The organism is Aquimarina agarivorans (assembly GCF_000218485.1).
GTDB classification, from domain to species: domain Bacteria; phylum Bacteroidota; class Bacteroidia; order Flavobacteriales; family Flavobacteriaceae; genus Aquimarina; species Aquimarina agarivorans.
Window position 1 is genome coordinate 57,672 of record NZ_AFPB01000142.1, and the last position, 57,671, is coordinate 115,342.

Annotated in this window: 64 protein-coding genes (2 of these 64 cut by a window edge); 35 read left to right on the forward strand and 29 right to left on the reverse strand. The window is 31.8% G+C overall.

Going from position 1 to position 57,671, the window contains the following annotated elements:
* Positions 1-184 carry the end of a TIGR02757 family protein gene (locus tag GMC_RS0108820; protein WP_010521781.1) on the forward strand. 593 nt of this gene lie to the left of the window's left edge, so the window shows 184 of its 777 coding nt (coding positions 594-777); the start codon falls outside the window, past its left edge; the stop codon is at positions 182-184.
* A gap of 322 nt (positions 185-506) precedes the next feature.
* Here GMC_RS0108820 and GMC_RS0108825 read toward each other — a convergent pair whose 3' ends face one another.
* Positions 507-899 carry a response regulator gene (locus GMC_RS0108825; RefSeq protein WP_010521782.1) on the reverse strand — a complete coding sequence of 131 codons (393 nt, stop codon included), beginning with the start codon at positions 897-899 and terminating at the stop codon, positions 507-509.
* Positions 900-1,088: 189 nt separating this feature from the next.
* Here GMC_RS0108825 and GMC_RS0108830 point away from each other — a divergent pair, with 189 nt between their 5' ends.
* Entirely contained in the window at positions 1,089-1,754 is a 666-nt protein-coding gene (locus tag GMC_RS0108830; RefSeq protein ID WP_238527954.1) for a hypothetical protein, read from the forward strand.
* Between the two features lie 5 nt (positions 1,755-1,759).
* On the opposite strand, the gene GMC_RS0108835 is transcribed toward GMC_RS0108830, so the two are convergent.
* Complete coding sequence (locus tag GMC_RS0108835) at positions 1,760-2,371, reverse strand: LysE family translocator (RefSeq protein WP_010521784.1); 612 nt, start codon at positions 2,369-2,371, stop codon at positions 1,760-1,762.
* Positions 2,372-2,515: 144 nt separating this feature from the next.
* Here GMC_RS0108835 and GMC_RS0108840 point away from each other — a divergent pair, with 144 nt between their 5' ends.
* Positions 2,516-3,250: an SdiA-regulated domain-containing protein gene (locus tag GMC_RS0108840; protein ID WP_010521785.1), complete on the forward strand. Its 735-nt coding sequence runs from the start codon at positions 2,516-2,518 to the stop codon at positions 3,248-3,250.
* 302 nt (positions 3,251-3,552) lie between these two features.
* On the opposite strand, the gene GMC_RS0108845 is transcribed toward GMC_RS0108840, so the two are convergent.
* From GMC_RS0108845 to GMC_RS19535, 3 genes are read right to left on the reverse strand one after another with little or no spacing between them, the layout of a single operon-like run.
* The gene (locus GMC_RS0108845) at positions 3,553-3,933 is read right to left on the reverse strand and encodes a RidA family protein (protein WP_010521786.1); all 381 of its coding nucleotides are present in this window, start codon (positions 3,931-3,933) and stop codon (positions 3,553-3,555) included.
* A gap of 41 nt (positions 3,934-3,974) precedes the next feature.
* Positions 3,975-4,532, reverse strand: coding sequence for a molybdopterin dinucleotide binding domain-containing protein (locus tag GMC_RS22195; RefSeq protein ID WP_238527955.1), 558 nt, complete (start codon positions 4,530-4,532; stop codon positions 3,975-3,977).
* Positions 4,508-6,244 (reverse strand): FdhF/YdeP family oxidoreductase, encoded by a 1,737-nt coding sequence (locus GMC_RS19535; RefSeq protein WP_238527956.1) that lies wholly within the window; start codon positions 6,242-6,244, stop codon positions 4,508-4,510. The genes GMC_RS22195 and GMC_RS19535 overlap by 25 nt, the downstream gene beginning before the upstream one ends.
* A gap of 324 nt (positions 6,245-6,568) precedes the next feature.
* Here GMC_RS19535 and GMC_RS0108855 point away from each other — a divergent pair, with 324 nt between their 5' ends.
* Both GMC_RS0108855 and GMC_RS0108860 read left to right on the forward strand, forming a co-directional pair.
* Positions 6,569-6,916 (forward strand): hypothetical protein, encoded by a 348-nt coding sequence (locus GMC_RS0108855; protein WP_010521787.1) that lies wholly within the window; start codon positions 6,569-6,571, stop codon positions 6,914-6,916.
* A gap of 45 nt (positions 6,917-6,961) precedes the next feature.
* Entirely contained in the window at positions 6,962-7,330 is a 369-nt protein-coding gene (locus GMC_RS0108860) for a hypothetical protein (protein WP_010521788.1), read from the forward strand.
* Here GMC_RS0108860 and GMC_RS0108865 read toward each other — a convergent pair.
* Complete coding sequence (locus GMC_RS0108865; RefSeq protein WP_010521789.1) at positions 7,319-8,464, reverse strand: cysteine desulfurase family protein; 1,146 nt, start codon at positions 8,462-8,464, stop codon at positions 7,319-7,321. The two genes, GMC_RS0108860 and GMC_RS0108865, sit on opposite strands and share 12 nt — an antisense overlap.
* 265 nt (positions 8,465-8,729) lie before the next feature.
* Here GMC_RS0108865 and GMC_RS0108870 point away from each other — a divergent pair, with 265 nt between their 5' ends.
* From GMC_RS0108870 to GMC_RS0108910, 10 genes are all read left to right on the forward strand, one after another.
* Positions 8,730-9,581 carry an OmpA/MotB family protein gene (locus GMC_RS0108870; protein ID WP_010521790.1) on the forward strand — a complete coding sequence of 284 codons (852 nt, stop codon included), beginning with the start codon at positions 8,730-8,732 and terminating at the stop codon, positions 9,579-9,581.
* A gap of 331 nt (positions 9,582-9,912) precedes the next feature.
* Complete coding sequence (gene gcvT / locus GMC_RS0108875; RefSeq protein ID WP_010521791.1) at positions 9,913-10,995, forward strand: glycine cleavage system aminomethyltransferase GcvT; 1,083 nt, start codon at positions 9,913-9,915, stop codon at positions 10,993-10,995.
* A gap of 152 nt (positions 10,996-11,147) precedes the next feature.
* Positions 11,148-12,347, forward strand: a complete 1,200-nt coding sequence (locus GMC_RS0108880; RefSeq protein WP_010521792.1) for an alanine dehydrogenase — start codon at positions 11,148-11,150, stop codon at positions 12,345-12,347.
* Between the two features lie 10 nt (positions 12,348-12,357).
* Positions 12,358-12,747 carry a hypothetical protein gene (locus tag GMC_RS0108885; RefSeq protein ID WP_010521793.1) on the forward strand — a complete coding sequence of 130 codons (390 nt, stop codon included), beginning with the start codon at positions 12,358-12,360 and terminating at the stop codon, positions 12,745-12,747.
* Between the two features lie 26 nt (positions 12,748-12,773).
* Positions 12,774-13,847, forward strand: a complete 1,074-nt coding sequence (gene aroB, locus GMC_RS0108890; protein ID WP_029489689.1) for a 3-dehydroquinate synthase — start codon at positions 12,774-12,776, stop codon at positions 13,845-13,847.
* Complete coding sequence (locus GMC_RS20650; protein ID WP_050813301.1) at positions 13,844-14,242, forward strand: hypothetical protein; 399 nt, start codon at positions 13,844-13,846, stop codon at positions 14,240-14,242. Before aroB ends, GMC_RS20650 begins: the two co-directional genes overlap by 4 nt.
* Positions 14,243-14,259: 17 nt before the next feature.
* Positions 14,260-14,562 (forward strand): hypothetical protein, encoded by a 303-nt coding sequence (locus GMC_RS20655; protein WP_050813302.1) that lies wholly within the window; start codon positions 14,260-14,262, stop codon positions 14,560-14,562.
* Positions 14,549-15,565 (forward strand): glycoside hydrolase family 113, encoded by a 1,017-nt coding sequence (locus GMC_RS0108900; RefSeq protein WP_010521795.1) that lies wholly within the window; start codon positions 14,549-14,551, stop codon positions 15,563-15,565. The genes GMC_RS20655 and GMC_RS0108900 overlap by 14 nt, the downstream gene beginning before the upstream one ends.
* 704 nt (positions 15,566-16,269) lie before the next feature.
* Positions 16,270-16,767, forward strand: coding sequence for a hypothetical protein (locus tag GMC_RS0108905; RefSeq protein WP_010521796.1), 498 nt, complete (start codon positions 16,270-16,272; stop codon positions 16,765-16,767).
* A 75-nt stretch (positions 16,768-16,842) separates the two neighbouring features.
* The gene (locus GMC_RS0108910; protein WP_010521797.1) at positions 16,843-18,570 is read left to right on the forward strand and encodes a tetratricopeptide repeat-containing sensor histidine kinase; all 1,728 of its coding nucleotides are present in this window, start codon (positions 16,843-16,845) and stop codon (positions 18,568-18,570) included.
* A 183-nt stretch (positions 18,571-18,753) separates the two neighbouring features.
* Here GMC_RS0108910 and GMC_RS21235 read toward each other — a convergent pair whose 3' ends face one another.
* Positions 18,754-18,912, reverse strand: a complete 159-nt coding sequence (locus tag GMC_RS21235) for an SDR family oxidoreductase (RefSeq protein WP_094766279.1) — start codon at positions 18,910-18,912, stop codon at positions 18,754-18,756.
* 3 nt (positions 18,913-18,915) lie between these two features.
* A complete protein-coding gene (locus tag GMC_RS0108915; RefSeq protein WP_010521798.1) occupies positions 18,916-19,479 on the reverse strand; it encodes a type 1 glutamine amidotransferase domain-containing protein in 564 nt (187 codons plus the stop codon).
* A gap of 913 nt (positions 19,480-20,392) precedes the next feature.
* Here GMC_RS0108915 and GMC_RS21675 point away from each other — a divergent pair.
* Complete coding sequence (locus GMC_RS21675) at positions 20,393-20,530, forward strand: hypothetical protein (RefSeq protein WP_157998154.1); 138 nt, start codon at positions 20,393-20,395, stop codon at positions 20,528-20,530.
* Between the two features lie 415 nt (positions 20,531-20,945).
* Here the strand turns inward: GMC_RS21675 and GMC_RS0108925 are convergent, their stop codons facing one another.
* From GMC_RS0108925 to GMC_RS21240, 5 genes are all read right to left on the reverse strand, one after another.
* Positions 20,946-21,140, reverse strand: coding sequence for a hypothetical protein (locus GMC_RS0108925; RefSeq protein ID WP_010521799.1), 195 nt, complete (start codon positions 21,138-21,140; stop codon positions 20,946-20,948).
* 11 nt (positions 21,141-21,151) lie between these two features.
* Positions 21,152-21,505, reverse strand: coding sequence for a hypothetical protein (locus GMC_RS0108930; RefSeq protein ID WP_010521800.1), 354 nt, complete (start codon positions 21,503-21,505; stop codon positions 21,152-21,154).
* A 29-nt stretch (positions 21,506-21,534) separates the two neighbouring features.
* Positions 21,535-21,900: a YtxH domain-containing protein gene (locus tag GMC_RS0108935; RefSeq protein WP_010521801.1), complete on the reverse strand. Its 366-nt coding sequence runs from the start codon at positions 21,898-21,900 to the stop codon at positions 21,535-21,537.
* A gap of 152 nt (positions 21,901-22,052) precedes the next feature.
* Positions 22,053-23,477 carry a cardiolipin synthase gene (cls, locus tag GMC_RS0108940; protein WP_010521802.1) on the reverse strand — a complete coding sequence of 475 codons (1,425 nt, stop codon included), beginning with the start codon at positions 23,475-23,477 and terminating at the stop codon, positions 22,053-22,055.
* A gap of 258 nt (positions 23,478-23,735) precedes the next feature.
* Positions 23,736-23,894 carry a DUF1328 domain-containing protein gene (locus tag GMC_RS21240; RefSeq protein ID WP_010521803.1) on the reverse strand — a complete coding sequence of 53 codons (159 nt, stop codon included), beginning with the start codon at positions 23,892-23,894 and terminating at the stop codon, positions 23,736-23,738.
* 187 nt (positions 23,895-24,081) lie between these two features.
* On the opposite strand from GMC_RS21240, the gene GMC_RS22200 reads away from it, so the two are divergent.
* From GMC_RS22200 to GMC_RS22205, 3 genes are read left to right on the forward strand one after another with little or no spacing between them, the layout of a single operon-like run.
* A complete protein-coding gene (locus GMC_RS22200) occupies positions 24,082-24,270 on the forward strand; it encodes a hypothetical protein (protein WP_010521804.1) in 189 nt (62 codons plus the stop codon).
* Positions 24,271-24,312: 42 nt separating this feature from the next.
* Entirely contained in the window at positions 24,313-24,996 is a 684-nt protein-coding gene (locus GMC_RS19545; protein WP_010521805.1) for a helix-turn-helix domain-containing protein, read from the forward strand.
* A complete protein-coding gene (locus GMC_RS22205; RefSeq protein WP_438829880.1) occupies positions 24,997-25,110 on the forward strand; it encodes a helix-turn-helix domain-containing protein in 114 nt (37 codons plus the stop codon).
* Positions 25,111-25,143: 33 nt separating this feature from the next.
* Here GMC_RS22205 and GMC_RS0108955 read toward each other — a convergent pair whose 3' ends face one another.
* Positions 25,144-25,845, reverse strand: a complete 702-nt coding sequence (locus GMC_RS0108955) for an SOS response-associated peptidase family protein (protein ID WP_010521806.1) — start codon at positions 25,843-25,845, stop codon at positions 25,144-25,146.
* 162 nt (positions 25,846-26,007) lie between these two features.
* Positions 26,008-26,460 (reverse strand): ferritin-like domain-containing protein, encoded by a 453-nt coding sequence (locus tag GMC_RS0108960; RefSeq protein WP_010521807.1) that lies wholly within the window; start codon positions 26,458-26,460, stop codon positions 26,008-26,010.
* Positions 26,461-26,921: 461 nt separating this feature from the next.
* Between GMC_RS0108960 and GMC_RS0108965 the strand changes: the two genes are divergently transcribed.
* A complete protein-coding gene (locus GMC_RS0108965) occupies positions 26,922-27,431 on the forward strand; it encodes a Dps family protein (protein WP_010521808.1) in 510 nt (169 codons plus the stop codon).
* A 228-nt stretch (positions 27,432-27,659) separates the two neighbouring features.
* Complete coding sequence (gene hpf, locus GMC_RS0108970) at positions 27,660-27,965, forward strand: ribosome hibernation-promoting factor, HPF/YfiA family (protein ID WP_010521809.1); 306 nt, start codon at positions 27,660-27,662, stop codon at positions 27,963-27,965.
* A gap of 182 nt (positions 27,966-28,147) precedes the next feature.
* Here hpf and GMC_RS0108975 read toward each other — a convergent pair whose 3' ends face one another.
* Positions 28,148-29,206, reverse strand: a complete 1,059-nt coding sequence (locus GMC_RS0108975) for a Ca2+-dependent phosphoinositide-specific phospholipase C (protein ID WP_010521810.1) — start codon at positions 29,204-29,206, stop codon at positions 28,148-28,150.
* A 241-nt stretch (positions 29,207-29,447) separates the two neighbouring features.
* On the opposite strand from GMC_RS0108975, the gene GMC_RS0108980 reads away from it, so the two are divergent.
* The 4 genes from GMC_RS0108980 (at position 29,448) to GMC_RS0108995 (ending at position 32,649) form a co-directional block, all read left to right on the forward strand.
* Positions 29,448-30,035: a kinetochore Spc7 family protein gene (locus GMC_RS0108980; RefSeq protein WP_010521811.1), complete on the forward strand. Its 588-nt coding sequence runs from the start codon at positions 29,448-29,450 to the stop codon at positions 30,033-30,035.
* 69 nt (positions 30,036-30,104) lie between these two features.
* Positions 30,105-30,782, forward strand: a complete 678-nt coding sequence (trmD, locus tag GMC_RS0108985) for a tRNA (guanosine(37)-N1)-methyltransferase TrmD (protein ID WP_010521812.1) — start codon at positions 30,105-30,107, stop codon at positions 30,780-30,782.
* 256 nt (positions 30,783-31,038) lie between these two features.
* Complete coding sequence (gene panB / locus GMC_RS0108990) at positions 31,039-31,857, forward strand: 3-methyl-2-oxobutanoate hydroxymethyltransferase (RefSeq protein WP_010521813.1); 819 nt, start codon at positions 31,039-31,041, stop codon at positions 31,855-31,857.
* 396 nt (positions 31,858-32,253) lie between these two features.
* The gene (locus GMC_RS0108995) at positions 32,254-32,649 is read left to right on the forward strand and encodes a DUF2452 domain-containing protein (protein WP_010521814.1); all 396 of its coding nucleotides are present in this window, start codon (positions 32,254-32,256) and stop codon (positions 32,647-32,649) included.
* Between the two features lie 410 nt (positions 32,650-33,059).
* On the opposite strand, the gene GMC_RS0109000 is transcribed toward GMC_RS0108995, so the two are convergent.
* On the reverse strand, positions 33,060-34,166 hold the full coding sequence (locus GMC_RS0109000) for an OmpA family protein (protein WP_010521815.1): 1,107 nt from the start codon (positions 34,164-34,166) through the stop codon (positions 33,060-33,062).
* 300 nt (positions 34,167-34,466) lie between these two features.
* On the opposite strand from GMC_RS0109000, the gene GMC_RS0109005 reads away from it, so the two are divergent.
* Both GMC_RS0109005 and prfB read left to right on the forward strand, forming a co-directional pair.
* Entirely contained in the window at positions 34,467-34,790 is a 324-nt protein-coding gene (locus GMC_RS0109005) for a YegP family protein (protein ID WP_010521816.1), read from the forward strand.
* A 56-nt stretch (positions 34,791-34,846) separates the two neighbouring features.
* Positions 34,847-35,954, forward strand: a protein-coding gene (gene prfB / locus GMC_RS0109010) for a peptide chain release factor 2 (RefSeq protein WP_138940597.1) whose coding sequence is annotated in 2 segments (ribosomal slippage) — positions 34,847-34,909 and positions 34,911-35,954 — 1,107 coding nt in all. Because the reading frame shifts where the segments join, the coding sequence is not laid out codon by codon here.
* Positions 35,955-36,037: 83 nt separating this feature from the next.
* On the opposite strand, the gene GMC_RS0109015 is transcribed toward prfB, so the two are convergent.
* Positions 36,038-37,462, reverse strand: coding sequence for a DNA/RNA non-specific endonuclease (locus tag GMC_RS0109015; protein ID WP_010521818.1), 1,425 nt, complete (start codon positions 37,460-37,462; stop codon positions 36,038-36,040).
* Between the two features lie 180 nt (positions 37,463-37,642).
* Here GMC_RS0109015 and GMC_RS0109020 point away from each other — a divergent pair, with 180 nt between their 5' ends.
* Positions 37,643-39,271 (forward strand): acyl-CoA carboxylase subunit beta, encoded by a 1,629-nt coding sequence (locus tag GMC_RS0109020; RefSeq protein WP_010521819.1) that lies wholly within the window; start codon positions 37,643-37,645, stop codon positions 39,269-39,271.
* Positions 39,272-39,540: 269 nt separating this feature from the next.
* Entirely contained in the window at positions 39,541-40,389 is an 849-nt protein-coding gene (locus GMC_RS0109025) for an RICIN domain-containing protein (protein ID WP_010521820.1), read from the forward strand.
* Positions 40,390-40,594: 205 nt separating this feature from the next.
* Here GMC_RS0109025 and GMC_RS0109030 read toward each other — a convergent pair whose 3' ends face one another.
* Genes GMC_RS0109030 through GMC_RS0109045 form a run of 4 tightly spaced genes read right to left on the reverse strand, consistent with a single transcriptional unit; the run spans position 40,595 to position 42,835 of the window.
* A complete protein-coding gene (locus GMC_RS0109030) occupies positions 40,595-40,939 on the reverse strand; it encodes a DUF1801 domain-containing protein (RefSeq protein WP_010521821.1) in 345 nt (114 codons plus the stop codon).
* Between the two features lie 9 nt (positions 40,940-40,948).
* A complete protein-coding gene (locus GMC_RS22780; protein ID WP_010521822.1) occupies positions 40,949-41,698 on the reverse strand; it encodes an effector binding domain-containing protein in 750 nt (249 codons plus the stop codon).
* The gene (locus GMC_RS21835; RefSeq protein ID WP_010521823.1) at positions 41,655-42,170 is read right to left on the reverse strand and encodes a helix-turn-helix transcriptional regulator; all 516 of its coding nucleotides are present in this window, start codon (positions 42,168-42,170) and stop codon (positions 41,655-41,657) included. The genes GMC_RS22780 and GMC_RS21835 overlap by 44 nt, the downstream gene beginning before the upstream one ends.
* 17 nt (positions 42,171-42,187) lie before the next feature.
* Complete coding sequence (locus GMC_RS0109045) at positions 42,188-42,835, reverse strand: protein-L-isoaspartate(D-aspartate) O-methyltransferase (RefSeq protein ID WP_010521824.1); 648 nt, start codon at positions 42,833-42,835, stop codon at positions 42,188-42,190.
* A gap of 336 nt (positions 42,836-43,171) precedes the next feature.
* Here GMC_RS0109045 and GMC_RS0109050 point away from each other — a divergent pair, with 336 nt between their 5' ends.
* The 6 genes from GMC_RS0109050 to miaA all read left to right on the forward strand — a co-directional run bounded on the left by GMC_RS0109050 (position 43,172) and on the right by miaA (position 48,345).
* Positions 43,172-44,137: a Gfo/Idh/MocA family protein gene (locus GMC_RS0109050; RefSeq protein ID WP_010521825.1), complete on the forward strand. Its 966-nt coding sequence runs from the start codon at positions 43,172-43,174 to the stop codon at positions 44,135-44,137.
* 7 nt (positions 44,138-44,144) lie between these two features.
* Positions 44,145-44,825, forward strand: coding sequence for a YggS family pyridoxal phosphate-dependent enzyme (locus GMC_RS0109055; RefSeq protein WP_010521826.1), 681 nt, complete (start codon positions 44,145-44,147; stop codon positions 44,823-44,825).
* 20 nt (positions 44,826-44,845) lie between these two features.
* On the forward strand, positions 44,846-45,112 hold the full coding sequence (locus tag GMC_RS20660) for a hypothetical protein (RefSeq protein ID WP_010521827.1): 267 nt from the start codon (positions 44,846-44,848) through the stop codon (positions 45,110-45,112).
* Complete coding sequence (locus tag GMC_RS0109065; protein ID WP_010521828.1) at positions 45,096-46,460, forward strand: exonuclease domain-containing protein; 1,365 nt, start codon at positions 45,096-45,098, stop codon at positions 46,458-46,460. The genes GMC_RS20660 and GMC_RS0109065 overlap by 17 nt, the downstream gene beginning before the upstream one ends.
* Positions 46,461-46,616: 156 nt before the next feature.
* The gene (locus tag GMC_RS0109070; protein WP_010521829.1) at positions 46,617-47,432 is read left to right on the forward strand and encodes an ion transporter; all 816 of its coding nucleotides are present in this window, start codon (positions 46,617-46,619) and stop codon (positions 47,430-47,432) included.
* A complete protein-coding gene (gene miaA, locus GMC_RS0109075) occupies positions 47,425-48,345 on the forward strand; it encodes a tRNA (adenosine(37)-N6)-dimethylallyltransferase MiaA (RefSeq protein ID WP_010521830.1) in 921 nt (306 codons plus the stop codon). Before GMC_RS0109070 ends, miaA begins: the two co-directional genes overlap by 8 nt.
* A 362-nt stretch (positions 48,346-48,707) precedes the next feature.
* Here miaA and GMC_RS0109085 read toward each other — a convergent pair whose 3' ends face one another.
* The 7 genes from GMC_RS0109085 to menD all read right to left on the reverse strand — a co-directional run.
* A complete protein-coding gene (locus GMC_RS0109085; protein ID WP_010521831.1) occupies positions 48,708-49,676 on the reverse strand; it encodes a type I phosphomannose isomerase catalytic subunit in 969 nt (322 codons plus the stop codon).
* 67 nt (positions 49,677-49,743) lie between these two features.
* Entirely contained in the window at positions 49,744-50,883 is a 1,140-nt protein-coding gene (gene bshA / locus GMC_RS0109090) for an N-acetyl-alpha-D-glucosaminyl L-malate synthase BshA (protein ID WP_010521832.1), read from the reverse strand.
* Positions 50,884-51,300: 417 nt separating this feature from the next.
* Positions 51,301-54,237, reverse strand: a complete 2,937-nt coding sequence (locus tag GMC_RS0109095) for a serine hydrolase domain-containing protein (protein WP_010521833.1) — start codon at positions 54,235-54,237, stop codon at positions 51,301-51,303.
* A gap of 9 nt (positions 54,238-54,246) precedes the next feature.
* Positions 54,247-54,732 (reverse strand): hypothetical protein, encoded by a 486-nt coding sequence (locus GMC_RS0109100; RefSeq protein ID WP_010521834.1) that lies wholly within the window; start codon positions 54,730-54,732, stop codon positions 54,247-54,249.
* 119 nt (positions 54,733-54,851) lie between these two features.
* Positions 54,852-55,685 (reverse strand): CvfB family protein, encoded by an 834-nt coding sequence (locus GMC_RS0109105; protein ID WP_010521835.1) that lies wholly within the window; start codon positions 55,683-55,685, stop codon positions 54,852-54,854.
* Between the two features lie 374 nt (positions 55,686-56,059).
* Positions 56,060-56,404, reverse strand: a complete 345-nt coding sequence (locus tag GMC_RS0109110) for a DUF2853 family protein (RefSeq protein WP_010521836.1) — start codon at positions 56,402-56,404, stop codon at positions 56,060-56,062.
* A gap of 91 nt (positions 56,405-56,495) precedes the next feature.
* On the reverse strand, positions 56,496-57,671 hold the 3' portion of the coding sequence (gene menD / locus GMC_RS0109115; protein WP_010521837.1) for a 2-succinyl-5-enolpyruvyl-6-hydroxy-3-cyclohexene-1-carboxylic-acid synthase. 510 nt of this gene lie beyond the right edge of the window; the window shows 1,176 of its 1,686 coding nt (coding positions 511-1,686); its start codon lies off the right edge, out of view; it ends in the stop codon at positions 56,496-56,498.

Sequence of the window (57,671 nt, forward strand, 5' to 3'; positions counted from 1 at the left end):
ACTTTCCTGCCCTTTGGACGTTCATTCGGGTAATGTTGCACGAAAATTAGGAATACTTCTGCGCAAGCAAAATGATGCTAAAGCTTTGTTAGAATTGGACACTGCCTTACGTGAAATGAATGTAAATGATCCGGTCAAATACGATTACGCGCTCTTTGGATTAGGTGTTTTTGAAAAGTTTTAATTCTTTTTGGTAATGGTTTATTGAAAATAAGCCATTATGGACTAAAAATACCATAGTGTCGGTTATGACTAAAAGTCATTACTTTTTAAACATCCGTTTTTGCAATTAGCTATTAGCCTTTGGCAATTAGCAGTATTTAAGCCAACAGCTAATTACTAATTACCAATAGCTCTTGTAATATTTTTAGAAGCTAAAAGCGAAATGCATTAAAAATGCATAGTTTTAAATAAACCTGAGACAAATAAGCCATCAATTTTTAAAGCGAATAATTAAAAATTCTAAGAAGGGGTAAAATACACTTTCAATTTTAAACAATAATCAATTACATAGCATCCAAATAATTGGTATGTGCTTTTATTTTATTAATAGTTAAAGGTTTATTTTCATAAGCCGAAATTACATCGGCATATTTCATTTCTTCCGCTTCTGTAACATTTAATGCTGTAGAAAGCATGACTATTTTTATGGTTTCAAACTGATAAATTGTTTTTAATTGATCCAAAAATTGCCATCCGTTCATGACTGGCATGTTAATATCTAAAAAAATAAGATCTGGAAAATCCGTGACGCTTGAAAAGGAGCGTAAATGAGCTATAGCTTCCTTACTACTTTTATAAAACTTAATATCTTTAAAACAATTGGAACGCATTGCTAAGCGTTTATTAACGATATTGGTAGGGATATCATCGTCAATGAAAATTACATTTTGTAACATTTGAGACTCTATGGCGTTTTTGATTTAAAATAAAACTAATATACACCTTTTTCCTACAACTTATAAATTATGTTAAATTTTGAGATTTTTTTTCGACTGTTAATGGTATAAATTTTGATTATTTTTAATTTATAAAAATTTTGCATGACTCCTAAATATTTCTTCTTTCTTTTAATAACACTATTTGCTGTGTGTAAAATTACTGCTCAGGAATCACCAGAGAAAAAAACGTATACTATTGACTTTAGTGGCTTAAACAATAAGCCAAAACCCGAGGAACCATCACAACCTGAACTTCCTGAAGATGCTCAGTTACTTTCCATCGATTTTTTACGGCAGCCTGCAAATTTATCTCAAAATGCTATAAGTGCTTTTAATATTAAATCAATAATTGATACAGAGAATTTTGGAAAGGAAAAAAATGACGATTTACAATTTGGAAAACCTAGTGATACCAAAACATATTTAGATGTAGTATATGAACCTTTGGCTTTAAAAACTGATAGTGTCGATTTTTTTTATGGAGATATTGATTTGGGAAGTTTTACAACTAAAGCGAAATATTTATATATTATTTTAAGAGACTCTCAAGCCATTGATAGGGACGAAGTAAAAGTGGTTAAAAATGACAAAACAATTTTTAGCAGAATTATGCTGACTGGCACTTTTGTAGATTACAGAGTTGCTTTAGATGAAGGTATTAATAAAATTGAAATTGAAGCTATTAGCAGTGGTTTGAGTGAACCAGTTACTTGTCATATAGTTATTGTTGATGAATTAGACCAGAAGATGTTAGACCAAAATTTTGATGTTGCCGTTGGATTTAAAGCCAAATTGGTGGTTATAAGAGAGTGATCTTACTAAGTCAAATCATGCATTACAAACCACAGGACTCTTACTGAAAACAAAATTAATATGAGTCCTGTTATTTTTGAAATGTAATACAAACGCCTTATAGAAATAAACTTTTCAAGCTTTTGTGATAAAATTACCTTTAGAATATCAGTAATTAAAATTCCAAATAGCGTTGCTGATAAAAATACGGTTAATAGAAATGACGAAGCATAGCTAGTTTTTCCATAATTATAAACGCCAATCCAAACCAAAAACACAAAAGGGTTAAAAAAATTTACGCTAAACCCTTTAATAAACAAAGCTGTTATGGATTTTGATTTTATCGCATTATTTGATAATAACGATGTATCCTTTAACAAATAAAAGAAACCTAATACTAATAATATGATAGCACTCAACAAGCCTAGCCAAAATTGATTATCAATTGTTAGCACTACAGTAGAAAAGCCCAAAACACACATAAGCACGCAAAGAATATCGCTAATAATAATGCCTAAAGCTACTGCAATACCTGCTTTTAATCCGTATTGTAAACTACTATTTAATAATAATAAAAATACTGGACCAATAAATATAACCATACTTAAACCAATAAGTAATCCTTCAAATAAAGCCATTCTTTTTCAATGAATTCGACACCTGCATTCCCATAAACCATTTTCTAATTCTTAAATTTGATAAAATAATACGTAATAATGTATAAACAAATTGTATTTCTTTCTTTTCTATTTATGTCATGTAATCCTTCTAAACTAAACATAGTGACTTCTTTACCAAAAAAACTTAAAGAAGTATCTGCCATTGAAGTGACCAGTGCTTCAAATATTTTGTGGATGATTGAAGATTCCAACACTAAAAATAAGCTATACGGAATGAATACCAGAGGTGATATACTTAAAGAAATTAAGCTTTCAGACACAAAAAACAAAGATTGGGAAGACTTAACCTCTGATGAAAACGGGAATATTTACGTTGGTGACTTTGGTAACAATAGCGGAAAACGTGATTCCTTTTTTATATATAAAATTACAACTCCTGATCAGCTTATTTCTGAGGTAACTCCCAATATTATTGAATTTGAAGTTCCCAAAAAGTATACTAATAAAGACTTTGAAGCTTTCTTTTTATGGAATAGTAATTTTTATCTTTTTAGTAAAGAAGATAAAGTAACGGCTATTTTTAAAATTAAGAATCAAACTGGCAAACAAAAAGCTACTTTTATTGGCGAGTTAAATTTAAAAGGAAAGAAAAACCCCATCACCTCAGCAGCTATAAGCGATAATAAAAAAACAATAGCCTTACTTAATCACGATAAAATTTGGATACTTACTGATTTTAATGAAGGTGATTTTTCAAATTGTTACGTAAAAGAAATCGCTTTAAATCACAAATCACAAAAAGAAGGGATTTGTTTTAAAAACAATAACACCATTTACATTACTGATGAAAAAACAGTTAAAAACACGGGTAATTTGTATGAATTTGAGGGCTTATAAAATCCGATAATGACCAATTATGTCAAATTTAAACAAGCAATCTTCTAACACCTGACCAGTTAATTATGGAATAGTACCATTTTTTCCGACATTAAATTCCCCTTTCAAAATGGTTTTTTGCTTAATACTTACACTTTAATTGGGGCTATATTTATGTTTTATTGTTCTTCAAATTTAAAATTTCTGATAAAATAAATATAATAACCCTATAAAAATCAAACGTTTTACACATAAAAAAACATTCAACTAAACTAACGACTCTTTTTTTGAATGATGTGTCAAATTAAGCTAGTAACATAATATTACACTTTTAATGCAGTTACTTGAATTTCTATTTTCATTCTTTCATCAGCTAAACCTGCTGAAAACATAGTAGCTGCAGGTTTTACAATTCCAAAATATTTTTTTAGTACTGGCCAACACAATTTAAAATCAGCTGCATTTGGTAAAATATAAGTTACTCTGACAACATTTTCCAATGATGCATCTGCTTCTTTTAAAGCAATAATAATATTTTTAAAACATTGTTCTGCTTGATCCTGAATGTTATTAGATATAGTCATTGTGTCGTAATCAAATCCAGTGGTTCCAGATACAAACACCCATTTTCCTTGCACTACAGCTCTGGAATAACCAATTTCATTTTCAAATGAAGATCCTGAAGTAATTAATTTTCTTTTCATTAATCAACTTAATTTAAATACATCCTTTTTTTTAATGCTCGCTATGCAGGTGAAATGCTTACCTCGACAAATTTGGATGCTGGACATTTACTTTCATTTGTCCTATTATCCAATGCTATTAACACATTACCTTCAGGGAAATATACAGCTACACAACCTTTAGTTATTGGATAAGGAACTATTTTAAAACCATTTAAATAGCGTTCTTTTCCATCAAAATAACTGGTAATATTTACTTTTTGCTCACTTATAAATCCATTTTTTAAAATATCTTCCTGATGCATAAGTATCACCTCTCGATCCCCTGAAATTCCGCGATAGCGATCATCAAAACCATAAATTGTGGTATTAAACTGGTCGTGACTTCGCATAGTCATTAAAATAAAACGACCTTCTTTTACTTGTTTATTGGCTGGTAATGTTACTGAAAATTTAGCTCTTTCGGAATTGTCCACAAAGCGACCATCTCGGGCAGGATTTGGTAAAAAGAACCCTCCTGCTCTTTGCACTCTTTCATTAAAATTTTCAAAACCTGGAATAACCTCGCTAATCTTTGATCGCACCAAGCTATAATCTACTGAAAAATGATTCCAAGGCACTTTTGTTTTTCTTTTAAAGTAGCTGCGGCAATACCGCAAACTATGGCTACTTCGCTCTTTAAATTTGGAGCAACAGGAGTTAAATCGCCCATGGACATACGCACCCTTCCTGCGGTATCTTCAGTAGTAATAAATTGTTTGCCTTTACTGGTTTCATCAATTTCTGTTCTTCCCAAACATGGTAAAATTAAGGCAGATTTTCCATGTACCACATGGCTTCTATTTAGTTTAGTAGCAATATGCATTGTAAAATCAGCATCATTCATAGCTTGTTCTACTAATGAAGTGTCGGGAGCTGCGTGTACAAAATTACCTCCCAAACCAACAAACACTTTTGATTTTTTAGCCACTAAATGTTCAACAGCTTCTACCGCAGTAACCCCATGCTCACGTGGTGCTTTAAAGTCAAATGCTTTTTCGAGACTGGACAAAAATGATTCAGGTGATTTTTCCCAAATTCCCATGGTACGATCCCCTTGAACGTTACTGTGGCCTCGAACAGGTAAAGTACCAGCTCCTGGTTTAGCTATTGATCCTTTTACTAGTAATAAATTCACAAATTCACGAATAGTATCTTCGCCATTAGTATGTTGAGTAATGCCCATGGCCCAGGCAATAATAATTTTTTTGGCATCAATGATATACGCTGCTGCTTTCTCAATTTCTGCGACAGCGATACCACTTTGTTGTACTAAATCATCATAATCCGCATTTGCTAATTGCGCTAAAAATTCAGAATAGCCTGTACTGTGTTTAGAAATAAATGCTTCATCAAATATTGAAGCATCTATTTTTTGCTTTCGGTACAACAATACCAATATTGCTTTTACTAAAGCTAAGTCTCCATTTATTTTAACTTGTAAATACAAATCCTGTAATGGTGTTCCGTCTCCTACCCATTCCCATGGTTTTTGCGGATGCTTAAATCCCATAAAACCAGTTTCGGGCATTGGATTAACAGCAATTATTTTACCTCCATTTTGTTTTAGTTTTTGAAGCTCAGTAAGCATTCGTGGGGCATTGGTACCTGGGTTTTGACCAAAAATGAGTAGCAAATCAGTTTGCGAAATATCATCGAGCTTTACCGATGCTTTTCCTATTCCTGTAGTTTCTGATAGCGCTACTCCTGTAGCCTCATGACACATATTAGAACAGTCTGGCAAATTATTTGTCCCAAACTGCCTAACAAATAATTGATAACAAAATGCAGCTTCATTACTTGCTCTTCCTGAAGTATAAAAAATAGCCTCATCTGGGTCATTCAATTTATTTAATTCATGAGCTGCTATTTCAAATGCTTTCTCCCAAGTAACTGTTTGGTAATGGGTGCCTCCTTGCGGCAAATACATAGGCGAATTCAGCCGTCCTTGTTTTTCTAACCAGTAATTTGATTTTGTTAATAATTCTTTTATAGAATTTTCGGCAAAAAACTCAGCACCTATAGTCTCTTTTGAAGCTTCCCAAGCAACTGCTTTAGCTCCATTTTCGCAATATTCAGCAATTAACGATCGTTCGCTTGGATCAGGATCTGGCCAGGCACAACTAGGGCAGTCATATCCTTTTACCTGATTTAGTTTAAACATTGTTTTGACTCCTCGACCAACATATGTTTCCTCCCAAATACGATAACCCACAGAAGCTATAGCAGGAAAACCTACTGCTACTTTTTTTGGTTCAGTTATTTTTAATTCATCTGATTTTTTAAAGGACATATGTTTAATTTATTCCACATTGTGGTATTTACTTTTAACTAATAGCTAGTATAGCCTTAAATTGAGAAATTTAAAATCACTAGCGTTCAACCATAGCAGTTGCCAAATGTAATTTACAATTTTTAACTGGCAAATCTATTTATTTACTACCTCATAATTATTCTAATATATCGTCATTAAATAGCATGATTTTAACATATCGCTTTTATTAAAAACTTATATTTTACTTTTTATCGAACAAATAATAAATTATATCGAATTTAAGTATTTGACTAACAGTTGATTACACATATTTTGTAACTTCAAGTAATAAACATTTTAATTATGGCATTAGATACCTGGGAATTTTCTGACTTTAAAGCTTATTTATTTATCTACTGCACATTTGCTGATCATTTACAAGTAGAAAAAGAACGTGAGCTTGCAATTAAAAAAGTTGGTAAACTTAAATTTAAAAAATTACACGATGAAATTGAAATGGATACCGACGATGTGAGTATTAACAAAATTAGACGGTATGTTAAAAAACATAATATCACCAAAGAGGCAGCAAAAAAATTGTTGTTGGATGTTAAGGATATGTTTTTAAGTGATGGAGAATTTCATAAATTGGAAAAGCGGCTTTATAAATCACTAGAGCGTATTTTTGGAAAAGAGCTCTCTAAAACTTGAATTTCATAAAAAATACTTACTTTTAAATATCAAATAACTATAACTATGATATTTAATATTGCATGCATTGCAAGTGGAATTTTATTAGCCATGGCTACGTTGGACAAATGGGACGGCGATAAAGATTACTTTAAAAAAGCTGGTAATTTTTTGTTGCCCTATAATACAGTAATTGGAGGTATTCTACTTGCGTATGGTATTATAAACATGATACGTCCTGGTTGTTTTATTTATGATTTAATAGCAATTGCTGGTGGATTATTATTACTAATGGATATTGTTGGTAAGGCTCCAGCTATAGGTTCATTACTTGTCAAAGCATCAAACGCTTTGTTGCCTTTTAAGGTAGCTATTGGTTTAACTTTACTTGTTATTGGTATTACCAATTTGTTGAACTTGCATTTACTCTGTTAAAACCACTTTCAACGCTTTTACTAGAGCATCAATATCATCTGTTGTTGTATAAATTGAAAATGAAAACCGCAATGAAGTCTTTTCTAATTTTTCGATAGGTAAAACTGCAGCCAACACATGAGAAGGTTTATTACTTCCACTTTGGCATGCGCTACCACGAGAACAGTAAATACCTTGTAAGTCCAACTTAAACAAAACGGTTGAAGCTTTTTCTTTTGAAATCGGCAAGCACACATTCAATAGATTGTAATTGTGATTTAATTTTTCGGAATCGGCATTAAAAGTGATTTTTTCAAAATTGGTCTGCAATTGATTTATAGCATAATCTTTTATTTTTTTTATTGATTTTGTTTCTGTTTCTAAATTTTCATATGCTAAATTTAAGGCCGTTGCCATACCTTCAATTTGATGAAGTGCCTCGGTACCCGCTCGTAAACCTCGCTCTTGCTCCCCGCCAAACTGTAATGCTTTGATACCTGAATTTTTTTTAATGTAGGCAAAACCAACACCCTTAGGCCCGTAAAACTTATGTGCACTTGCTGTAGCAAAATCCACATTAACTTTTTTAAAATTTATTGTGAAATGACCCACGGACTGCACGGTATCGGTGTGAAAAAGTGCCTTATTATTTTTACAGAGCGTGCCAATGGTTTTCAAATCCAAAATACTTCCTATCTCATTATTAATATGCATTAATGAAACTAAAGTTTTATGACCATTACCTTCCAACAGGTTTAATAAATCGGTGGTATTTACATCCCCATTTGGTAATAACGAAACATATGAAATTTTTACAGCATAACGTAATTGTAGCGCCTCAATGGTTTTTAATACCGCATGATGCTCAATTTTTGTGGTAATAATGTGACTCACTCCCAAATCCCTAACTGCACTATTTAAAATAAGATTGTTTGCCTCCGTACCACCACTTGTAATAATAATTTCTGAGGCATCAGCGTCAACTAAACTAGCTATTTCTTTACGAGCGGCTTCCATTGCTGCTTTTGAAGTTCTGCCAATGGCATATGTAGCTGACGGATTCGCATAAAAATTCGTCATACTTTCCTGTACTTTTTTTATGACTTCAGGCCGCATCGGAGTGGTTGCGGCATTGTCCAAATACACTTTTTTCATAAAACAAAACTACAGTAAATTGCTTATTTTTTATAAGACTTTTCTTCACTTTAACCAATAAATTTTAAAAAATTAGAATAATTATACCACTAAATTTTCGATGAACTCCATGGTAAACTGGTATCGTTTTTAATAAAGTATTGAATACAAAGAGATACAAGACATGTAAATGTAAGAGAATTAGTACAAAATTATTCTTCATCCCTTGCAATAACTATGTATTATTATGTGTTTTACAAAAAGAAATAACACAAATATATTTTAAATGAAAAATCAAATCTTATTAGGTCTATTAATAGTTGCGGGTGCTACATCATGTGTTTCTAAAAAGAAATTTGTAGCAATGGAGGAAAACTATTTAAGAACTCAAAACAGCTTAACTAAGACCACTTTCGAAAAAGAACAATTAGAGAGCAAGTTTGCTCAAATTGAAGCTAAAGTTAGTGCATACAATGATAAAATTGCCTCACTTAAGGATGTTAATTCCGCTTTAAGTGCTGAAAATGAAAACAAACTTAGTATTCTTCCTACTGGCGATATGGTAGTTTCTAAAGCTGACATTTCAAATATGAACAGTACATTGGCTAAAATGGATCCTAGCGAAGTTGCAGAAGCTAAAACTTTAAAAGATTCAATGAGTTTAGCTGTAAGTCATAACTTATCAAATTCTGTTGAAGGTTTAGATAATGATGATGATGTAGATATTAAAGTTGACGAAACAGTGGTTATGATTACTGTTTCAGATAAACTTTTATTTAACTCTGGTAGTTTTAGAGTGAATAGAAAAGCGTATCCTTTATTAGAAAAATTAGCTAATGTGATTAAGTCAGAACCAAGTATGGATGTTATGATCGAAGGTCATACTGATTCAAGAACTATTAGAACTGATATTTTAGAAGATAACTGGGATTTAAGTGTAAAGCGTGCTACTTCAATCATTCGTTTATTGCAAAATAAATATGAAGTTGCTCCTGAGCAGCTGATAGCATCTGGACGCAGTAGCTACATGCCTTTAACTGATAATTCAACTAAAGAAAACAGAGCAAAAAACAGAAGAACTAGAATTGTAATTTTACCTAATCTTGGTAAATTCTTTTCTATGATGGCATCAAACTAATTATGTCGTTAATTTAATTGTTATTTAAAAAGCCCGCTTTTGCGGGCTTTTTTGTTTCATAACGCAGCATAAAAAAGTAAATTTGTTTTACATCTATTAATTATTGAAGATTATTAGCTGTTCAAATTATACTGGTACTAATTTTAAATTACTCAATAAAAATAATTATTATTTACAAGCATTACACAACATAAGCGTAGCCCAAGCTACCGTGTTATTTTGTAAAGAAAGAATCACTAAAATAAGCTTCTAGGCATTGGAAACTACATGAGCTAACGCTCATTAAATAAAAAACATAAACCGCAGCAGGAAACAGCTTATCAATTAATTTATGAAAAACACACCACTTACTCAAAAACACATTTCTTTAGGTGCTAAAATGGTACCTTTTGCAGGTTTTAATATGCCCGTATCCTATAAAGGAGTTAAGCATGAACACCAAATTGTAAGATCACATGTTGGAGTTTTTGACGTTTCCCATATGGGAGAATTTTTAGTTTCGGGGCCTAATGCCTTAGCATTATTACAAAAAATTACAAGTAATAACGTTGAAAAATTAACTATTGGACAAGCGCAATACAGTTGCATGCCTAATGAAACTGGTGGTATTATTGACGATTTGTTAGTGTATCGAATTAAAAATGACACCTACCTACTTGTGGTAAATGCAGCAAATATTGAAAAGGATTTTAATTGGATTTTGAAACATAATTCCGAAAATGCTGAACTAAGAAATATTTCCGACGCTTATTCCTTGCTTGCTATTCAAGGACCAAAAGCCATTCCTGCTATGCAAGAACTTACTAATGTTAATTTGGCTGACATCCCTTATTATCATTTTAAAATTGGAGATTTTGCTGGCATAGAGCATGTAATAATTTCAGCCACAGGGTATACTGGCAGTGGTGGATTTGAAATTTATTGTAAAAACACCGAAGTTGAACAAATATGGGATGCCATTTTCAAAGCAGGTGCTGATTTCAACATTGAACCAGCTGGCTTAGCAGCGCGAGATACCCTAAGATTGGAAATGGGATTTTGCCTTTACGGAAACGATATTGATGACAAAACATCTACTATAGAAGCTGGTTTGAGCTGGATTACCAAGTTTGATAAAGATTTTATAAATGCTTCTTATTTAAAAAATCAAAAAGAGCAAGGTGTAACAAAAAAACTAGTTGGCTTTGAACTATTGGATCGTGGTATTCCCCGTAAAGATTATGAAATTATGTCATTAGAAGGTGACATTATTGGAAAGGTAACCTCCGGAACCATGGCTCCAAGTTTGGAAAAAGCTATTGGAATGGGCTATGTTGATGCCAAATTCAGTAAAGCAACTACTGAAATTTATATTCTGATAAGAAATAAAAAAATTCCTGCAAAAGTTGTTAAAATGCCCTTTTTTACTAAATAATTGATTGAGTATTTCTTAAAATACTGATTTTAAAGCACAAATTAGCTATAATTAATTTTGTCATCATTGTGATATGAATAATAGTTGTATTTTTAAAAGAACTAATTACCCCAATAATATCAACAATAAATTTAGTAAAAGTTAAACATTACATGGAATCTTCATTAACACCTTTTTCGAGTCATGAACTTATTCCTCAGGTAGAAAAATTAGAAATTGAAAATCGTAAAGGAGATTTATTCATTGGCATACCCAAAGAAAGTCAACCTTTAGAAAACAGAGTATGCCTAACTCCAGATGCTGTAAATGCCTTAGTTTCCAACGGACATAAAATTTTAATGGAAGCTGGAGCTGGTAAATTAGCCAGTTTTGAGGATAAAGAATACAGCGAAGCTGGAGCAACCATAACTCAGGATACTGCTAAGGTATTTGGATGTCCAATAATTTTAAAGGTGGAGCCCCCTTCATTGGACGAACTAAAAATGATTAAGCCACAAGCAGTTTTATTATCTGCTTTGCAGCTTAAAACTCTGGATCGTCAATATTTTCAAACTATTGAAAAAAAGAAAATCACTGCCTTAGCCTTTGAATTTATAAAAGACGATGACGGCACTTATCCTGCAATTCGTTCATTGAGTGAAATTGCAGGTACTGCTTCCATTTTGATCGCTTCTGAAATTATGAGTAACGTTAACGACGGAAGTGGACTCATGATGGGCAATATTACAGGAGTTCCACCTGTTGAAGTAATTATACTTGGTGCTGGCACAGTTGGAGAATTTGCCGCAAGGGCTGCCTTAGGTTTAGGGGCTAATATTAAAATTTTTGATAGCTCTATTAATAAATTACGGACAATTCAAAACAATATTGGAAGACCAATGCATACCTCCACCATACAACACAAGCACCTATTAAAATCACTCAAACGCTGTGATGTGGTTATTGGAGCCGTTCGCGGGAAAGACCGATCTCCCATACTGGTATCCGAAGCCATGACTACGCATATGAAAAAAGGGGCTGTGGTGATTGATGTAAGTATTGACATGGGCGGGTGTTTTGAAACTTCAGAAGTAACATCGCATAAAAAACCTACCTTTACGCGCAATGGGGTAATACACTATTGTGTTCCTAATATACCTTCGCGCTACGCAAAAACATCATCCGTTTCCATAAGTAATATTTTTAGCCCATATTTGCTGAATATTGGTGAAGTTGGTGGATTGGAACACGCTATCCGTAATGATAAAGGCCTTAAAAATGGGGTGTATTCATACCACGGAGTACTTACTAATAAGGCTGTAGCTGAATGGTTTGACTTAAGCTATCGCGATATAAATTTATTGGTTTTTTAGATAGTTATATATGACTTTTGGACAACGCTTGGGCTACTTTAGTGGTGGTTTAATTATTGGTATATTTTTTTTAATATTTTTTTTAGCAGGAAAAAAAACTTCTTGCGACTATAGTCCAACTGCTAGGGTATTAAAAAATATTCGGATTAAAGAACGCCAGTTTACTCCTCAAAGTTTGGAACAATTAAATGCGGCTAAGTTAGATACAGCGGCTATTTCTAAAATTCTAAATTCAGGTAGTGTTAATTTTTCAAAAAGTAATACCAAATTAGATTCGTGTAAACTATACCATATTGATGGAGTTATAAAAAATAAATCTGTTGCATTGTTGGTTGAAAACTGTAATAAACAGGCAAAAATAACACACATTGAAACCACCAAATTACCTAATTCTAATTAAATTTGCCACTTCAAATTACAAACCCTATGCAAGCCATAAAATCAAAAGATTCTGTTGTTTATTTTAATGAAGAAGCTTACCAACAATTAAATAATTACTTAGCAAATACCAACCATAGTAGCATGTTTGTTTTAGTAGATACGAATACGCATGAAAATTGTTTGGCCAGATTTATGGGAAATTTAGCCATTGACCTTCCCATTGAAATTATTGAGATAGAAGCTGGTGAAATCAATAAAAATATTGAAACCTGTAGTGGTGTTTGGAATGCATTATCTGAACTTGGGGCAGACCGAAAAAGTTTATTGATCAATTTAGGTGGTGGTGTAGTTACTGATTTAGGGGGGTTTATAGCATGTACTTTTAAAAGAGGGATTTCCTATATAAACATACCTACTACGCTACTAGCTATGGTAGACGCCTCGGTGGGCGGAAAAACTGGAGTTGACTTAGGAAATTTGAAAAATATGGTTGGTGTTATCAGCGAATCAGAAATGGTGTTGGTGGACACTGCTTATTTAAAAACATTATCTGGCAATGAACTTAGAAGCGGTTTTGCTGAAATGTTAAAACATGGATTAATTAAAGACGCTAATTACTGGAGGCGCTTATCAAAAATCGAAGCATTGACAACGACTGATTTAGATACGTTAATCCACGAATCCGTAATAATTAAAAATGATATCGTACTTGTTGATCCTACGGAACAAAATATTAGAAAGTACCTTAATTTTGGTCATACATTAGGACATGCTATTGAATCTTATTTTTTAACCCATCCTGAAAAACAGACGCTTTTACACGGCGAAGCTATTGCTATAGGCATGATTACCGAAGCTTTTTTAGCAAAAGAGATACTAGGTTTAAGCGAAACTGATTTGCTTGAAGTAGCTACCGTTTTTATGAACATATACCCAAAAGTATCTATTGAAAAAGAAGACTACCAAGCGATTATTGATTTGTTAATTTTTGATAAGAAAAATGTAGGTGGAAAAGTTTTATTTGTACTTTTAAATAAAATTGGCGAAGCTAAATTTAATTGCGAAGTTCCTGAAAACTTACTTATAGCTTCATTAGATTATTACAATCAATTACAATGAAAAAAATATTTAAAATAATCTCAATTATAGCTGCTGCAATTTTTACAATTTTAGCAGCTATTTTTTTAATTGCCTACCTCAAATACAATACTCCAATTCCAAAAGGAAAGCAAGGTATACAAGCGGAACAATTGGCTAATAAAATTTTAGAAGCCTTAAATTATGACGCTTATAAAAACACTAATTATTTGAGCTGGAAAGCAAATGGAGTTACTTACGTTTGGAACAAAAAAAGTAAAAGCGTTACCATAAGTTGGGAAAATACAAAATTGATATTTGATCAGGACAACCCGAGTAAAAGTAATATTTTACGACCCAAAGACACTTCTGAAAAGGAAAAAAAGAAATTATTGCAAAAGCTGAAAAACTATTTAACAATGATTCTTTTTGGTTAGTAGCGCCGTTCAAAATAATGGACAATAGCGTCGAAAAGCGCTTTATTCCCGCTACATCAGCTGAAAATGCATCCTTACTAATTACCTATAAAAGCGGCGGCTCCACTCCTGGAGATACTTACCAGTGGTTTGTCAATCAAAATTATATACCCACTGCATTTAAAATGTGGGTGTCAATTATTCCAATTAAAGGCTTACCTGCTACCTGGGAAGATTGGAAAGTTTCAAAAACTGGAATTAAGTTGGCACACACTAAAAAAATTGCAAATTTAATACCGTTCCCTATGTCAGAAATTAAAACCTGGAATGTTGCTGAATAAAATTAAACTAATCTGTATTTTTAAATACCTGTTGCCATTTGTAAGTATCGCATTTGCATACGCGCAAACAAATTCTTTACAATTAAAAAAGATTAATGGAGCCAATTTAGTTTCGCCGCCCACATTAGTGGCTCAAAAAACAGTAGCTTCAGTTAAGCAAATAAATGCGAATTGGGTAGCTGTCATACCATATGCTTTTACAAAAGGACATACACCCCAAGTATATTTTAATACAAATTTTCAGTGGTGGGGCGAAAAATTTGAAGGTACATCGCAACTTATTGAGTATGCTAAAAATGAAAAGCTAAAGGTGATGTTAAAACCTCATATTTGGGTAAAAGGTGATGGCTGGGCTGGAGACTTTATGTTGAAAAGTGAATCCGATTGGCTAATTTTTGAAAAACACTATACGGATTACATCCTATCCTACGCTAAAATAGCACAGCGCAGCAAAGTTGAACTGCTTTGTATTGCTACTGAATTTAGAAATGTTGTGAAACAACGACCTCAATTTTGGTGTAACCTAATTCAAAAAATTAAGTCAGTATATACTGGAAAATTAACCTATGCTGCAAATTGGGATAATTATGAAAATGTTACTTTTTGGAATGAGCTGGATTACATTGGTATTGACGTGTACTTCCCCTTGTCAAAAAATAAAACCCCTACTGTTACTGAACTTACTAAATTATGGCAACCGATAACTAAAAACTTGCAACATTTTAGTAGCACTTACAATAAGCCTATTTTATTTACCGAATACGGTTATAAAAGCTGTGATTACTCCACTGCCGGACATTGGAACACGGATGGAAAAGAAATTTTTAACTCCAAAGCCCAAATGAATGCTTATGAAGCTTTATATGAAAATTTTTGGAATAAAAACTGGATAGCTGGTGGCTTTTTATGGAAATGGCATTTAACTCCAATAAATGCTGAAAATACCCGATTTACACCACAACAAAAACCAGTAGTTCAAATTATCAAAAAATATTACAAGTAGTATATATAAAAATATACCAGTTCCTAAATAGAATACGTTTGTAAAAATTTTATTTATTCCCCCAAATAAATAATACCTATAAAAGTATTTTTAGTTTTAACCCCATCTAAAAATTACTAAGTCAATTTACTGTAATCTAAATAAGAACTGATAACACAAAATTTAAAATTTCTGTAGCCAACAATAAAACTACAAAAACGCCTTTATTGCTTATCAAATATGGTAAATATATTCCTTGCACCAAACTCAAATGAGTAAATGGCTATTTTTCTTTAGTGAACGCACTAAATTTTAAAGTGAACTGTATTGCTGGAATAGTATTTCTGCAATAATTAGCATTTGCTGGATAATGTTAACTCATTACAATTTTACAACTGAACTTTATTTAACGATTTTTGACAAGGGTTTTTAACCATCATCAAAAACCCGATAAATAATAAGCTATCGACCTGTATAATGATTTTTTTTTGATACTTGTTCCTTAACTATACTACACTTATGTTTTTATCCTGCCTGAACAGAAAATTTTCAATTTTTATTTTAAGTATTTAAAATCAGAAACGGTAGCAAATTGTAAAGCTGATTATTTTTTATAGTTTTACGTCATAAACATAAATTCCCCCATTGTATAATTTTACCGCTTTACACAATTGTTTTCCCCATTTTTATTTTATCAGCATGTAACTTAATTAACACTATATAATATGGATACAATTAACATTAAAGTTGACACTAACAGCTTAATCGAAATTTTGCAGACTTGTAATTTAGGTAGAGGTTGTTTTACGGAACCTATTAAAGCGGACAGTTTTGCCGAGTTAGATTGCATTACTAAAATACCCGAAACCACAGACAAAATTAAATTTGAAATTTCCAATAATGGCGCTGGACCAACACCTACACTAACTTGCGTTTATTTAGAAAATGTATCAAAAAAAGATATTATTCTGCCAGAATCAAATATTAATGCCATTTACGATGAAGTTTTTGAATGCTCTGATAATAATATCAAAATAGAGAACCGAAAATTATGTATTACCAATAATAAAAATAATCTTTGTAGTATCAATTTAAATAAAAAAACAAGAGGAGTTTTAACCAATTCATTTTTTTCATTTACCGCTATTTTTACCTTAGCTGCTAACGGAACTACTTATTGTTTTAGTATTGATCCTATAATTAGAATTCGTAGAGAAAGATAAATTACAAAAATTAATAATATTATTAGAAATAAGCTAAAGTACATATTGACATACTTTATTATCAACTCTTTTATAATGTTTGCGCAAAATAAAAGAGTTGATAGCTTATTGACTATTTTGAGTGATAATAATTTACCGAAAAAAAAACAGGCTAAAACTTTACTAGACTTGGCTATTTATCATCCTAACCCGAAGAATCAGCTCAATTATGCTAATAAATCTTTGAAAATAGCCTCAGAAATTAATGATCTTAAATTACAAGCTGAAGCCCTAGAAGAAATTTGTCATAATCAAAGAAGTATAGGAAATATTGAACTGTCTTTGAATGCAGCATTCAAAGCGCTGGAATATTATAAAATTTTAAATTTAGAAAAAGATCAAGCAATTTGTTATACCCTCATTGCTTCAAGTTATCTTGTAAATAAAGATTACAATGCAGCTATTAGTTTTTTTTTGAAAGCGAAAAAATATTACCTAAATAAAAACAAATTTTTAGATGCTAATATCACTCTTAATCTAGGTGAAACTTATCGTAATAAAGGGAATATAGATAGTGCTAAAATTTGTTTTAAATATGTTTTAAACAGTAACAAACTGCTTAAAGATGATATTATAGAAAGTTATTCCTTGGGAAATTTAGGTATGGTTTATAACTTTGAAAACAACCTAGCATTGGCAAAACAAAACCTCAATAAAGCCCTTGAAATTTTAAAAAAACTAGATGATCCCTACTCCACCTCAGTGTATATAGCTGAACTAGGTTTAATTGAACAAAAGGAAAATAACTCTGCTTTAGCTGAAAAAAAAATACTAAAAGCCTACGATATGGCTAAACAAGCTGGCTTGAAAGAGCAATTGAGAGATTTCAGCGAAATGTTAACCAATTTATACGAGGAAAATCAACAATTTGATAAAGCCTTTAAGTATCAAAAGTTGTTTCAAATTTACCAGGATAGTTTGGTAAACAAGGAGAATATTAAAAAAATTGAACAGCTCAAAGCGAGCTACGAGATTGAAAAACGGGAAACAGAAATTGGATTGTTAAGCACCATTAATAAAACTCAAAAAAAATGGGTGTTTTCACTAGGAATTGGTATCTCATTATTACTCCTTTTATCCTATTTACTATACCGAGGTAACCTCAATATAAAAAGAAAAAATCAATTACTTGCCACCCAAAAAGAAGAAATTACCAGAAAAGAACAAGAAAAAGCTTTATTATTAAAAGAGCTAAATCATCGTGTGAAAAATAATTTACAAATGATATCGAGCCTATTAAGCTTACAGAGTAATAAATTATCCGGACATCCTGCACAAGAAGCTATCATTACAGGAAAACAACGTGTAGAGGCTTTATCCTTAGTTCACCGAAAATTGTATCAGGAAGGCGTAGACACCCGAATCCATGTAAAAGAATACATTTCGGAACTTATTTTGGGACTATTCCATGGTTTTAACGCTAATTTTGAACCTGAATTTGATATTAAAGATGTAAGTATAAATATTGATTCCGCCATTCCTTTGGCCTTGATTGTAAATGAAATTATTATAAATGCCTTAAAATATGCTTATGTTGATATTGAAAATCCAACCTTAAAAGTGGCAATTGAACCTAAAAGTGAAAATCGATTGTCTATTGAAATTAGTGATAATGGTATCGGGTTTGATTCTTCAAAAACTGAAGCTAAAACAAATTCATTAGGGTTAAAAATCATCAATTCATTAGTACTTCAATTGGAAGGAATAATAAAAAGAACCACTAATAATGGTACCCACTGGAAAATGGATGTAAAAGTGGGGTGATTACTTACAATTACTGTATTTAAAATTTAGCATATTCATTTTTATTTTTTTAAAATTTTCATGGGCAAGTCAAATTAAACTTAAACTAGTATAGGTAATTAAAAAAGTGTCAACCTTTAAAAATTGACACTTTTTTAATTATCTAAAATTTATGCTGACGTAAACAAAACTGACTAAAATTAATTAGCCATTAACTACGACTCCCCCATTAATGTAAATCATTTGTCCTGTAATATACGTAGCATCTTGACGTACCAAAAATACATACGCTGGTGCTACTTCCGATGGCTGTCTGCAGCGCCCTAGCTGTGTTTGGCTTCCTAAGCATATAATTTGAGAGATTAATTAGGCTTCAACCACTTGTTCTTCATGCTTTCCTTCCTTAATTTCTTCAATTACTTTAGAAATAAAATCAGGTAAATCAGCTGGTTTTCTACTAGTAACCAAACCACTATCGACAACCACAGATTTATCTATCCATTTTGCTCCTGCATTAACAACATCATCCTTAATTGAATGATATGAGGTAACTTCTCTATTTTCGATAACACCTGCACTAATTAAAAGCCATGGTGCGTGACAAATGGCCGCTACAGGTTTTCCACTTTCAAAAAATGCACGAACAAATTCCAGTACTGTATCATTTGTTCTCAATAAATCAGGATTAGCTACTCCACCAGGTAATACAAGTGCGTGATAATCGTCTTCATTAACATCTTCAATTAATTTATCTACTTTAATAGCTTCGCCCCAGTTTTCGCCTGACCAACTTTTAATTTCCCCTAATTGGGTAGAAATAATATGTACGGTAGCTCCTTCTTCTTTTAAAGCTTCTAAGGGCTCAAACAATTCTGATTTTTCAAATCCGTCTGTGGCTACTATTGCTACATTCTTGTGCTGTAAATTCATTTTTTTATAATTTTAAGTTCCTGTAACACTATTGTTACTTACTATAAAATTACTGAGCTATAGTACTGAAATGGTGTCGTTTCAATTCTTTTCCTAACGGTATCCGTAAAACCAAAATAGTACATTTGTTAAATAAAAATCAAATCCACTTTAAGTAAAGCTTGTTCAATTCAATTGTATTAAAATCAGTTAAAAAAAACAGATTTTCATAGTTTTTTCAAATTAAAATTTGCTACTGACTTTGCTTAAAACCTTTTTAAAATAAATCAATACCCGTTGTGCATTTGGAGCAAAATTCTGCCAATTCGAGTGATTTTTTAGAATAAAATGGAAAAAAATCGTATCGAGAATAAGAATTTTGACTTAGAAATAGTTCTTAATACACTTTTTCGTGCCTCAAAAGCACTCGAACTGACATTTTAAAAATTTAAGTTTCTAAATGCACAACGAATATATCAATATACTTTTTTAATTTCTGCGTAAGCGCAACAAAACAATTGTATTTACTGTAATTACAATACGTTAATAGTTTTCGAAATACTAACAATTGTTTGGGTTCAGGTATTTAGTTTTTAAGCTAAAGTCTGCGGTAAAATCAATGTAATTTTATGTAAATACAAAAAAAACTTATGATCATTTTAATGGTTTTTTTGATACTCAATTTGGTATTGGCATTATTCCAATTGGTATTAACGATTATCGAACTCATTGATTTAAGTAGTCGTGATTTATAAATTTTTGATTGAATTTACAAATCATTAATGGCTTAAATATTTCATCAAATAAGTAGTTTCAATGTTTCAGAATTTAAAAATTTGTAGCCAGTTTTATTACCCTATGATGAGTAGGATTGAAAAAAGCAATATGATTATAAATTGTTTTGTAGTTAAATAAGAACTTAAATTTTAAAATTATGGAAAGAAGATTTAAACCTAAAGACAAATTAAATGAGAATAAACCAAAATATGGCAATCCAAATTTAACTTCAAGAGAAATTAAAATTAATTCCGAAACAATTATTGAAAAGCAAAAAAATCGTTCGTCAAAATAATGGTATTCTATCAAAAAGCACCTTTGTTAATTAAAGGTGCTTTTTTTTATATCAAACTCAATATTTACGGACTCTTTAATTGTAGATTAGTTATTAAAGTATTTGAGTTACCTGTTAACAGGTCTAATTTTCCATCCAAATAATTTTTTTCGCTTGATACTTCAAAACTATAATCAAAATTACAGCTATTGTTTATTAGTTTTAAAACAAAAAAAGCCGCATTGAAAATGCAGCTTTTTTAAAAGGTTTTAAATTTATATTTTATCACACTATAGGTAAATCTATAATGTGATTATATGATTTGTTTTTAGTATGTTCCAAATAAAAATTTAGTTGTAAATTCTATTAAAACACCTTTGCTAATAATTTGGATATTATTCTATATTTAAGCTTGAGTATTGATTGCAAGGTGAAACTACAAAAACTTTTTCAATAAATAGTACAGACCAAATTTGCGGGTAGTTGTGGCAATGAGTGGTTGCAGCCACACTTTTGGATCTAAATTATTGGCAGCGACAGTTTTTACTGCTTTAAGTTCTTCAATAGCAATTTGTCTTTTTAATTTTAAAACTTTTAATTCGTTTTCTATTTGTTCAAAATCCTGATACATATTACAATTTTTTATTTTTGAAAAAAGGTTTTGCCCAACTTTTTTACAATTGCGCTATCAATTAGTTTTTTTCTTAACAAATAAAGAATTAAGCTAATACCAAATACTATTAACGATGAATACATTAGAGCAAGGCTAGTGTCCCCAATATATGTGGCTAACTTTAAAATACCTGCAATCATTAAAAATGTAGCTCCCACAAAACACAATCCGCCTATAAGTAGTATTTTTATTAAAAAGGAAAACGATAAAGATATTTGTTGAAATACCTTTAATTCCAGATAATCCTGAGTGGCTTCAATATAATCTTCGCTGCTTGAAATGGCTTGTTTGGATGCTGTATTTATGGAATTTAAAATGCTCATAGGTAAAAAAGTTTCAGTTAAAAATAGAATTACACAGTTTTTTGTAATTTTTTATTTTTTGCTTTTAACTTAGCTAATTTACTTTCTAAAGAAACTATTAAATCATCAGCCTTGTAACTTGCATCACTAACGATACCTTCCAGTTGTTCTTCCAATGTCAACTTTTTTGTACTAAGGGTATCAGCCAAATTGTTTCTGATTACTCCTGCCTCATCCATCATTTTATTTTTCAAAACAGTAGTTTCAGTAGCTAATTTTTTTTGTGCTTCATTAGCACCTTCCTTAATTGCTTGACGTGTATTGATTCCTTTATCAGGCGCAAATAAAATTCCAAGTATTGCTCCAATTGCTGTACCTGCTAATAAACCTAATCCTGTGTTTGTGTTATTGCTCATAATTTAAAGTTTTAAGGTTAATAGAAATTAATTCTTAACTTCTCATACAAAGATCAATATATACTGTAGTTTAATTTTGCTCAAATAAAGAAGAAGCTTGCTTATTTACAATCGCAAAAACGGTGCATACTTTATTAAATTGAAGCAATACTTTAAAGTAGCGGACTAAAAAAACGAGCGCTACCTTCCAACAATCGTTGAGTTAATGGTCGCTCTTTAAAAGTATCCAATGCTAATTTTTTGCAGGATTTAGAATCATCATTAAACAAATCGTCCAAATTTTGAGCTACCGATTTATCATAAATAAGCATATTGGTTTCGTAATTATGCTCAAAACTACGATGGTCGAAATTACCTGATCCTACCGAAGCAACCTCCTTATCTACTACAATAACTTTGCTATGAGAAAATTTGCCAATTTGGAGGTAAATTTCCACTCCAGCTTGCAATAATTCTTCAAAATAAGAAAACATACTAAAAGTAGCCATTTTAGAATCTGTTTTTTGTGGAACCAATATCCGTACATGAACGCCACTAAGAGCCGCAATTTTTATAGCTTGTAATAGTGCTTGATTAGGAATAAAATAAGGGTTTGTAATACAAATACTTTTTTGCGCCACGTTAATTAGCATTAAATACTGTTGCAGTACGGATAATTGTTCGGAATCAGGACCACTAGCAACTAATTGTATTGTCGATTTGCCTGCTTTTTGTTGTTTTGGCAAATACGTATTTCCGTGCAATAAATCCTCGTTACTGGCAAAAAAGTAATCTTTTATAAATACTCTGTGTAAACTATTAACAATAGGACCTTGCAATTGCAAATGCATATCATTCCAAATCCCTAATTCATCGCCTTTTTTTATATACTTGTCTGATATATTCATACCACCTGCAAATCCAATAGTGCCATCAATAATGATGCTTTTGCGGTGGTTTCTGTAATTGATAGTAAATAAAAAACTTCCGTACTTTAGCGGCATTACGGGGTATACACTAGCTCCTAAGGATTTTAACTTTTTTAATTCTATTTTTTTTGCTGTATAACTGCCAAAGGCATCATAAATCAATCGAACTTTTACACCTTCAGCTAACTTATCGGCAAGCAAACTGCATAATTTAGTTAGTATTTCTCCTTGTTCAAAAATAAAATATTGTAAGTGTATAAAGCTTTTTGCTTTTTTTATTTCTTCAAAAATTATGCTGTAGGCGTTTGATCCATTGTCTAGTAATTTTACTGAATTATTTGCTAACACCTTAAAATGAGTGGTATTTTCAATTAAATATGCCAGGCGTTGTTTATTAACCGATTTAAAATCAACCTCCGATTCTCCTACTACATTTTTGTCAAAGTTTTTATTATAAAGCTTTCGTTTTGTAGTTTCCTTTAACTGAAAAAATTTAAATTTTTGTCTGTTAATTCCTAGCAAAATATAAAGTATAGCGCCTAAAAAAGGTAAAAAAATGACCAACAATAACCAACTAAAAGAACGGGTTGGCCTTGCTCCAAATAATATAATTGTAATAGCCGCGGCAATGGCTATCAAAAAATGTAATATTCCTAGAATCCAAAGCATACTGTTAACTTAAAATTATTGACTAAAAATTGCAACACTTTTAACAAACCTAAGCGAAATAAAGCTTAATTAGAAGATTTATGCTCAATCTTTGTAAGAAAAATTGTTTTTTTTAACCTTAACATAATTAAGCATTGGAAATCAGTTTATTCTAAATTTAATTCAATCGTGTTCTATTTTTAATTGGTACAAAAATAAATGGACATCCAAATTGGATGCCCATTAACTAGTATTTATTTTCATAACAATATACTATTACTATACACGTCGTCCCCTAATTAAGGATACTACAAATAAAATTAAAAATAAAAAGAAGCAAATTTTAGCTATTGAAGCTGCTCCTGCCGCTATACCTCCAAAACCTAATACTCCAGCTATAAGTGCTAATATTATAAATGTGATTGTCCAACTTAACATAATTCATTGTTTTAAATTATTATTTAAACCTATCGTTTAAATTTCTAATACAAATATCTCTATATAGTATATTTTAACTTTGCTGATACACTAAATTGATTTGCTCAATAAAAATTTCAGGTCATTCATTTTCTTTAAGAATTGTTGATGTGTTATATTTGACATTATCAAACATCAATTTACTGAAATGAACAAATCCATTATTGTTGGAGACTATAGCTTTAACGATATAGTGTTAGATACCGCTAAACAGTTTTCAATTGAACCAGAAAGCGATAAAAATGAATTTTGCGTCCGTGTTCCCAAGGAAGTAGGTAAAGGATATATTAAAACCACTGAGTTTGATAATGGAATTGGTGTAGTTGATTATGATTAATTGATAAACGAACCTTTCCACTTTAAACTAAAAAAAGGAATTGTGCATCCGCTTAAATTTGTGTTTAACAGACAAACAACATTTAAACACAAATTTGATGGTCAAAATGAAGTACATGAAATTAAACGTTTAGAGTGTGCCATTACCTCATCTAATCAGATTAATGTCCATGAGTTTATAATTCCTGAAAATGAACCTATATGTATTTTTAGTTTAGAAATTAATAGAAAAAAATTTGAAAAAAGTATAGAGAAATTTATACCCGACATGGATGATGATTTGGTTACACTATTTAGGGATGTAAATGGTGTGAATCAATTTTATCATAAATCGCAATACAGCATACAAATTGCTGAATTAATAAATGAATTCACCGATTGCGAATTAGAAGGTTTTATGCGGAACGTATTTTTAGAAAGTAAAGCTCAAGAAATTTTAGTGCTTACGCTTAAACAATATTTAGGTAATTTGAGCGAGCCTGAAAAGCAAAAAATATTAAGACAATCTACGATTAAAAGTATTAAAAAAGCCACTAAAATAATTAAAAAAGAGTTATCTGACATTAGTAATGTTGCCAAACTTGCCAACGAGGTAGGATTAAGTTCCAATACGTTGCAGCAAGGATTCAAAGCATTGTTTGAGTTATCAGTTAATGATTACATAAGAAACTACAGAATTGAGAAAGCGAAGGAACTTATTGAAACCTCAGGTATGAACATTACCTAAATTACTTATCAAGTTGGTATAAATTCTCGCAGTTATTTTTCAAAATTATTTAAAAAGAAATATGGTATTACACCAAAACAGTATTATTCAAAGGACGGTAAGAGAAGATATTAATAACGACGATTCTGCATCTACATAACCTATACACTATTTTTTAGGAATATTATCATAAACAACCGGTTCCAACATAGTGGAATAAGAAATACCCATAGTGTATAAATCTTTTGCTATGGAATGAAAATTTAATTTTATTGTTGTGTTATTTTCTAATAAATTATTACAAACCTTTGTGTCCGAATCTTCTGATAACCATACGAATTTTTCATATTCACTTAATACTCGTGGGGAAAAGTTACTTAAATTTTGAATTTTTTTAATTCGCGGATCCACGGTTCCAAGAGCAATACTAAATGTAATAAAACCATCAGCTAACTTATTGTAGTACCCCGCTAGATATAATGGTTTGTTTTTTTTAGCAAAAATATAATATGGATAAATTAATCCATTGTGTAAATGAGAAACAAAAAAACCTGTTACTAATATGACGCAGCGTTTAACTGAGGTAGATTGTTTGAAAAATACATTATTTTTTTTAAACTCGGGAGTAACTGTTAAGGTATCCAAAATACTTTGAAACACCCCCCAATCCCCCAAATAATTTTCAGGTAACAGTCCCCATATACCATAATCAATAGCTTCGGCAGAATTTGAAGTAATCACAGGCATGATATTCTCTTCAAAACTACTAATCAGTGGTTTTGTTGTATATATTTTAGGATATTTTAAAGGCAGACCAACAAAATCTTCTAAACTTTCCTTATTAGCTGTATTTGAAAATTTATATTTCATACCTAGGTGTTATTAACACTAAAATCACAAATGCATATTATAAAGATTACTTTTATTTCGCTTAAACTTTAAATGTAAGTTATAAGCAGATAAGTCAACAATTTATAAAAGTGCCGACTTACTGCTTGAAATAATTTTTTATTATATATTTAAACTTTAAGCTTAATGGAGATCATCCAATGTTTTAACAGTATCTAAACTTGTTTTAATTACCGATAACTGGCTATCAATAATTTCTTTAGCCTCTGAGGTTAATGAAATTTCATTTAAAACTTCTTTATAGTCTTCAATAGCTTTTTCTTCTCCACGTATTGCTTCTTCCAAAATTGCTTCACTATTATTGGAACTAACAATCGACTTTAAATCCATCCAAGCTCTGTGCATTGTGCCGCTAACCGATCCATCAGTGTCCGTGGGGTTTTGTTCAAAAGTACCAATCACAGTTTTTAATTGGTCTGTAAACATTTCCCTTTCTGTTGATTTTCTCTCAAAAAAAGATTTTAAGGCTAAATTATCAACATTTTCAGCTGCATTTTCATAACCTTTCTTTGCATCATATGTACGTATCAATAAATCATTTAATTTATTACCTACTTTTTCTGTATATGTTTCCATGAAAATTTATTTTAAATAGTAACCCATTTGATTGATGTGAGTTATTTCCATCTGCGACAAAGTTAACAACACATTAATCGCATAGATAGTTCAAAAAATAGTTTCATTAACTCTTATAAGAATATAATACCAATTAAGAAAAGTTTTATTGCCGAAAACACCAAATAATTTTCAAAGTATACTAAATTACTATTATTAGGACGCTACTATTCAGTTTTTTCGGCATGCTATCATTTTACGCAAAAAACTCATTTTTTGTTTGAGAACATATCCATTTCATAAGAGCAAAGCAAGAAGGTACCACTCTAGTAATTTTGTATTAAACAGAAAATGAACTTATTAATTCTTTTAATTTTCATTTTTATGAAACTGATTATCAATAAAAAAAGATCCAATAATTTCATGGATTAAATATGATCAGAAAATTACTTACATTATTATTAACTCAAAAATTTAAATAAATGAATTATTTGAACATGAATAACGAAAAATTAATTCCTGTAGTTTCAGAATTAAATATACTTTTAGCTGAATATCATATGTATTATCAAAAACTACGAAATTTCCATTGGAATATTATTGGAAAAAACTTTTTTGATTTACATGAAAAATTTGAAGATTTATACGGAGATGCACGCACCAAGATTGATGAAATTGCAGAACGTATTTTAACTTTACAATATCACCCAATTAGTAAGTATAGCGAGTATTTACAAATTGCAAAAATACAAGAATCTGATAGTCTTATTTCAGATAAAGAAATGGTTGAAATTCTATTAGGTGATCATGGCACATTATTGTCACAAATGAGAAAAGTGGTAAAAAACGCCGATGAAGCTACGGATGAAGGTACTATTGATCTAATTGGTGCATACATCAGAGAACTTGAAAAATCAAGCTGGATGTTGAACGCTTGGTCCAAAAGCACTGCTGATACTTTAAAAACTATGGAGGTTAATGAACCTGCCTAAAAAAATATACTAGATCTATTTAAAAGTTATTATTTTTTATAATTATGCTTTAAACAGATTCAAACGTTCCCATACTAGACCATTTTTTTTGGGTGTTACAAATCAATTGCGAGTCTAATATTGGAATATTTTAAATTCATCATTTTTCATTCATATTTTATTGCAAACACATCCATATGCAATCCGTAAGATCATTCAATAGTGAAAAAATAATATAAAAAATACAACATGAATATAATTTATGAATACACCAATGTAAGTGGAAGTCAAAGGCTAGAATCTTACGTTGAAGAAAAAATGGCGCTTTTAGGTAAAAAATATCCATTTATAATTAGAGCTGATGTTTTTTTTAAAAAAGAAAATACTGAAGATAATGCCAATAAAGAATGTGGAATACGATTGAGTGTTCCTGGACCAAGATTATTTGCCAGTTCCAGCAAGCAAAGTTTTGAAACTGCTATTAATGAATCTATTAAAAGTTTGGCAGTTCAATTAGAAAAGCAAAAAAGTAATTACAATACTTACCATAATTAATTAGGTATTTAAATACTGAATCAAATAAAAGACTGCTATTTCAAGCAGTCTTTTATTTGATTCAGTATTTATTCATAATTTTCAAACATTACTATATTTTATGAATTTAAAATTTGAATAAAGTAACAGCAAATTCAGGTTACCTGCTGTAATCTTCTATTCTTCATTTCAACTATTGAATCCTACCTACTCAAAAACTTTCCATTTTCATTAACTACTGCCCACTTGTGATTATTTATTTTATCCGTTGAAATACAATTAACTTTTGCCATAATACTATTACTAAAATTTTTACTTGAATTGGCAATATATACGCGTGTAAGCATTTTTTTGGCTGCAAACCTAGGAATTACTTGTTTCCATTTATTAGTATTTTTTGAAAAAATATGAAAATTGAATATAGCAATATTTCCTTTTGTAGGAGGAAACACATCAGTCCGATCGGCAGGCATTTCCTTCATTGTAAAACATAATCTTTGTGATCTCAGATTTGTTTTTGAATAGCGCGTTCCCCAACCAGAATTTCCTGTAAGCACAAAAATAAACTTACCTCTTAATTTGTTTACTGAAGGCCATCCGTAGGCTGAAATATTTTCAACTAGTGACACCCTATTGTTTACAAACATTTCTCTCGGTTTATACACTAGACTTTCATTAAAATAATTTTTTAAATATACATCTATCTGATCATGAAAATTTTGGTATCCGCCATTTTTACTTTTTACATCTAATTTTACCATAACGGGGTGGTGATTTGGTGTTATATTATGCCAATCCAATAATTCGCTCAGGTATCTTGAAAATTTTGGGCCTGTATTCGTTAAATGATTTACAGTCCAAAGTCCAGCATCTACTCGTCCATTTTTAATTGGTTTTGTGTGTCTCCAAATATCAAATTCAAGCCCCATACAATTTCCATTATAACTTGTTTTACCATTTTTTTTATAATGTGTAAGCTGCTGAGCAATGGATTCCCTACGCTCATAAGAATTGTGCGATCCTTTAAATGATATTTTATTGTACGGCACGTTTTTATTTGCCGGACCAATTTTAGCACCCAAATTAAAGTGTTCATTTAACTCTACCGAAGGTTCTGGAATTAAATCCGTTTTACTAAAAAGATCATCATCAATCTGTTGAACTGAATTTACTTGTTCATTTTTGTCTGTAATTGCCTCCTTCTCACATTGAAAAAACATAAAGACAATACTAAATAATCCTACTAATTTTAACTGTTTCATTATATGTAGTTGTTGGTTTTAAACATATACCAAACTACTATGAGTGTAAAAAAATATGATTAAGCTAAAATGAAGGTTTGTTCATTAAAAGTAGCTTTATTTTAAGCTAATATTATGTATATCCTCTTTTTATTAAAAATCGTTTATACTTAATTAATAAATCAATGCGTATTATATCAAAAAAACGATAACTTTTTTTACTTTCGTTACCTGAATAAAACACAAATTACTCAACCACCCAATGCGAATTCATTTCACTATAATTTTGGTTATCTCATTCATTATTTCTGCAGTAGCGCAAACTGATCAAGAAATACTTGAAAAAAAGGACAATACTATAAAAGGTCAATTTGAAGAGTTGCTTAAATCCTCAAATAATTATAAAGATTTTAAAGTCATTAAACGTCAAAGTTTTATTATTTTAAAGAAAAACACCTTAGATAGCTTAAAAGGTATTGAAAAAGAATTAAGTGTTGCTCAATCTAAAATTACTGAACTTAAAAAACAAATTGATATTACTAAGACCTCATTGACAAGTACCAATGAAAAACTTGAAACGGCTACAACTGAAATTGATTCTATTTCGGTATTAGGGCAGCAAATTACAAAGCAATCTTTCAAGTCCATCACGGGCGGAATTTTTATTGGTCTTTTAGCGCTTCTTGCTTTTTTTATTTTTAAATTTAGAAGAAGCAATACAGTTACTAAAAATGCTATAGCATCCTTAAATGATGTTGAAAAAGAATTTGAAGATCACCGAAGACGTGCTTTAGAAAGAGAACAAGTAGTCATGCGAAAACTTCAGGATGAAATTAATAAGCATAAATAGCAAGGTCTTTAGTTAATTTTTGGTTTTCTAAAATTATTTCTTTCCATATTTGCATAAATTTATTTCAACATGCGAATAGATATTATTACCGTTGTACCTGAAATTATGAAAAGCCCCTTTGAGGCTTCAATAATGAAGCGCTCAATTGAAAAAGGACTAATTGACGTACATTTTCACAATTTAAGAGATTATGTTACCGATAACTACAAACAAATTGACGATTACCAATTTGGAGGTGGCGCAGGTATGGTAATGATGATTGAACCCATTGATAAATGCATTAGTAAATTAAAATCTGAAAGAATATATGACGAAGTAATTTATATGACGCCAGATGGAGAAACTCTAAATCAAAGCATGGCTAACGGTATTTCACTTAAAAAAAATATTATTATACTTTGCGGACATTATAAAGGGGTGGATCAAAGAGTACGCGATCAGTTTATTACTAAAGAAATTTCCATTGGTGATTACGTCCTATCCGGCGGTGAACTTGGTGCTGTAATTTTATGCGATGCTATTATAAGACTAGTGCCTGGTGTGTTAGGTAATGAAACTAGTGCACTAACCGATTCATTTCAAGATAATTTACTGGCACCACCTATTTATACGCGACCTGCCGAATACAAAGGATGGAAGGTTCCAGAGGTATTAACTTCAGGAAATTTCCCTAAAATTGAAGCTTGGCGCGAAGAACAAGCTTACTTGAGAACAAAGGAAAAACGTCCTGATCTTTTGGAGGATTGAAAACTTTATACCGTTTTTAGCATTGAGTTTCCCATGTAATTTTTAACTGGTTATTTTGCTATAAGATAACATTGAAACTAAAGCGATGCTTGTATTTTATTTCTTGTTAAAACAAAAAACTCCTAATTTTGATTTGAGTAATTTTAAAAACGAATCAATATTAAATTTTAAAAATTTATACCTCCTCAAATATTTAACCGCATTAAAAATATAGTGGAGACTATATTTTTACTTAATTTTACTCTAAAACCACTTTATGTCAGCATTAAACAAAGAATACAAAAGAGTCACTGTCAAAAGCCTAGTTGAAATGAAATCCAACGATGAAAAGATTTCAATGCTAACCGCATACGATTATACTATGGCAAAAATTGTAGATAATGCTGGTATCGATGTTATTTTAGTGGGTGACTCTGCCTCAAACGTTATGGCGGGGCATGAAACTACTTTACCTATTACTTTAGATCAAATGATATACCATGCCAGCGGTGTAGTAAGAGCTGCTAAACGAGCTTTAATTGTAGTAGACCTCCCTTTTGGAAGCTACCAAAGTGACCCAAAAGAAGCATTGCGTTCTTCAATTAGAATAATGAAGGAATCAGGAGGACATGCCGTAAAGCTTGAAGGAGGAAAGGAAATTAAAGATTCCATAAAAAAAATATTAAATGCAGGGATTCCTGTCATGGGGCATTTAGGACTAACTCCACAATCCATATACAAATTTGGTACTTATACTGTGCGCGCTAAGGAAGAGGAAGAAGCTGAAAAGCTAATTCAGGATGCCTTATTTTTAGAAAAATCAGGATGTTTTGCCATTGTTCTTGAAAAAGTACCTGCTAGTTTAGCTAAAAAAGTTGCTTCAAAATTAACCATTCCAATTATTGGTATTGGGGCAGGAAATGGCGTAGACGGTCAAGTTTTAGTATTGCATGATTTATTGGGTATGACCCATGAATTTAATCCGCGCTTTTTACGACGCTATTTAAATTTACATGATTTAATGACTGAAGCGGTAGGAAACTATGTAAAGGATGTAAAAGCTGTTGACTTCCCAAATGAATCTGAACAATATTAAAGAAACCTTGCTTAAAATATTCTAACGTTTGTTAAAAAGCTTAGCCTTTTAGAAGTAGAGATTTATGAATACATTTTTTACATTTAGTTAAAAATATAATCACGCTATTTCATTAAGCTGGTGATTAAAAACAAAACCATAATATAATCAAACTTATATTATGGTTTTGTAGACCAAAGAGCGGCTCATTATAACCTGCTCAAGCAAATGCAAGTACAACTACGCTTCTAAATCCCCTACTCCTTCCAGTTGTTAATTTTTTTTTAGCGTTTAAATTCTTAATAATTGCAATATTTTACCTTTTAAAGCTGATTTTAACTTATCGAATAAAATTAACATTAACATCTTTTAACACTTGATAGTTGAAGCTTCAGTATTTTTACAAAAAATATGTATATGAGTAAAAAACCTGATCAGGTTGTTTTTGACAACGAATTGCAAGCTTATAATGCTAAAATTACTCCGTATGCTACTAACATCGGTGCTCCTAAAATTGAAGTTAATGACATTACGCAATGGAAAAACAATACAGTAAGCAAAGTAAATCATCAGTTGAGCGCAAAATTTAAAGAAATACAAGATGAGTATGAAAAATTAATGCAACAGTACGAATATAACAAACTGATTTACGAAGCAAAATTTAGCTTTGAACCTACTATAGGAAAAATATATCACCTATACAAAAAAGAGGACGAAAGCACTTTTCTTTCGTTACTTGCTCCCAATGAATGTAATTTTAATTACATAAAAAGCTTTCGTTTAAACGCTGATCAAATTTGGGAAACTGTTTAAAAAAGTATCTAAATAGACCTTAATACCCAATAAATATTCTAAAAAGCTAATTGAATTAAATAACTTTAATAAAGTACGCTAAATAATATTATGATTAACCCGTTTTGCATTTGTCACTTGGTTCATTTTTTAGATGATCATTGGAAAATGAACAATTGTTTTCTGCAACTGAATACTAAATTGTAATTCTTAACGGGGAGGTACTGTTGTCTTCTACTTTTAAATTTAAAGTATCTATTATTCTTTAGTATTACGCTTATATATGATATTAAGGCATTTTTTTAAAAGCAACAGAATACATATTTGTAATTAAGTCCAATGAAACAAATGTATATACAAAAAGACCATCTTTAATACAGACGGTCTTTTTGTTATAAAATCAAACTATTTATAATAGTAATATATTTTTCTTAGTCGTTATTAATTAAACGGAATTCAGTTCTTCTGTTTGCAGCATGCTCACGCTCAGTACAAGAAACTCCATCCTTACATCTGTTTTTAAGTCTACGTTCTCCGTATCCATTAGCTACTAAACGGCTATTATTCACACCTTTTGATATTAAGTAATTCACAACTGATTGTGCTCTTCTTTCCGATAAAGATTGATTACTAGTGGCACTACCTCTGGAATCTGTATGTGAAGCAATTTCCATTTTTGAACCTTGATTATTAGCCAAAACTGGTAATAAACGCGTATCAATTAAATTTTTAGCTGTCGAAGTTAATGTAGCAGAACCTGTATTCCAATTAATTGGCAAGGCCGAATATTCAACCAATTTACAATCAACTTCTTTCCAAGTTGTTAAACCTCCTTTTTGAGTCTGTACTTCTTTAGATACAGTTTTAAAAGTTGCAGGGATTACATCTTCAGTTGTAGCTGCATCAGTATCTAAAACCGTTTTTGTTATATTAGCGTATTCAGCAGGAATTTCAATTTCTTCGACTCTTGCTGGTGTAGCTACAACTCTTTTAGTATAAGATCCATTTTGAGAAGCTATTGGTGATCTGGATACAGAGGCATCATTAGCCAATGTACGTACTGATACCGTTGTATATTCAGCAGGATACCCTTTATAACACCAGTAACGGCAGTCATTTGGATTGCTAGACGCACAATCAGGCGCAGGTGCACCAAGTTCCCATTGAGCGTAAGCTGCTTTTACCTCAATAGTTTCTGAACCACTTCCAAAAGATGCTGGGGTTACAGCTAATGTAGAGCCTCCTTGTTTTTTTACATAAGTTACAGTTTCTGTTTTGTATGTAGCCGGAATAACTTTTAATTTTTTGCTCGCTTCCTTTACTAATACTCGCTCAGTTACAGTTTTATAAGTTGCTGGAATAACCTTTAGCTTTTTGTACTCTGGGCTCACTTGTACTTGCACTGTTTGGGTTTCATAAATATCAGGAGTTGTACAACGAACATAACATTTTCCTGGCTCTGGATTAGATGGTAAATCCTGCGCTTGAGCAACAATACCTGTGGCTAAGGCTGTAATTGTAAAGATAATTTTTTTCATTGTTTTAGAATTTAATAGTGTTGATCTTGATAACTAAGTTACAAAAAACATACTTTTTATGTTAAATTTAGATATCTAATTATTTTAATTGTTCTTTTTTTCGATGAAACAAATAAAAAATAGGTCAAAAAACAAATAAACAATTCAAAATAACTAATCAGATTTTAATTTATCCAATTAAAAACCTAATATTAAGACAATTAAATATTAACGAATACATATTTTAACAGGAATAATTATATTTTTCTTACAAGTTAGTTTGTTGTTTGAAAACTAAATTGAATGTATTAAATTTGATTAATGTTCTACATTGAAAAAGACCAAAACGATAATTATGTTTTTCATCTTAAAAGTGATGACAAACATACTATAGCATCAAGTAAACCTTATAGTGATTTGTCTGCAATAAATAAAGAAATTGATTATGTAGCGCAAAACACAAATTTGGATAGAATTTATGAACGCAAAACCACGAAAAACGGTCAATTTTACTTTAATATTTTAGATCAAGAATTACAAACCGCAGCAGCCAGTCAACTATACAACTCAAAGGCTGGACTTGAAAATGGGATAAAAGCTGCTAAAGAATTTGCAAAACAGCATCAAATTAAAAAAGTATTTTAGTTAGGTAGCCTCATTTGTATTTGTATTTTTGTCGAAGTAATTAACCACTACTTATTATGATAAATCAAGATACTATTTTAGATCTTAGAAATCGCCTGGTTGCGTTAAGGAGGTATCTTTGACGTTGATGCCAAAAACATAGAAATTTCTAATCAAGAAGAAAAAACTTTTTCGCCCGACTTTTGGAACAAACCTAAAGAAGCTGAGGCACATATGCGTGTACTCAATAATTTAAAAAAATGGGTTAAAGATTATGAAAAAAGTGAACAACTTCTTGAAGATTTGGAAGTTCTTTTTGAATTTTTCAAAGAAGGTGACACCTCTGAAAATGAATTAAATACACAAGCAAAACTTACTACTACACATATTGAAGATTTAGAATTCCGAAATATGCTGAGTGAAGAAGGTGATAATTTGGGAGCCGTATTACAAATTACTGCGGGTGCCGGTGGTACTGAAAGTTGTGATTGGGCACAAATGTTAATGCGTATGTATGTCATGTACTGCGAAAAACAAGGCTTTCCAATTAAAGAACTCAATTTTCAACAAGGTGATGTTGCTGGTATAAAAACAGTTACACTAGAAATTGATGGAGAGTATGCTTTTGGATGGCTTAAAGGTGAAAATGGCGTGCACCGTTTAGTACGTATTTCCCCATTTGATAGCAACGCTAAAAGGCACACTTCATTTGCCTCAGTATATGTTTATCCATTAGCTGATGATTCTATTGAAATAGATATAAATCCTTCGGAAATATCATGGGAAACCATGAGATCTTCTGGCGCTGGCGGACAAAATGTAAATAAAGTTGAAACTGCCGTTCGATTACGTCACCATCCTTCAGGGATTGTAATTGAAAATTCAGAAACGCGATCACAATTGGATAACAAAACAAAGGCTATGCAATTATTAAAATCTCAGCTTTATGAAATTGAGCTTAAGAAAAAGCAGGCCATGCGCGATGAAATTGAAGCTTCTAAAATGAAAATTGAATGGGGTTCGCAAATAAGAAATTATGTAATGCATCCTTACAAATTAGTTAAAGACGTTAGAACAGCTGAAGAAACTGGAAATGTAGAAGCTGTAATGAATGGCGCTATTGATCCATTTTTAAAGGCTTTTTTAATGGCTACAGGTCAAAAAGACACTGAAGAAACGCTTTAATTACATATATTTTTACAAAGAACTAAAAAGCATTGGAAACACTAGCTGTTTCCAATGCTTTTTAGTTTAATACTGAGTCTAGCCTATCTGCCAATTCTAGCTTCAAGTACGTTTTCAATACTATTCGGAATATTTTCAAACAAATCATATCCAGTTAAGGATTCTATTGCATTTACCGATGTAGTAAAATTTCTCCAATTGGTACTTATTCCTTGATCATTGGGTACGTTAATTGCTATAATTCTAGTAGATGTGGTTACCCGATTGATGTCATTGGAACCATTTGGTAATATTAAAGCCACTTTCCAAAAAGAATCTGGAACGGTGATATTCCCATTACTAATGGTAGTATTAAACCCATTTTTACCAACTCCTCCCCTTCCTGCAACACCTGAAATTATATGAATTTCATTACCATTTGTTGTTAATGAACGTAAGTAATTTTCAAAACTACTCCATGATCGTTGGTTATTATCCGCTGCTTGCGGTGCAATATTAGTCATAAAAAAAGTATTGGAATTATCAGTTCGACTATCATTTCGGTCGGCAGAAGGGCAAATATGCCCTCGGTCATATCCTGATCCTCTGTAACTGGTATCACTTGCTTTAAAAAAACTACTTGGCAATATTGCATCTTGTCTAAAACAATTACACCTTCTGCTTGATCCTGTCCAAGCGCTACTTAAATGCCAACTCACCCAATTGGCAGTACCACGACTATTGTTGTAGGACATGGTATATTGATTTCTGGATAAAAAATAATTATTAGCGCTTGAATTGTTAGCGTTTGATGGATTTCCAAAGGTAAGGTTGCTATCTCTACTAGCACTACCTGGCTGTGGCTGAGGACTGCCTCCTCCTCCATTCCCATCAGTAATCACCTCAACATTATCAATATTAATTCGGTTGGAACCTCCTCCAGTTTTATAAATTCCAAAGCGTAAAGGCCTTGTTTCATTAACAGTTATTGTAGTGGTATTTAAAGTTGAAGAGCTTGTTGTAATAGTATTTCCCATAAAACTCCAATCCCTACCATCGTTAAAGGAAACAATCAGCCTCCAGGTGGAATTGTTATCGGATCCAAATTTGGAATGCCTAATTCGTATGGCGCTTGCTCCATTATTCATATTGAACGACATAAGTAAAAATCCCTCGTTTCTAATTCTTGCGGATTGTTTTCCGAATTTTATGTCCGAAGATAAATCCCCAAGCAAAGCGTCATTAAATTGCCAGTTCCCTGAAGCTAAATTTACGGATGCATTAGCATAGCTTGATTTTGATCCATTTTCAAAGGTTTCCGTAAAACCAAACACTTTTTTTCCAAAATTATGATCATGCGGACCTTGATTGTCATAATTTGAAATTTCAGCATCAATTTCACCATTAATAATTAATCCAGCGGAATTCCAAGTTCCTTCATTCAATTCTGTTTCATCAACAGCACAGCTCACCATGCTAAATAAGCTTACAGCTATGATTCCTAAATGTTTAAAATTCAATAATTTCATGTATACCTAATTTGAGTTAAGCACATGAAGTTACTTGTCACTTCAAGTAATATCGTTAAACAAAGGCTATCCTATTATTAAAAATCCATTACCAAAATCGTATAATTATCAATTATTATTAAGCTAAGATTATCAAAAGCAAACTACCTTTTTGTAATTTCGTTTTTCAAAATTTTAACTATGGATTTAACTTTTAATAAAAACGAAGATCATAACCGACAACTCGCATCTGAATTAAGGAAAAAAATTTCTAAAGTTGCATTAGGTGGAGGTAGCAAACGTATTGAAAAGTTACATAGTAAAGGCAAAATGACGGCTCGAGAACGCATTGACTACTTACTTGATAAAAATTCCGATACAATTGAAATTGGCGCCTTTGCTGGCGAAGATATGTACCAAGAGCATGGGGGTTGTCCGAGTGGTGGCGTAGTTGCTAAAATCGGCTACATTAAAGGTAAGCAATGCATTGTTGTTGCTAATGATGCCACTGTAAAAGCAGGGGCTTGGTTTCCTATAACTGCAAAAAAGAATTTACGTGCGCAGGAAATTGCTATGGAAAACAGACTGCCTATTATTTATTTAGTAGATAGCGCCGGCGCTTATTTACCACTACAAGATGAAGTATTCCCTGACAAGGAACATTTTGGGCGTATTTTTAGAAATAATGCCCAAATGAGTAGTATGGGTATCACCCAAATTGCTGCCGTTATGGGCAGCTGTGTAGCTGGTGGTGCTTACCTACCAATTATGAGCGACGAAGCTTTAATTGTTGATAAAACAGGAAGTATTTTCCTTGCGGGAAGTTATTTGGTTAAAGCTGCTATTGGAGAGGATATTGATAATGAAACCCTAGGCGGAGCTGCTACACATTGCGAAATTTCGGGAGTGACTGATTACAAAGCTGAAGATGATAAAGATTGCTTAGATAAGATTAAGAGTATTGTTTCTAAAATTGGAGACTATGACAAAGCGGGTTATAATCGCACTACTGTAGAAAAACCTAAAGAAAAAGAAGAAGAAATTTTTGGCTTACTTCCTAAAGAAAGGAACAAGCCATATGATATGCTACCTATTATTGAGCGATTGGTTGACAATTCGGATTTTGAACAATATAAAGCTGATTATGGAAAAACAATTTTAACTGGCTATGCCCGTATTGAAGGTTGGGCAGTTGGCATTGTAGCCAACCAACGTTTAGTTACAAAAAATGCAAAAGGCGAAATGCAGGTTGGTGGCGTTATCTACTCCGAATCTGCAGACAAAGCAGCGCGTTTTATAGCTAATTGTAATCAAAAGAAAATTCCAATTGTTTTTTTACAAGACGTTACTGGCTTTATGGTAGGAAGCAAAAGTGAACATGGTGGCATTATAAAAGACGGAGCAAAAATGGTAAGCGCTATGGCAAATAGTGTGGTTCCTAAATTTACAGTAATCATTGGAAATTCATACGGAGCTGGTAATTATGCAATGTGTGGTAAAGCGTATGACCCTAGGTTGATTTTTGCTTGGCCTAGCGCCGAATTAGCCGTTATGGGAGGCGCGCAAGCTGCCAAAGTATTGCTTCAAATTGAAAAAGCATCATTAAAAGCGAAGGGAGAAAAAATTACTCCAGCTAAAGAAAAAGAACTTTTTAATCAAATAAAGTCGCGCTACGACAAACAAACTTCTCCTTATTATGCCGCAGCGCGTTTATGGACTGATGCTATTATCAATCCCTTAGATACGCGCAAATGGATAAGTATGGGTATTGAAGCTGCCAACCATGCACCAATTGAAAAACCTTTCAATATTGGGATTGTGCAAGTGTAGTAATTAAAGCAATGTGTTGATTAAAATTTAAATACAATATAAATATATAAAAATCAATAATTTACAAGTAAGAAAAAACGTATAAATAATAGTACTATTATATTATTCATGTGGTTTTGACTTATTTTTATGTAATATTGACTGTGACACATATGCGCCTAGTATAAACAATAATTATCATTTTATTTTTTTTATAATTTTTAACGTTAATTGATTTATTTATTAAGAGCTTTAACTTATTAAATCAATTAACTTTATAAGAAATTATTATGAAAAAAATTAAAAAATTTTCCACCCTATTATTTTTAATAGTTACTACTTTGGGATTGAACACAATTTATGCTCAATCAGCTTCTAACATGCAATTTTCAATAAATAATGTTGGTACTAATCAATTAGCATCAATAGAATTTGAAAGATTTGTCAATTTTTTCAGCTCCGCAGCTGAATTTGCGTTTAGGCCTGCTTTTGCTGTTAATGACGGTTTTAAAGTTGATACTGCGGTATCTGATAGTGATCAATCAACAAGGGATTTTCAAAAATGGCAATTTATACCATTAGGAAACGGTGTTTATCAAATAGTAAATGTAAGATCAAGTAAAGCTGTTAATTTTGCGAATGCTTCATCAGCACCTACACAACAACTGGTTAACAGAAATGACCAAGGCCAACAATTCAGAGCTTTAAGGGTCAATTCTAATATTTACAGATTTCAAAATGTATTAACTGGTCGATTTTTAGCAGCAAGCAACACTGCGTTAATATTACAAACAAATCAAGCGAACAATACAGCTCAACAATGGAGAATAAACAATGTAGCACCATCAACATTTGGAGATCCAACTGAAGTTAATGAAAGTTTTATTGTGGCTCCGCTACCTGCTAATAATGTTACAACTTTATTTTTTAATAGCAATAGAGCTATACCAAACGGATCATATCGAATATTGGAAAGAGGCTTTATTCCAACCAATGTGAGTGGTCGTTTTAATATTAAGAGAGGTGAAAATTCCATAGAAATAGATGTTAGCGCTATTCCTGTTGGTTTTCATAGAGTGGATATTATTGATGGAAATGGAAGAAGAGTACGTTCAGCTAATTTAGCTATTGCAAGGTAGTTCTTTCTCTAGCTTAAAGCATTATACTGTTTCAAACATCAAATTACCCATTTAAAACCAAAGCTGATATAAAAAGAGGCATAAAAATCAAAAAATTTTTATGCCTCTTTTCAGTTGCAGACGTCTATTAATGTTTCTACTTAAAATAAATAAAACTACTAAACACTGCCATTTGCAATGCAAATAAGCAACACATACTTTAAAATTATTTACAAATTTCTATTGCTGCGTTAACTATTTCTATTATTAAACGTAAAGGGATATCCTGAGTTGGATTAATATGTAATGATTTCATTTGCTTTCGATCTCTCAGTTCTAATGCTTCAAAATCCAACCGCTTTCCACTAACAAATAAAATATAGGGTAAAGCTGTAGCTTTTTCTATAGTTAAAAAGCAAAACATCTTTTTCTTGTAACTAAAGCAAGGAATTCCCCATTTTAATGTTTCAGTAACAAGCGCATTTTGATCCACTATAATTTGCCGTAAAGCCAGTAAACAACTTTTATTAGGTTCCTGCTTATTGGAATAATAGGCATCAACTTTATTCATAACATATGCTTATTTTATGGCTACATAAATAGATACCTCAGCATTTTTTGTATCCTTTGATTTTTCATTGTATACTTCAAAATCAACCGAATAAGCTCTATTTAAATCAGATTGCCATATTTTTATCCATTCATTAATTACCAAGTTCTGGGTAAGGTCTCCTTTGGCAACAATCTGCTTGTAATTTCCTCCTTCAATGAACATCCCTTCCATCCCATTTGGAATTACATCCAAATGAGCTACTTTACACCCTAGTAAGGTAGTATATGGCTTAGTATGATCACTCTGGTAATTAGTATAAACAGCATAAACTGTGTCATTAATTTTATTTGGAATTCTATTTATAAAATTTTCTTTCACAAATCGATCCCATAGCGCTGGAATATCTTTGGCCGCCTGACTATTTTCATTGGTAGTTTTAACGCTAATTCCAATAATCTTAAACGGTGTAATTTTTACTTTTTTCATTGTTTCCTTTTTTTGATTTGCATCAAAATTAGTAACACTTAATGTCAAAGGTATGTCAGGGGTACTTCTTCTTTTTTTATGACACTCCTCCATATACTGTTGAAAGGTCATTTCATGAGGTGTAAATACCGTGTTTAACTTGATTATACGCTGTATGCAATCCAATCGGAATGCCCTAAATTCATTTTTTAAACAACAAAAAGCAATCAACACCCAATTGTTTTGAGTAGTATACAATGCAAAAGGTTCAATTTTCTTTGGAATATTCTTTTTTTTGAGAAAAGTATTCAATTTCAACGTTTTGAAACAGGACAATTGCAGACTGCAGCTGAATAAGGTAATTACTTGTCTTTAGATTTTCTAAATTATTTCTTATCTGAATTCTATCAGAAACCAGTTCCATTTTCTCCTTTTGCGAACCTCTCAGAGTGGCTTTAATTTTTGTAATGGCACTTTCATAATAGTTGACTAAAGACTGATCTCGATTCTTTTTTATTAACTGTTCCGCTGTGATTAAAGCATTTGCCTCTTCTTGTGTAAACATTACAGGTTGTAAGATATAGCCGTCCATAATGGTATATCCTTTGCCTTCTTCAGTAACAATTGGAATGCCTGATTGTTCCAAAGTTCTTAAATCCCTATAAATAGTACGCACACTAACCCTATGTTTTTTAGCTAATTCGGAAGCAGTACTAATGCGTTTGGACTGTAATTGGGTCAAAATTGCTATCAATCTCGATAATCTAGGTTTACCTTTTTCCATTGCATGACTTCAGTTTTTTAATTTTTATCTGCTAGCATAGGTACAAATCTAAATTCACCAAACTCTTGTTTTTGAAATGTTTTTTCGTCAGTGCGCACGTACAAATGCATGATTTGTGGGTCTTTCCCCACCGGAATTACCAATCTACCTCCAATAGCGACCTGACTTAAAAGCGCTTTTGGTACAAATGGGGCTCCCGCAGTAACAATTATGGATTGAAAAGGGGCTTCTTCGGGCAATCCCTTATACCCATCGCCAAAAATTAAACGTTTGGGTCGGTAATTTAATTTAGGCAATAGTTTTTGGGTTGCTTTAAATAATTCCTGCTGACGTTCAATGGAATAAACCTTAGCTCCTAAATGACACAATACAGCTGTTTGATAGCCGGAGCCTGTACCTATTTCCAACACCTTATCTCCTTTTTTTATTTGCATCAATTCGGTTTGAAAAGCCACAGTAAATGGGTGCGATATTGTTTGTGACGCACCAATGGGAAATGCTTTGTCTTGATACGCATGATTTTCAAAAGCAGCATCCAAAAATAAATGCCTGGGTATCTGATGAATTGCCTCCAAAACTGAAATGTCTTTTATTCCTTTTTTTACAAGCGCTTCTACAAGCAATTTTCGTTTCCCTTGATGTTTTGGCAGGTCTTTATGAAGCATAATTTTTTATTGTTCCGTAAAAATAAACTATTGCGATATTTTTTTGACTTCTAAATTTAAATAAAGCAGTATTAAGTCCTATTTTTGTGTAGTATCATTTGCAATTTGAATTTACTAAAAAGTAAAATTATAGTTTTTTTAATCAATCATTAAAATGAATGCTGTATTAGAAGTAATTAAAAAACATATACTACTATAAATATCAATTGCAAATCATATAAATTTTTATTTCACAACATCAGAAAGATAAAATCTTTTGAAGCTTTATTACTGCTTTTCAGTAAAAATTAAGCTTGTAAAACAAATTCCACTTGATGTGGATTAAAACATGAATTTATGCTTAAAGCAGGAGTAATTGGGGCGGGTCACTTAGGTAAAATACATCTTAGATTATTATCCGAATCCAAAAATTATGAATTAGTAGGTTTCTACGATTCGGATGAAATCCATGCACAACAAATAGTTAAAGAATTTGGATATACCTATTTTGATTCATTAAGTAAGCTCATTGATGCAGTGGATGTGGTGGATATTGTAACCCCTACTTTCGCTCATTTTGAAACTGCCAAAAAAGCAATTGAAAGCGGTAAACACGTATTTATTGAAAAACCCATTACTAATACTATTGCTGAAGCTGAGGCCTTAATTTCATTAGCTCAAAAACACAACGTAAAAGGACAAGTAGGTCATGTGGAACGATTCAATCCAGCATTTACTGCCATAAAAAATAAAATTAATAATCCGATGTTTATAGAAACACATCGTTTGGCTGAATTTAATCCGCGGGGTACTGATGTCCCAGTAGTGTTGGATTTAATGATTCATGATATTGATGCTATTTTAAGCGTCATCAACTCGGATGTGAAAAGTGTTACTGCCAGTGGCGTTGCGGTCATTAGCGAAACTCCTGATATTGCTAATGCCCGAATTGAATTTGAAAATGGCTGCGTTGCTAACTTGACTGCTAGTAGAATTTCATTAAAAAGCATGCGTAAAACACGATTCTTTCAAAAGGATGCTTACATATCGGTTGACTTTTTTGAAAAGAAATGTGAGGTTGTTAAAATGAAGGATGCCCCTGAAAGTTCAGGAGAATTTGATATGATTCTACAAAATGCAGAAGGAGTAAAAAAACAAATTTATTTTGAAAATCCTGAAATAGGTGCCAATAATGCCATTTTAGACGAGTTAGACGCTTTCGCAGAAGCGATACATACAAACGCTACCCCTATTGTTAGTTTAGAACAAGCTACTGCTGCTTTAAAAGTAGCCTTGGCAGTAATAAAAGATTTCTCTGCTTAAAAATTATATGACAAATTCCATAACAACTAATATTGCCACTTTTAAAAAGCAAATTCCCGAACAAGTAACTTTAGTGGCTGTTTCCAAAACAAAGCCTATTGAAGATTTACAGGAAGCCTATAGTGCAGGTCAACGAATTTTTGGCGAAAACAAAATTCAGGAAATGGCAGAAAAATGGGAAAAACTACCTAAAGATATTGAATGGCATATGATTGGGCACGTACAGACTAATAAGGTGAAGTACATGGCGCCCTTTGTACATTTAATTCATGCTGTGGATAGTTTTAGATTACTTAACGAAATTAACAAACAGGCTTTAAAAAACAATCGTATTATACATTGTTTATTACAACTTAAAATTGCAGAAGAAGATTCAAAATTTGGACTGTCTTTACGTGATTTAACAAGTATTTTAAAACATCCTGAACTGAGTGATTTAAAAAACGTTATGATTACTGGTTTTATGGGAATGGCTACCTTTACTTCTAACGAAAATCAACTGAAAAATGAATTTAGTTACTTAAAAGAGCAATTTTCTATATTTAAAAAAGAAATTGACCAACCAAATGTACAGCTGAACACTTTATCCATGGGTATGAGTGGCGACTACTCTATTGCAATTTCTTGCGGAAGCACAATGATTAGAGTAGGAAGTGCTATTTTTGGAGCTAGGAATTATAGGAAGTGAGAAGTTAAGAAGTTAAAAATTTGGAATTTGGAATTTGGAATTTGGAATTTGGAATTTGGAATTTGGAATTTGGAATTTGGAATTTGGAATTTGGAATTTGGAATTTGGAATTTGGAATTTGGAATTTGGAATTTGGAATTTGGAATTTGGAATTTGGAATTTGGAATTTGGAATTTGGAATTTTTTTGAATGCTTCAAAAAAATTCTTTAAAACTCACAACCCACAACTGATAACCACAACCAACAACAGACAACCAAAAAAAAAAGAATTTGTACGCTATACTTGACATAGAAACTACTGGAGGTAAATTCAATGAAGAAGGGATTACCGAGATAGCGATATACAAATTTGATGGACACCAAGTAGTTGATCAATTTATCAGTCTGGTGAATCCTGAACGCCCAATTCAACCCTTTGTTGAAAAATTAACTGGCATTAACGCCGCTATGCTTAAAAGCGCTCCTAAATTTTATGAGGTTGCCAAGCGTATTGTTGAAATTACTGAAGACAGCATTATTGTAGCACACAATGCCGTGTTTGATTACCGTATTTTACGAACAGAATTTAAAAGATTAGGTTACAAATTTGAAAAAAACTCATTGTGTACCGTGGAACTTTCCAAAGTACTACTCCCTGAGCAGGAATCTCACAGTTTAGGAAAATTAGTACGTTCCCTTGGTATCCCCATTGCCGACAGGCATAGAGCCAGTGGTGATGCTTTGGCAACTGTTGAATTATTTAAATTATTATTGAATAAAGATTTAGATAAAGAAATAATTACAAGTACTATTAAAGACCTTAATGTACAGTATAATGATAAACTACAAGAGTTATTAAAAGATTTACCCGGGAGTACAGGCATTTATTATATGCATGATAAGGAGGGTAAAATAATTTATATTGGCAAAAGTAAAAACATCAAAAAACGAATCAATCAGCATTTTGTAGCCACCAATAAAAAAGCAAAAGCTATTCAAAATGAAGTAGCTCGTATTAGTTTTGAAATCACAGGTTCGGAAATGATTGCTTTGTTAAAAGAGAATGAAGAAATTAAACGGCACAAACCCAAATACAATTATGCATTAAAACGCTCCATTTATACGCATGCCCTATACCCAATTACGGATGCTAATGGCTATATTCACTTAAAACTACTTAAAGCAGATGGCCGTAAAAAACATATAATTACCTTTTCAAACCGTGATTCAGGAAAGGCTTTTTTACATAAAATTAGTGAAATACATGGCTTATGCGAAAAATTTACTGGTGTATACGAAGGGAAAGGAAATTGTCACAAATATGGCATTGATGAATGCGCCGGAGCATGCATTGGTAATGAATCCTACGAGGTATACAATACTCGTGTCAGGGAAATTATTGAACAATTTACCTTTAGAAATAAAAACATGCTAATCATTAGTAAAGGTAGAGATACAGGAGAAAAAAGCGTCACGCTAATTGAAAATAGTAAATTTAAAGGCTTTGGATATTTCAAATTAAATCATCAAATTTCATCGTTAGAAATCATTCACTCACTTATCACTCCTATGCATCATAACAAAGATGCACAGCATATTATACAAACACAATTGCGTAAAGATCGTAGGTTGAAAATTTTACCTTTGCCTAGTTGACATACACTGAATGTTACAAAAGATTTGTACTTTTATTTAGGGATAATACTGGTTATGATTTTAAACTACTTATTAAATGCCGGAAATGGTATTACATTAACCTTATTAAATTAAATTAAATTGCTCATACAAAAGCATATTAATAACAATCAATTTTTGAAAAAACGTCTTTACAATATCATTTTTAAAGCAGATACAAGGGAAGGAATTCTTTTTGATGTTGTTTTATTGATATTAATTTTAGCAAGTGTTTTGCTGGTGATGCTTGAAAGTATTGTAGCGCTTGATGAAAAATACAGCTACTATTTCAATATTTTTGAATGGATAATCACCATTTTGTTTACTATTGAATATTTTTTAAGAATATATATAAGCGAAAAGCCAAAAAAATATATTTTTAGCTCACTAGGAATTATTGATTTACTATCCATAGTACCAAAATACATTTCATTATTCTTAGTAGGATCCAACTTGCTGATTTCTTTAAGAGCATTGAGGTTATTAAGAGTATTCAGAATTTTAAAATTAGCGCACTACATTAAAGAATCCAATAAATTGGTGCAATCATTAAAGGCAAGTAGAATTAAGATATCTGTTTTTTTGCTGGCAGTAGTCGTTTTATGTATTTTGCTAGGTACGGTAATGTATATAGTTGAAGGCGCCGAAAATGGATTTACCAGTATACCACAAAGCGTATATTGGTGTATTGTAACCATGACTACAGTTGGCTTTGGTGATGTAGCTCCAGGCACACCGCTTGGTAAACTTATTGCTGCATTAGTAATGATTATTGGCTATGGCATTATTGCAGTTCCCACTGGAATAGTTAGTGCTGAATACGCTCAACAACAAAGCGAGGAAGATAAATTTAAGAAAAATAACGCCCATAAATGTACTAAATGTGGTGCAACAATAATCAGTCAAACAGCTTCATTTTGTCACCACTGTGGCAGTCCTATTACAAATGGATAATACAAACAAAACTTTAATTGTAGTTGTTGGTCCTACGGCTATTGGAAAAACTGCTCTAGGGATAAAATTAGCGCAACACTTCAATACTGAAATTATTTCAGCCGATAGTAGGCAATTTTTTAAAGAAATGTGTATTGGCACTGCTGTCCCCGATCCTGATGAATTAGCTGCTGCTAAACATCATTTTATTCAACATATTAGTATTGAACAAAAATATAGTGTAGGTGATTTTGAAAAAGAAGCACTTAAAAAGCTTGATGAACTATTTAAAACTGAAGATACTGCAATTATGGTTGGAGGATCAGGGTTATACGTTGATGCGGTTTGCTATGGGTTAGATAAATTTCCTGAAGTAGATTCGGAAACTAAGAAATTTGTAGCTCAGTTATACCAAGAAAAAGGCTTAGAAGCTGTGGCTGAAATATTAAAAGAAAAAGATCCTGAACATTACAATATTATTGAATTACAAAATCCACACAGAGTATTAAGAGCTGTTGAAGTTTGCTTAGCTAGTGGAAAACCCTATTCTAGTTTTTTAAAAGATGGAAAAGTAACACGTCCGTTTAACATTATTAAAATAGGTTTAAAAGCCGATCGAAAAATTATTTACAACCGAATTAACCAACGCGTTGACATAATGATTAAGAACGGATTACTCGATGAAGCAAAAAACCTGATTCCATATAAACATTTAAATGCCTTAAATACGGTAGGTTACAAAGAATTATTTCAATATTTTGAAGGAAGTATTGATTTGGATACCGCTATTGCAGAAATTAAAAAAAACACACGACGATTTGCCAAACGCCAATTGACATGGTACCGTAAAGATGATGCTATCCATTGGTTTGATTACACTACAACAATTGAAAAAATTGTAGCGCAAATTGAAAGTTTAAATTTTCATAAATAAATACAAAGTTCCTAAAAACAATATAGGCGAAAGAAAAATTAGCTGACTTATAAAACTCCAAAACACAAATATTATCAATGAATTAGCTTTTGCGTTTGTACTTTTAGCAACCAGTTGAAACTATCTCTTTGATTTTCCAAACTTTTTAGTGCTAATTCAGTCATTTGAAAATCAAGTACTCCAATACAATTTGATCCTTTTTTATATCCTTTAAATACTACTATTTAGTGATACTTTCATAAACTACATCCCATTTCAAATAAAATACTTTCAGTAACGCATCAATTGTCATGTAATTTCATTTATGAAAATTTGATTTCATGTCAAAAAAAATAAAATTTACACCTAAGTGCAACTAATGTTTATAACGAAACCTCCAACACCTTTGCTTTGCCACTTAATTCAATAATATTAATTGCTGCAGGTAGTAAAATTGTCGCCCCAGTGTTGATATGAAAATTTTCATTGTTGCATGTTAATGTGAAATCACCTTCAACACACATTAAAATAACGAATGAATCTGTGTTTGAAAAGTCTTGCTTTAAATTCCCTGATAATTCTAATATATTAGTTTTAAAATAGGGAGTGTGAACTAGCTCTTCCGCTTTATTTTGAGTAACACGGTAAGCAGTTTTATAGGTATCATGCACCTCAAAATCTATAGCATCAATAGCTTGTTCTGTATGCAACTCTCTTGTTTGCCCTGTTTTGGCATCTACTCTATTATAATCATAGATACGGTAAGTAATATCAGAGGTTTGTTGAATTTCGGCCAATAATACTCCTGCTCCAATAGCATGTACTCTACCTGTGGGTATATTAAACACATCCCCGCTCTGAACTTTTTCAGCATGGAGCACATCTAAAATATCTCCCGATTCAAGTGTATTTATATATTCTTGCTTTGTTATTTTTTTATCAAAACCAGCTATCAACTCTGCATCTTCTTCGGCCTGCATTACATACCACATTTCATTTTTTCCGAATGAATCATGGCGTTCTTTAGCTAATTCATCACTTGGATGCACCTGTATAGATAAAGGTGTTTTAGCGTCAATAAACTTTATTAATAACGGAAAATCATTTCCAAACCTTTCATAAACAGATTTACCTAAAAAATCTGCTCCAAAAACTGCTATAAGCTCTTTTATTGTTTTCCCTTTTAATTCCCCATTACTAATAACAGTTTCATCATTTTTAACAGCAGAAATTTCCCATGATTCTCCAATATTTGTTTCCGAGTATGTTTTGTTCAATAAGGTTTTAAGCTTTTCACCACCCCACATTCTATATTTATACAAGGGCAAAAATTCTAAAGGATAAAGTGTCATTTAAACTTTTTTTAAATTTTGTTTAAATATAACTAAGTAAATGGTATCAACAATAGTAAAATATAAATTAACTCTGTAAAACTGCTTCTAACACATTTTCATAGATTTCTTCATAAACTGGTACAATTTTATTAATATCAAATAGCGCTGCTTGTGACTTTGCATTTGCTTTAAAAGCTGCTAAAGTTGCATCATTTTCAAGAATTTTGACTGCATTGGCTACCATGTCTGAAACTGCACCAACTTCACTTAAAAAACCAGAAAAACCATGCTTATTCACTTCAGGTATTCCACCAGAATTACTTGATATCACAGGAACTCCATGCATCATGGCTTCAAGGGCTGCTAATCCAAAACTTTCCCTTTCTGACGGAAGTAAAAATAAATCAGAAAAGCATAAAATTTTATCAATTTCATTACTATTCCCCACAAATATCACCTGCTCATCAATACCTAATTCCTTGCATTGTTTACGCGCATCTCGTTGCAACGGACCGTCGCCAACCATCATTAATTTAGCAGGCATATGAGCTGTTATTCCTTTAAAAATTTTAACAACATCTTCAATACGTTTTACGGGCCTAAAATTACTAATATGCGTTATAATACGCTCGGTAGGTTTTGCCATAATATGGCGTTGGCACTCTACATCTTTATCTGCCGATTTAGAAATATCAATAAAATTAGGTACTACTTGAATTTTTTTATCGTCAATATCAAACAAACGTAAGGTATCCTCTTTTAAACTTTGCGAAACGGAGGTTACTGCATTACTTTGATTGATACTAAAGGTTACTGCAGGTTTATATTGAGGATGATTTCCGACAAGGGTAATATCGGTACCATGCAACGTAGTAACCATTGGAATATGTATTCCTTCCTGCGCAAGCATTTGCTGAGCCATATACCCTGCATAAGCGTGTGGAATCGCATAGTGTACATGAAGTACTTGGATATCATGCTTTTTTATAATTCGCACCAACTTACTAGATAATGCTAATTCATAAGGTTGGTATTGAAATAAAGGGTATTCAGGTACGGAAACTTCATGAAAGTGAATATTTGGAACTAACATGTCCAAACGAACAGGTTGACGATAGGTTATAAAATGAACATCGTGTCCTTTTTTTGCTAGTGCAATTCCTAATTCAGTAGCTACAACTCCGCTTCCTCCAAATGTAGGATAACATACTACAGCAATCTTCATAAACTTTTTGTTTTAAGCTAGAGTCGTAAAGTTCATGAAAAAATTTCAGTTTTAACCTAAATCACATGCTGAACTTTGTTATTAAAAACTTAAATAATAACTCTCAAGTATATTATTATAAATGAATCACTATTGACTAAAAGTACCATAGTTTCGGTTAAGACTAAAAGTCATTACTTTTTAAACATCCATTTTTTGCAATTAGCTATTAGCAGTATTTTAATGCCAACAGCTAATTACTAATTGCCAATAGCTCTTGTAATATTTTTAGAAGCTGAAAGCGAAATGCATTAAAAATGCATAGTTTTAACTAAACCTAAGACCAATAAACAGCTCTAACTTTAGTAAAAGTAAATTGCTTGCACTTTAAAAATACAGGTACTATGCGCTTAAAACTAAATTAATATACTTAAATAATTAATCAATAGCGCTTTGTTGAACTCCGCCATTATCTATAGCTTCATAAATCAGTTGCTGAATTTTTGTACGAATGTCTTTTCGAATTAACTTTCTGTTTCCTGAATCTGGAAATGTACGGTTACTTAAAAATACATATACTATTTCCTCATCAGGATCTGCCCAAGTGTAGGTTCCTGTAAAACCACTATGCCCAAAACTACTCATAGACACGCAACCACAGGTAGGACCGGAAACATCCAATTGAGGTTTATCAAATCCTACGCCTCTCCTATTTTTTTCATCGCAATAGTAGCAGGTATTAAATTTGTCGATAGTTTTTGGCTTAAAATAATCCTGACCGCCATAGCTGCCTCTGTTTAAAAACATTTGCATAATTTTTGCAACATCATTAGCATTAGCAAAAAGTCCTGCATGCCCCCCTACTCCTCCAAGCATAGCCGCACCTTGATCATGTACGTAGCCTTGTATGGTGGTGTTTCTGTACAATTCGTCAATTTCAGTAGGTACAATTTCTTCTTTTTTAAAGCGCCTTAATGGCAAATACCCAGTTCTGTTAGCTCCTAAAGAGTTATACAATAAATTATGTGTCAATTCTGCCATGGAGGAACTGAAATATTTTTCAATATAGCGTTGCAAAAAATAATAGGGTAAGTCGCTATATTTATAGCCTTTACGCTCACGCAATTCGCTATCAACAATCTCCTTGAATATTGAATCCTTCATATCCTTGCGAATAAAAAGTTCATCGGTTACCTGAGTACTATAAATAGAATCTTTAAGCTTGCGGTAATACTTAGGGCTTGGTTTCATACTTACAGAATCCAATGTACTGATATAAAATGGTATCCAAGCTTGCAAACGAGCGTAATGAGAGAGTGCTTCAACTATTTTTATATGTTCTTTATTTGTGCCTTTAAGTTCAGGCAATAAATCCACAAACTTGTCAGTAATACTCATTACTCCGGTTTGCTCCATTTTCATAATTACTGGAAGCGTACCTAGTATTTTAGTTAAAGAAGCTAAATCGTAAATAGTTTGATTCGTTATTGGTACTTCTTTTTTATACGTTTGATAACCATAAGATTTATTATAAATTACTTTCCCCTTTCTTGCTACCAGTAATTGCAATCCAGGAGTCATTTCTTCGCGCAAAGCGTAATTAACTAAGGAGTCAATTTTAGCCAGTTTATGTGAGTTGACACCTACACTTTCAGGTAATCCATAAGCTAATCGTTCACTATTGTTCAAAAAAAAACCGTCTCCTTCTTTAAAATGAGGAGCAATACTTACAGGTAGTTTTCCTTTAAAAGGAATAGCGCCGAACAACGCTTGAGCTGCTTTTTGTTGAAAGATGGTACTATTTTGATATGCAACAACAATTCCAGACAATGCAGGTATGGCTGATAAATTTTGCAAAGCATAAGGCTTTGCAAAACTAACTAAAGTAGTCTTGTGCATAGCGGCTATTAAGTTTAACACCTTGGCTTGCTCTGCTTTGAATTCAAAGGGTTTCCACGGAGACGCATTTGACTTATGAAATCCCACTATAACCTGATTGTAATCATCAAGTTTAAACAAATCAGCCGTAGTTTTTACTTCAATTAAATCTACTTTTGCATATAACTTCAACTGATCATAAAATGCTTTCCCGCTTACACTGCCCATAGGTACGTATGCAATTTTAGTCATTTCTAAATTGCGGATAGGTACTGCATCAGAATCATTTCGAAGCAAGGTGATACTATTTTCAGCAACTTGCTCGTACAACAAGTCATTTTCAATAGTATGCAAATCCTCATGCAAATTTTCCAACGCTACGGGAGCGTACTTATGTAAACCTACCTTATATTTTGCTTTTAACACTTTTTTTACTGAAAGCGCTAAACGTGCTTCGGTAATTCCTCCGTTAGTATATTCGGTTATAATTTTTTTAGCGGCCTTGGGAATATCTTCTGAAATTAAAAGAATATCGTTTCCTGCTTTAAAAGCAGCCAAATCTATTGCTCCAGGTTCCTTAAAATTTGAAGCTCCTTTCATGTTTAAAGCATCGGTAAAAATAAGTCCTTCAAATTTTAATTTATCAATTAAAATATCGGTAACCACTTTTTGCGATATTGATGAGGGCAATCTTTCTGTACTTTCGATACTTGGAATATTCAAATGTGCTACCATAACACTTGATAATCCTTTTTTTATAAGCTTTCGGTATGGATAAAGCTCTACATCATTAATGCGTTTTTCGGAAAATAAAATACTTGGTAATGTTTTATGTGAATCTGTATCTGTATCCCCATGCCCTGGAAAATGTTTTCCACTGGAAAGTACCCCGACTGAATGCATTCCTTCCATAAAGGCAAGGCTTTTTTGAGTAACTCGTTCCTTTGATTCGCCAAAAGAGCGGTTCCCTATAATTGGATTTAAAGGGTTTGTATTGATATCCAAGACAGGGCCAAAATTCATGTGAACGCCTAATCGTTTACAATGCTTTCCTACTTGTGCACCTACCCTTTTTACTAATTCATCGGATTTTAATGCTCCTAACGTCATGTTCCAAGGAAACGCATAGGTTGAGTCCAAACGCATGGCCAAACCCCATTCAGCGTCCATGGTGATTAACAAAGGAATTTTTGATTTGGCTTGTAGTGCATTATGCATTTTAGCCTGCTTGTACGGCGTACCTTTTGAAAAGATTAATCCGCCTATTTCTTGATTTTCGATTAGTTTAGCGATACGATCTTGTTCGGGCTTTCCTTTTTCAGAAAAAACATCCACAACAAATAATTGACCAACTTTTTGCTTTAAAGTTAGGCTGTTATAAATGCTGTCAACCCATTTGGTCTGCCTAGCTTCATCGTAGGCAGCTAATGGATCATTTTGCGCCGAAATTGATAGCGCCGAGCAAAAAAGTGTGATTAAGGGTAGAAGATATTTCAAGTATTGGGGCTATTTTAAAAAGCGACTATGCCAGCTTTCCTCCATGGGAACTTCCCAATTGGTTTCATACTCACTTTTATTAGTCACTAGATTATTAAAAACTATGGTTTTAGCTGAAACTGAACGGTTTTTTACCATTTTTTTAAAGTCGATTAAACTTTTATATGCAACAAACTCACCATTTTTGAACGAAACGTTCATTTTATCCATCAAGTCCACATTGTACTCCTTTTCCAATTGCTGGATAAAGTGTACCGAAGCATCAATGGAGCAGCCTGAAGCTGAATGGTGCTCATTATCTACTGCTATGGTGATAAATCTGTTGTATTTAATATCATAGCCTGCTTTTAAACCCGCTCCGTGAGCAGCCCAGTTTGTTAAAAAATCATCAAGTTTCCTTGTGATTTCCACCAACTCATCAGTTGAAAATGAACGATTTGCTTGGTAAATCCAAACTTTTGAAGCTTTTGACAATTCTGAAAATGGTACTAACATATACTAAATACAACAATAATTAAGCCATTATTAAGCGCTTGAAGCGATTACAATAACTATGAATAAAATTACAATATTCTTTTGGATAAAGGATGAAGTTTGAAATCGTTTATAAACAACTATTCAACAAGACTAATTCCGTCAGATTCAATTTTTATTAAACGCTGTTTGTACAATGATCCGATGGCTTTTTTAAAATTCTTTTTACTTAACTGCAATAAGCTTTTAATAGCATCAGGTGAAGATTTATCATTTAAGGCTAAAAAACCTCCTTCCGCTTTTAACATACGTAAAACTAAATCTGCATTTGGTTCAATGCCTCTAAAGCCGTGCTTTTGAAGGGTAAGGTCAATTTTAGTATCAGAACGTACTTTTTTCACAAACCCCTTCATACGATCACCTACACTAATTTTTTGAAAAATTTCATCCGCATAAACTAATCCCAAATATTTTTGATTGACAATCATGTTCCACCCTTTGTCGGAAGGGTGCGATGCGATTAAATCAACTTCCTCGTAAGGCGATAGCAATACCAATTTATTACTTAAAAATCGATTTGTTTTTGATGAAGCTACTAAACGTTCTGTTTTTTCATCCAAGTACACATAGACCAAGTAACTGCGTCCTACTTTCATTTGATTTGCTTGTTCTTTGAAGGGAACAAACAAATGTTTTTCCAATCCCCAATCCAAAAATGCTCCAATTTCAGAAACTGCTGCACATTTTAAAAACGCAAAGGTATTTACTGTAGCAAAAGGTTCAAGTGTTGTGGCAACAATACGCTCCATATGATCCAAATAAGTAAACACTTTTAGTGTATCCCCTACTTCAAAAGTTTCAGGTACATATTTATTTGGTAGCAATACTTCATCACCATCTTCATTGGTTAAATATATTCCGGGTAAGCGTTCTCTGTCTATGGTTAACTTATGGTAAGTTCCTATTGAAATCATCAAATAAATTTTGGCAAAGATACGCCTTTAATCACTCATTTAAAGGTAAAAATATACTAAGCATCCAATATTAGCAGGGCTAACGCAGCTATTTTAAGCTTTTAAAGTTTATTTTTCCTTTTAAAAAAAGTACTAAAATCAAACAAACATAATGCTAATAAATCTAGTATATATAGAATGCTTGTTTTACTTCTGTTTAGCTTTGTGATACCATGTTATAAGTAGCAATAAATTATCCTATTAAATTTTGCTTTTTCTTGCTTGATATGTCAAAATAAAATCACGTTCAAAACCATGCTTATGTTAGTTTTTTTAAATTAAAAAATCCTACAACTATTCAGCTATAGGATTTAATGTAAACAAATTTTTATTTACTATTTTTCGTAAACAGACTCTTTGCCAAAATGCTTAGTTAGTAAGTAGTAAACAACTGCTCTGTATTTAGATCTATTTGATTTACCGTAAGCTTCAATTACTGATTCAATAGCTGAATCCAATTCAGGCCCATCTGCTAAGCCCAACTTTTTAATCAAAAAGTTGTTTTTAACTGTTGCAAGCTCAGTTTCATCACCTCCAGAAACTGTTGAAGCATCTTTATTGTAAATAGCAGGTCCACATCCGATAGTTACTTTTTTTAATAAATCCATATCAGGAGTCTGCTTAAGTTTATCCTTAATATCAGCGGCATACTTTTCAATTAATTCGTCTCTTTTACTCATTTTAAATAATTTAATTAAATGTAATTGTGTTATAGCTTAAAAATATAACATATATTAATGCTAAGCAAAAGAAAATTATCAAATTCTGATATTATTCTCTAATTTTTGAGAAATATTTTAGAAGAACAGCATCATTTACTAGACGAGGCGTATGAATCTCTAAAATTAGCTTTCCTTTTTTCTTAAAAAAATCATCCAATACTTTTTCTAAATTTTCACCAGTATTCAATACATAATCAAATTCAAACATTGCAGCCAATTTATCAGCTTTTAGTTCATGGGTAGTTTCCAAAAATGTGGAGAAGTAGTTTGCATTTTTGTTTCCTGGTAAAATTCTAAAAATTCCACCTCCATCATTATTAATTACAATAATTTTAAAATCTTCAGGAATATAATTGTTCCACAATGCATTACTATCGTAAAAAAAGCTTAAATCTCCCGTAATTAAAATAGGTGGTTTTTTATTAATAATAGCAGCTCCAATGGCTGTACTAGTAGTTCCATCAATACCACTTGTTCCACGATTACAAAAAACCTCAACACCTTTTGGAAGTTGAAATAACTGCGTATATCGAATTGTAGAACTATTACTTAACTGCAAATGTGATTCAGTTGGCAATTGCTTTATGATTTTATCAAATACTAATAAGTCCGAATACGGAACATTTTTAAGGTAATTATAATGTCCTTTTAAACGCTGTTTGTATTGATCAAGCCAGAAGTTTTGATAATTAGATGGCTTATCAATGGACTTATTTTTTAGTAACGAAGTTAAAAAAGACTGAGGTGTAGTTTTTATGTGCATAGTCAAACAACCGTAGGTATCGTATGCCTTTTTAACATCAACATGCCAATGTGTTAAAGGACTAAACTTTCGTAAAAAAGCTTTTATTTTTTTTGAAACTACAAGCCCGCCAAAAGTTAATAATAAATCAGGCTGAAGCTGATTAAATTCTGTTTCAGACAACTCTGCAATTAACTGATCAATACTAGGTATCGCTTTTTTGTGATGCAAATTGGATGTAGTTTCGGTAAACAACAACACACTAGGATCGTTCAATAACTGATCTAAAACAGAGTCATCAATTTGATTTGGAGGCAACACCCCAACTAATACCATTTTTTTTCTAGCTTTATTCCAAATTTCTTCCGTTTTTTTATCGCAATGATATGTATTGACTATGCTGGTATTCGTTTTCAATAACTCTGGAGGAGTAGTTTTTACTTCAACAGTATTATATAAAGGTTCGTAAAAAGGAATATTAAT

What these genes read in the sequence shown, in the direction of transcription:
- GMC_RS0108900 (WP_010521795.1), top strand. Translation starts at nt 14,549, where the DNA reads ATGTTGCTGAATAAAATTAAACTAATCTGTATTTTTAAATACCTGTTG.
- GMC_RS0108915 (WP_010521798.1), bottom strand. Translation starts at nt 19,479, where the DNA reads ATGAATTTACAGCACAAGAATGTAGCAATAGTAGCCACAGACGGATTT.
- GMC_RS0108880 (WP_010521792.1), top strand. Translation starts at nt 11,148, where the DNA reads ATGGAATCTTCATTAACACCTTTTTCGAGTCATGAACTTATTCCTCAG.
- panB (WP_010521813.1), top strand. Translation starts at nt 31,039, where the DNA reads ATGTCAGCATTAAACAAAGAATACAAAAGAGTCACTGTCAAAAGCCTA.
- GMC_RS0108955 (WP_010521806.1), bottom strand. Translation starts at nt 25,845, where the DNA reads ATGAAATATAAATTTTCAAATACAGCTAATAAGGAAAGTTTAGAAGAT.
- trmD (WP_010521812.1), top strand. Translation starts at nt 30,105, where the DNA reads ATGCGAATAGATATTATTACCGTTGTACCTGAAATTATGAAAAGCCCC.
- GMC_RS0108845 (WP_010521786.1), bottom strand. Translation starts at nt 3,933, where the DNA reads ATGAAAAGAAAATTAATTACTTCAGGATCTTCATTTGAAAATGAAATT.
- GMC_RS0109020 (WP_010521819.1), top strand. Translation starts at nt 37,643, where the DNA reads ATGGATTTAACTTTTAATAAAAACGAAGATCATAACCGACAACTCGCA.
- GMC_RS0108860 (WP_010521788.1), top strand. Translation starts at nt 6,962, where the DNA reads ATGATATTTAATATTGCATGCATTGCAAGTGGAATTTTATTAGCCATG.
- GMC_RS22200 (WP_010521804.1), top strand. Translation starts at nt 24,082, where the DNA reads ATGAACAAATCCATTATTGTTGGAGACTATAGCTTTAACGATATAGTG.
- aroB (WP_029489689.1), top strand. Translation starts at nt 12,774, where the DNA reads ATGCAAGCCATAAAATCAAAAGATTCTGTTGTTTATTTTAATGAAGAA.
- GMC_RS0109085 (WP_010521831.1), bottom strand. Translation starts at nt 49,676, where the DNA reads ATGACACTTTATCCTTTAGAATTTTTGCCCTTGTATAAATATAGAATG.
- GMC_RS0108980 (WP_010521811.1), top strand. Translation starts at nt 29,448, where the DNA reads ATGCGAATTCATTTCACTATAATTTTGGTTATCTCATTCATTATTTCT.
- GMC_RS0109110 (WP_010521836.1), bottom strand. Translation starts at nt 56,404, where the DNA reads ATGAGTAAAAGAGACGAATTAATTGAAAAGTATGCCGCTGATATTAAG.
- GMC_RS0109100 (WP_010521834.1), bottom strand. Translation starts at nt 54,732, where the DNA reads ATGTTAGTACCATTTTCAGAATTGTCAAAAGCTTCAAAAGTTTGGATT.
- GMC_RS20655 (WP_050813302.1), top strand. Translation starts at nt 14,260, where the DNA reads ATGGACAATAGCGTCGAAAAGCGCTTTATTCCCGCTACATCAGCTGAA.
- GMC_RS0108910 (WP_010521797.1), top strand. Translation starts at nt 16,843, where the DNA reads ATGTTTGCGCAAAATAAAAGAGTTGATAGCTTATTGACTATTTTGAGT.
- GMC_RS0108835 (WP_010521784.1), bottom strand. Translation starts at nt 2,371, where the DNA reads ATGGCTTTATTTGAAGGATTACTTATTGGTTTAAGTATGGTTATATTT.
- GMC_RS0109015 (WP_010521818.1), bottom strand. Translation starts at nt 37,462, where the DNA reads ATGAAATTATTGAATTTTAAACATTTAGGAATCATAGCTGTAAGCTTA.
- bshA (WP_010521832.1), bottom strand. Translation starts at nt 50,883, where the DNA reads ATGAAGATTGCTGTAGTATGTTATCCTACATTTGGAGGAAGCGGAGTT.
- GMC_RS0108995 (WP_010521814.1), top strand. Translation starts at nt 32,254, where the DNA reads ATGAGTAAAAAACCTGATCAGGTTGTTTTTGACAACGAATTGCAAGCT.
- GMC_RS0108960 (WP_010521807.1), bottom strand. Translation starts at nt 26,460, where the DNA reads ATGGAAACATATACAGAAAAAGTAGGTAATAAATTAAATGATTTATTG.
- GMC_RS0108930 (WP_010521800.1), bottom strand. Translation starts at nt 21,505, where the DNA reads ATGAGCATTTTAAATTCCATAAATACAGCATCCAAACAAGCCATTTCA.
- GMC_RS21675 (WP_157998154.1), top strand. Translation starts at nt 20,393, where the DNA reads ATGGAAAGAAGATTTAAACCTAAAGACAAATTAAATGAGAATAAACCA.
- GMC_RS0109105 (WP_010521835.1), bottom strand. Translation starts at nt 55,685, where the DNA reads ATGATTTCAATAGGAACTTACCATAAGTTAACCATAGACAGAGAACGC.
- GMC_RS0108925 (WP_010521799.1), bottom strand. Translation starts at nt 21,140, where the DNA reads ATGTATCAGGATTTTGAACAAATAGAAAACGAATTAAAAGTTTTAAAA.
- GMC_RS0108905 (WP_010521796.1), top strand. Translation starts at nt 16,270, where the DNA reads ATGGATACAATTAACATTAAAGTTGACACTAACAGCTTAATCGAAATT.
- GMC_RS20650 (WP_050813301.1), top strand. Translation starts at nt 13,844, where the DNA reads ATGAAAAAAATATTTAAAATAATCTCAATTATAGCTGCTGCAATTTTT.
- GMC_RS19535 (WP_238527956.1), bottom strand. Translation starts at nt 6,244, where the DNA reads ATGTCCTTTAAAAAATCAGATGAATTAAAAATAACTGAACCAAAAAAA.
- GMC_RS0108885 (WP_010521793.1), top strand. Translation starts at nt 12,358, where the DNA reads ATGACTTTTGGACAACGCTTGGGCTACTTTAGTGGTGGTTTAATTATT.
- GMC_RS0109045 (WP_010521824.1), bottom strand. Translation starts at nt 42,835, where the DNA reads ATGCTTCATAAAGACCTGCCAAAACATCAAGGGAAACGAAAATTGCTT.
- GMC_RS21240 (WP_010521803.1), bottom strand. Translation starts at nt 23,894, where the DNA reads ATGTTAAGTTGGACAATCACATTTATAATATTAGCACTTATAGCTGGA.
- GMC_RS0109030 (WP_010521821.1), bottom strand. Translation starts at nt 40,939, where the DNA reads ATGAATAAAGTTGATGCCTATTATTCCAATAAGCAGGAACCTAATAAA.
- GMC_RS0108825 (WP_010521782.1), bottom strand. Translation starts at nt 899, where the DNA reads ATGTTACAAAATGTAATTTTCATTGACGATGATATCCCTACCAATATC.
- gcvT (WP_010521791.1), top strand. Translation starts at nt 9,913, where the DNA reads ATGAAAAACACACCACTTACTCAAAAACACATTTCTTTAGGTGCTAAA.
- GMC_RS0108965 (WP_010521808.1), top strand. Translation starts at nt 26,922, where the DNA reads ATGAATTATTTGAACATGAATAACGAAAAATTAATTCCTGTAGTTTCA.
- GMC_RS0109000 (WP_010521815.1), bottom strand. Translation starts at nt 34,166, where the DNA reads ATGAAAAAAATTATCTTTACAATTACAGCCTTAGCCACAGGTATTGTT.
- GMC_RS21835 (WP_010521823.1), bottom strand. Translation starts at nt 42,170, where the DNA reads ATGGAAAAAGGTAAACCTAGATTATCGAGATTGATAGCAATTTTGACC.
- hpf (WP_010521809.1), top strand. Translation starts at nt 27,660, where the DNA reads ATGAATATAATTTATGAATACACCAATGTAAGTGGAAGTCAAAGGCTA.
- GMC_RS0109050 (WP_010521825.1), top strand. Translation starts at nt 43,172, where the DNA reads ATGCTTAAAGCAGGAGTAATTGGGGCGGGTCACTTAGGTAAAATACAT.
- GMC_RS0108935 (WP_010521801.1), bottom strand. Translation starts at nt 21,900, where the DNA reads ATGAGCAATAACACAAACACAGGATTAGGTTTATTAGCAGGTACAGCA.
- GMC_RS0109055 (WP_010521826.1), top strand. Translation starts at nt 44,145, where the DNA reads ATGACAAATTCCATAACAACTAATATTGCCACTTTTAAAAAGCAAATT.
- GMC_RS0108870 (WP_010521790.1), top strand. Translation starts at nt 8,730, where the DNA reads ATGAAAAATCAAATCTTATTAGGTCTATTAATAGTTGCGGGTGCTACA.
- miaA (WP_010521830.1), top strand. Translation starts at nt 47,425, where the DNA reads ATGGATAATACAAACAAAACTTTAATTGTAGTTGTTGGTCCTACGGCT.
- GMC_RS0109005 (WP_010521816.1), top strand. Translation starts at nt 34,467, where the DNA reads ATGTTCTACATTGAAAAAGACCAAAACGATAATTATGTTTTTCATCTT.
- cls (WP_010521802.1), bottom strand. Translation starts at nt 23,477, where the DNA reads ATGCTTTGGATTCTAGGAATATTACATTTTTTGATAGCCATTGCCGCG.
- GMC_RS0108855 (WP_010521787.1), top strand. Translation starts at nt 6,569, where the DNA reads ATGGCATTAGATACCTGGGAATTTTCTGACTTTAAAGCTTATTTATTT.
- GMC_RS0109025 (WP_010521820.1), top strand. Translation starts at nt 39,541, where the DNA reads ATGAAAAAAATTAAAAAATTTTCCACCCTATTATTTTTAATAGTTACT.
- GMC_RS0108975 (WP_010521810.1), bottom strand. Translation starts at nt 29,206, where the DNA reads ATGAAACAGTTAAAATTAGTAGGATTATTTAGTATTGTCTTTATGTTT.
- GMC_RS0108865 (WP_010521789.1), bottom strand. Translation starts at nt 8,464, where the DNA reads ATGAAAAAAGTGTATTTGGACAATGCCGCAACCACTCCGATGCGGCCT.